The 41,531-nt window shown below is 75.0% G+C and carries 33 protein-coding genes; 16 read left to right on the forward strand and 17 right to left on the reverse strand.

Annotated features, from left to right (window positions below; genetic code table 11):
• Positions 1 to 131 precede the first annotated feature (131 nt).
• Genes IEZ31_RS36330 through IEZ31_RS36345 form a run of 4 tightly spaced genes read right to left on the reverse strand, consistent with a single transcriptional unit; the run spans position 132 to position 5,452 of the window.
• A complete protein-coding gene (locus IEZ31_RS36330) occupies positions 132 to 1,457 on the reverse strand; it encodes a mannitol dehydrogenase family protein (protein WP_190254616.1) in 1,326 nt (441 codons plus the stop codon).
• Positions 1,445 to 2,731, reverse strand: coding sequence for an enolase C-terminal domain-like protein (locus tag IEZ31_RS36335; RefSeq protein WP_190254617.1), 1,287 nt, complete (start codon positions 2,729 to 2,731; stop codon positions 1,445 to 1,447). The genes IEZ31_RS36330 and IEZ31_RS36335 overlap by 13 nt, the downstream gene beginning before the upstream one ends.
• Positions 2,728 to 4,143, reverse strand: coding sequence for a glucuronate isomerase (gene uxaC, locus IEZ31_RS36340; protein WP_190254618.1), 1,416 nt, complete (start codon positions 4,141 to 4,143; stop codon positions 2,728 to 2,730). Before uxaC ends, IEZ31_RS36335 begins: the two co-directional genes overlap by 4 nt.
• The gene (locus IEZ31_RS36345; protein WP_268241717.1) at positions 4,136 to 5,452 is read right to left on the reverse strand and encodes a Gfo/Idh/MocA family protein; all 1,317 of its coding nucleotides are present in this window, start codon (positions 5,450 to 5,452) and stop codon (positions 4,136 to 4,138) included. Before IEZ31_RS36345 ends, uxaC begins: the two co-directional genes overlap by 8 nt.
• A gap of 211 nt (positions 5,453 to 5,663) precedes the next feature.
• Here IEZ31_RS36345 and IEZ31_RS36350 point away from each other — a divergent pair, with 211 nt between their 5' ends.
• From IEZ31_RS36350 to IEZ31_RS36375, 6 genes are all read left to right on the forward strand, one after another.
• On the forward strand, positions 5,664 to 6,680 hold the full coding sequence (locus IEZ31_RS36350; RefSeq protein ID WP_190254620.1) for a LacI family DNA-binding transcriptional regulator: 1,017 nt from the start codon (positions 5,664 to 5,666) through the stop codon (positions 6,678 to 6,680).
• A 35-nt stretch (positions 6,681 to 6,715) separates the two neighbouring features.
• Positions 6,716 to 8,011 carry an ABC transporter substrate-binding protein gene (locus tag IEZ31_RS36355; RefSeq protein ID WP_190254621.1) on the forward strand — a complete coding sequence of 432 codons (1,296 nt, stop codon included), beginning with the start codon at positions 6,716 to 6,718 and terminating at the stop codon, positions 8,009 to 8,011.
• A gap of 11 nt (positions 8,012 to 8,022) precedes the next feature.
• The gene (locus IEZ31_RS36360; protein ID WP_373294744.1) at positions 8,023 to 8,994 is read left to right on the forward strand and encodes a carbohydrate ABC transporter permease; all 972 of its coding nucleotides are present in this window, start codon (positions 8,023 to 8,025) and stop codon (positions 8,992 to 8,994) included.
• The gene (locus tag IEZ31_RS36365; RefSeq protein ID WP_190254622.1) at positions 8,991 to 9,818 is read left to right on the forward strand and encodes a carbohydrate ABC transporter permease; all 828 of its coding nucleotides are present in this window, start codon (positions 8,991 to 8,993) and stop codon (positions 9,816 to 9,818) included. The genes IEZ31_RS36360 and IEZ31_RS36365 overlap by 4 nt, the downstream gene beginning before the upstream one ends.
• Before the next feature lie 4 nt (positions 9,819 to 9,822).
• Entirely contained in the window at positions 9,823 to 10,407 is a 585-nt protein-coding gene (locus IEZ31_RS36370) for a hypothetical protein (protein WP_190254623.1), read from the forward strand.
• A 212-nt stretch (positions 10,408 to 10,619) separates the two neighbouring features.
• Positions 10,620 to 13,217, forward strand: a complete 2,598-nt coding sequence (locus IEZ31_RS36375; RefSeq protein WP_190254624.1) for an RNA repair domain-containing protein — start codon at positions 10,620 to 10,622, stop codon at positions 13,215 to 13,217.
• A gap of 2 nt (positions 13,218 to 13,219) precedes the next feature.
• On the opposite strand, the gene IEZ31_RS36380 is transcribed toward IEZ31_RS36375, so the two are convergent.
• The 5 genes from IEZ31_RS36380 to IEZ31_RS36400 all read right to left on the reverse strand — a co-directional run bounded on the left by IEZ31_RS36380 (position 13,220) and on the right by IEZ31_RS36400 (position 17,448).
• On the reverse strand, positions 13,220 to 13,969 hold the full coding sequence (locus IEZ31_RS36380) for a hypothetical protein (protein ID WP_190254625.1): 750 nt from the start codon (positions 13,967 to 13,969) through the stop codon (positions 13,220 to 13,222).
• A 75-nt stretch (positions 13,970 to 14,044) separates the two neighbouring features.
• Positions 14,045 to 15,190, reverse strand: a complete 1,146-nt coding sequence (locus IEZ31_RS36385; RefSeq protein WP_190254626.1) for a hypothetical protein — start codon at positions 15,188 to 15,190, stop codon at positions 14,045 to 14,047.
• Positions 15,187 to 15,708, reverse strand: coding sequence for a SigE family RNA polymerase sigma factor (locus tag IEZ31_RS36390; RefSeq protein WP_229836172.1), 522 nt, complete (start codon positions 15,706 to 15,708; stop codon positions 15,187 to 15,189). Before IEZ31_RS36390 ends, IEZ31_RS36385 begins: the two co-directional genes overlap by 4 nt.
• Before the next feature lie 73 nt (positions 15,709 to 15,781).
• Positions 15,782 to 16,933: a hypothetical protein gene (locus IEZ31_RS36395; RefSeq protein WP_190254628.1), complete on the reverse strand. Its 1,152-nt coding sequence runs from the start codon at positions 16,931 to 16,933 to the stop codon at positions 15,782 to 15,784.
• On the reverse strand, positions 16,930 to 17,448 hold the full coding sequence (locus tag IEZ31_RS36400) for a SigE family RNA polymerase sigma factor (protein WP_190254629.1): 519 nt from the start codon (positions 17,446 to 17,448) through the stop codon (positions 16,930 to 16,932). The genes IEZ31_RS36395 and IEZ31_RS36400 overlap by 4 nt, the downstream gene beginning before the upstream one ends.
• A gap of 80 nt (positions 17,449 to 17,528) precedes the next feature.
• Here IEZ31_RS36400 and IEZ31_RS36405 point away from each other — a divergent pair, with 80 nt between their 5' ends.
• Together IEZ31_RS36405 and IEZ31_RS36410 are read left to right on the forward strand one after the other, a co-directional pair.
• Positions 17,529 to 19,475 carry an Hsp70 family protein gene (locus IEZ31_RS36405; RefSeq protein WP_190254630.1) on the forward strand — a complete coding sequence of 649 codons (1,947 nt, stop codon included), beginning with the start codon at positions 17,529 to 17,531 and terminating at the stop codon, positions 19,473 to 19,475.
• Positions 19,476 to 19,637: 162 nt separating this feature from the next.
• Entirely contained in the window at positions 19,638 to 20,348 is a 711-nt protein-coding gene (locus IEZ31_RS36410; protein WP_190254631.1) for a helix-turn-helix domain-containing protein, read from the forward strand.
• Here the strand turns inward: IEZ31_RS36410 and IEZ31_RS36415 are convergent.
• Entirely contained in the window at positions 20,330 to 20,908 is a 579-nt protein-coding gene (locus IEZ31_RS36415) for a dihydrofolate reductase family protein (RefSeq protein WP_190254632.1), read from the reverse strand. The two genes, IEZ31_RS36410 and IEZ31_RS36415, sit on opposite strands and share 19 nt — an antisense overlap.
• 117 nt (positions 20,909 to 21,025) lie before the next feature.
• Between IEZ31_RS36415 and IEZ31_RS36420 the strand changes: the two genes are divergently transcribed.
• Genes IEZ31_RS36420 through IEZ31_RS36430 form a run of 3 tightly spaced genes read left to right on the forward strand, consistent with a single transcriptional unit; the run spans position 21,026 to position 23,776 of the window.
• Entirely contained in the window at positions 21,026 to 21,931 is a 906-nt protein-coding gene (locus tag IEZ31_RS36420) for a carbohydrate kinase family protein (protein WP_190254633.1), read from the forward strand.
• Complete coding sequence (locus IEZ31_RS36425) at positions 21,928 to 22,938, forward strand: nitronate monooxygenase (protein ID WP_190254634.1); 1,011 nt, start codon at positions 21,928 to 21,930, stop codon at positions 22,936 to 22,938. Before IEZ31_RS36420 ends, IEZ31_RS36425 begins: the two co-directional genes overlap by 4 nt.
• A gap of 49 nt (positions 22,939 to 22,987) precedes the next feature.
• The gene (locus IEZ31_RS36430; RefSeq protein ID WP_190254635.1) at positions 22,988 to 23,776 is read left to right on the forward strand and encodes a hypothetical protein; all 789 of its coding nucleotides are present in this window, start codon (positions 22,988 to 22,990) and stop codon (positions 23,774 to 23,776) included.
• Here the strand turns inward: IEZ31_RS36430 and IEZ31_RS36435 are convergent.
• A complete protein-coding gene (locus IEZ31_RS36435) occupies positions 23,773 to 25,206 on the reverse strand; it encodes a GAF domain-containing protein (protein ID WP_190254636.1) in 1,434 nt (477 codons plus the stop codon). The genes IEZ31_RS36430 and IEZ31_RS36435 overlap by 4 nt on opposite strands.
• 214 nt (positions 25,207 to 25,420) lie before the next feature.
• Between IEZ31_RS36435 and IEZ31_RS36440 the strand changes: the two genes are divergently transcribed.
• Entirely contained in the window at positions 25,421 to 28,135 is a 2,715-nt protein-coding gene (locus IEZ31_RS36440) for a helix-turn-helix transcriptional regulator (protein WP_190254637.1), read from the forward strand.
• Positions 28,136 to 28,139: 4 nt separating this feature from the next.
• Here the strand turns inward: IEZ31_RS36440 and IEZ31_RS36445 are convergent, their stop codons facing one another.
• The 5 genes from IEZ31_RS36445 to IEZ31_RS36465 form a co-directional block, all read right to left on the reverse strand.
• Positions 28,140 to 28,820 (reverse strand): class I SAM-dependent methyltransferase, encoded by a 681-nt coding sequence (locus IEZ31_RS36445; RefSeq protein ID WP_190254638.1) that lies wholly within the window; start codon positions 28,818 to 28,820, stop codon positions 28,140 to 28,142.
• The gene (locus IEZ31_RS36450) at positions 28,820 to 29,584 is read right to left on the reverse strand and encodes an alpha/beta fold hydrolase (RefSeq protein WP_190254639.1); all 765 of its coding nucleotides are present in this window, start codon (positions 29,582 to 29,584) and stop codon (positions 28,820 to 28,822) included. Before IEZ31_RS36450 ends, IEZ31_RS36445 begins: the two co-directional genes overlap by 1 nt.
• Positions 29,585 to 29,671: 87 nt before the next feature.
• The gene (locus IEZ31_RS36455) at positions 29,672 to 30,337 is read right to left on the reverse strand and encodes a response regulator (protein ID WP_190254640.1); all 666 of its coding nucleotides are present in this window, start codon (positions 30,335 to 30,337) and stop codon (positions 29,672 to 29,674) included.
• Positions 30,334 to 31,536, reverse strand: coding sequence for a sensor histidine kinase (locus IEZ31_RS36460; protein WP_190254641.1), 1,203 nt, complete (start codon positions 31,534 to 31,536; stop codon positions 30,334 to 30,336). The genes IEZ31_RS36455 and IEZ31_RS36460 overlap by 4 nt, the downstream gene beginning before the upstream one ends.
• 237 nt (positions 31,537 to 31,773) lie before the next feature.
• Positions 31,774 to 33,837 carry a M4 family metallopeptidase gene (locus tag IEZ31_RS36465; protein ID WP_190254642.1) on the reverse strand — a complete coding sequence of 688 codons (2,064 nt, stop codon included), beginning with the start codon at positions 33,835 to 33,837 and terminating at the stop codon, positions 31,774 to 31,776.
• Between the two features lie 335 nt (positions 33,838 to 34,172).
• On the opposite strand from IEZ31_RS36465, the gene IEZ31_RS36470 reads away from it, so the two are divergent.
• Both IEZ31_RS36470 and IEZ31_RS36475 read left to right on the forward strand, forming a co-directional pair.
• Complete coding sequence (locus IEZ31_RS36470) at positions 34,173 to 35,606, forward strand: bis-aminopropyl spermidine synthase family protein (RefSeq protein WP_229836174.1); 1,434 nt, start codon at positions 34,173 to 34,175, stop codon at positions 35,604 to 35,606.
• Complete coding sequence (locus tag IEZ31_RS36475) at positions 35,603 to 36,778, forward strand: MFS transporter (RefSeq protein ID WP_190254643.1); 1,176 nt, start codon at positions 35,603 to 35,605, stop codon at positions 36,776 to 36,778. The genes IEZ31_RS36470 and IEZ31_RS36475 overlap by 4 nt, the downstream gene beginning before the upstream one ends.
• Here IEZ31_RS36475 and IEZ31_RS36480 read toward each other — a convergent pair.
• Entirely contained in the window at positions 36,732 to 37,334 is a 603-nt protein-coding gene (locus IEZ31_RS36480) for a TetR/AcrR family transcriptional regulator (protein ID WP_190254644.1), read from the reverse strand. The two genes, IEZ31_RS36475 and IEZ31_RS36480, sit on opposite strands and share 47 nt — an antisense overlap.
• Before the next feature lie 55 nt (positions 37,335 to 37,389).
• Between IEZ31_RS36480 and IEZ31_RS36485 the strand changes: the two genes are divergently transcribed.
• Together IEZ31_RS36485 and IEZ31_RS36490 are read left to right on the forward strand one after the other, a co-directional pair.
• Complete coding sequence (locus tag IEZ31_RS36485; RefSeq protein ID WP_190254645.1) at positions 37,390 to 39,549, forward strand: glycoside hydrolase family 3 C-terminal domain-containing protein; 2,160 nt, start codon at positions 37,390 to 37,392, stop codon at positions 39,547 to 39,549.
• A 133-nt stretch (positions 39,550 to 39,682) separates the two neighbouring features.
• Positions 39,683 to 41,531, forward strand: a 1,849-nt coding sequence (locus IEZ31_RS36490; RefSeq protein WP_229836175.1) for an ABC transporter permease, incomplete at its 3' end; no start/stop codon positions are given.

The following is a 41,531-nucleotide window of genomic DNA, read 5'->3' on the forward strand; positions in this document are numbered from 1 at the left end:
AACACTGAGCCGACGATGACCGGCCCCTCCGCTGCGCTGCGGACCGGTCATGCGTCCTCCGCTTCGCTCCGGCCGCATGCCTTCCAAACTGAGCCCATGATGACCGGCCCCTCCGCTTCGCTCCGGACCGGTCATGGCAGCGCCTTCAGGGTGGCGGCGACGCCGTGGCGCTCCAGGTCCCGGGCCCAGTGGGCGATCTGCGCGCGCAGCTCGTCGTCGCCGGCGAACCCCGGCGGGAACACGCCGTCGAGCTCCAGCAGGTTCGGCGTGGCCCGGATCCGGTCGGCCAGCGGGTCGTCGAGCGGCAGCGGGCTGCCGTCGTCGGCCGAGCCGCGCACGAAGCGCATCCAGGCGGCGAGCACCAGCGCGCCGTAGCGCGGGCAGGCCCCCGCCGCGCGCCGGTCGGCGATCGTGCCGAGCAGCCGCTGGGGCAGCTTCTGCGTGCCGTCCATCGCCACCTGGAGGGTGCGGTGACCCAGGGCCGGGTTGGCGAACCGGTGGAGCACGCTCTGCCCGTACGACTCGACCGTCGTCCCGGGCGGGGGCTGCAGCGTCGGCGCGATGTCCTGCTCGATGAACCGCTCCATCGTCTCGCGCATCCCCGGCAGGGCGAGGGCCCGGTCGATGGTCGGCGCCCCGGCGAGCGCGCCGAGGTACGCCAGCGCCGAGTGCACCCCGTTGAGCGCGCGCAGCTTCATGCGCTCGTAGGGCGCCGCGTCGTCGGTGAGGATCGCCCCGGCCCGTTCCCACGCGGGGCGGCCGGCGGCGAAGTCATCCTCGATCACCCACTGCGTGAACGGCTCGGCGGCGACGGCGGCCCGGTCCTCGACGCCGAGGAGGTTCGCCGCGGCCGCATAGGTGGATTCGGTACTGGCGGGCACGATGCGGTCGACCATGGTGCCCGGGAAGCTCAGGCCGTCGGCCGGGATCTCGGCGGTCACCAGCGCCCGCAGCCTCGCCCCGTTGCCGGACAGGTTGTCGCAGCTCGCCACCGCGACCGGCGCGCCGCCCCGGGCGGCCAGCCCGCGCGTGAGCAGGCGCATGACGGGCGAGTCGGGGCGGTACGCCTTCTCCGTCACCGTCAACGTGATGACCCGGATGCCGGGGTCGGCGATGCGCCGGGCCACGGCGTCGGGGTCACCGGCTGCGTGCAGCCCGCCGGCGAGGGCGCCGCAGACGCGGGCGGTCGTCTCGGCGCCGTCCAGGGTCAGCACGGAGAACAGCAGGTCCTGTTCGAGCAGCGGGTCGAGGACGGACCGGGAGCGGGGCGCGACCGCGACGATGCCCCAGTCGCCCCCGGCGGCGGCCATCGCCGCCTCGGTGAAGACGGCCTGGTGCGCGCGGTGGAACGCGCCCAGGCCCAGGTGCAGGATGCCGGCGGAAGCGTCGCCCGGGGTGACCGGCGGCCGCACGGCCGGGTCGAGCCGGGGCAGCGCGGCCCGGGTCAGGCGCGCCATGCGGGGCCTGCCGGGAAGCTGTACGTGGCGATGGCCTCGGGGCGCAGCTCGACGCTGTAGCCGGGCCGCTCGGGCAGCCGGTAGCGGCCGCCGACGACGGTGACCGGGTCGGTGAAGTGCTCATGCAGATGGTCCACGTACTCCACCATGCGCCCTTCGAGCGGGCTGCCGAGCCGCAGGTGGTCGAAGAACGACAGGTGCTGCACGTACTCGCACAGCCCGACGCCGCCCGCGTGCGGGCAGACCGGCACCCCGAACTTGGCCGCCATGAGCAGCTCGGCGAGGACCTCGCCGACGCCGGAGACCCGGCACGCGTCGATCTGCATGACGCCGATCGCGCCGGCCTGCAGCAGCTGCTTGAAGATGACCTTGTTGGCGGCGACCTCGCCGGTCGCGACGCGGCACCGGTCGCCGAGGCTCTGCTGGATGCGGGCGTGGCCGAGCACGTCGTCGGCGTGCGTGGGCTCCTCGATCCAGTGCGGCTCGAACGCGGCGAGGCGGGCCATGTTCGCGATCGCCTCGTCGACGTCCCAGACCTGGTTGGCGTCCATCATGAGCAGCGCGTCCGGGCCGATCTCCGCCCGGATGATCCCGGCGCGCCGCACGTCGTCGTCGATCGGGCCGCCCACCTTCATCTTCACGGCGGTCCAGCCGTCCTTGACGGCCTGGCGGGTCAGCGCGCGGACCTTCTCGTCGGGATACCCGAGCCAGCCCACGGAGGTGGTGTACGACGGGAAGCCGGTCTCCTCGACGCCCTTGCGCCGCTCCTCGTACCCGTCCAGGCCGCGGTCGAGCAGCTCGGCCGCCTCGGCCGGGGTGAGCGCGTCGGTGATGTGCCTGAAGTCCACGGCGGCGACCAGCTCCGCGGTCGGCAGCTCGGACAGCAGCCGCCACATCGGCAGCCCGGCGACGCGGGCCCGCAGGTCCCACACGGCGTTGAGGACGGCGCCGGCCGCCATGTGGATGACGCCCTTCTCCGGCCCGAGCCAGCGCAGCTGGACGTCGGCGGTGAGCGTGCGGGCGCCCTCGGCGGTGCACAGCCGGTCGACGTCGTGGCCGACGACGTGGTGCCGGAGAGCCTCGACGGCGGCGCAGGTGAGCTCGTTGCCGCGGCCGTTGGTGAAGGTCAGGCCGGTGCCGGTGACGCCCTCCGCGGTGTGCAGCTCGACGTAGGTGGCCGAGTAGTCGCCGCGGTTGATGGCGTCGGAGCCGTCGCCGGCCGCCGCGGTCGGGAACCGCACGTCGTGCACGGTCAGGCCGGTGATCTTCGTCATCGGGTGGTCGCTCCGTCGTGAAGGGTCCGCTGGTAGACCCGCTTGGGCAGGTGGTAGGCGAGGTCGGCGATCGTCTCGGCGGCCTCGTCGAGGGGCAGGCGGTGCTCGGTGACGAGCCGGGCGAGGAAGCCGGCGTCGACGCGCCGGGCCACGTCGTGGCGCACCGGGATCGAGCAGAAGGCGCGGGTGTCGTCGACGAAGCCGGCGGTGTTGTAGAAGCCGGCGCTGTCGGTGACCGCCTCGCGGAAGCGGCGCAGCCCGTCGGGGGTGTCGAGGAACCACCACGGCGCGCCGAGGAACACCGCCGGGTAGCCGCCGGCGAGCGGCGCGAGCTCGCGGGTGAACGCGGTCTCGTCGAGGGTGTAGAGCACGATCCGGAAGCGCGGGTCGGTGCCGAGCTCGTCGAGCAGCGGCTTCAGCGCGCGCACGTACTCGGTCGGCGACGGGATGTCGCCGCCGACGTCGCGGCCGTGCCGCCGGTGCAGGGCCACGTTGTGGTTGCGCACGGCGCCCGGGTGCAGCTGCATGACCAGGCCGTCCTCGACCGACATGCGGGCGAACTCGACGAGCATGTGGGCGCGGAACCGCTCGGCGTCGCCGGGCTCGGACGCGCCGCGCAGCGCGCGGTCGAACAGCGCCGCCGCCTCGTCCACCGGCAGCGCCTCGGCGGCGGCCGTCAGGTGGCCGTGGTCGCTGGAGGTCGCGCCCGCGGCGATGAAAGTTTCACGGCGGGCACGCAGCTTGTCGACGTACTCGCGGTAGGTGCCCACCCCGAGGCGCTCGATCCGCTCGGCCCAGCCGGGCCAGTCGAACTCGACGACGTCGTCCGGGCGGAACGTGGTGATGACCCGGCCGCCGGGGCCGCCCCACCCGTCGGCCTCCAGCTTCGCGTGCGCGGTGAGGTCGCTGAGCGGCGACTCGGTGGTGGCGAGGACCTCGATGTTGAACCGCTCGAACAGCGCCCGGGGCCGGAACGCGGGGTCCTCCAGCCGCTCGCACAGCGCGTCGTAGACGGCGTCGGCGGTGTCGGCGCGCAGCGGTGTGACGACGCCGAACACGTCGGCGAGGACCGACTCGGTCCACAGCCGCGATGGGGTGCCGCGGAAGAGGTGCCAGTTGGCGGCGAGCAGGCGCCAGATCGTGCGGCCGTCGGTCTCGCTGGGGGTGCCGTCCAGCGACGGCACGCCGAGCCGGTGCGGCGGGATGCCCTGGCTGGCGAGCATGCGGGTGACGTAGTGATCGGGCACGACGATGAGCCGCGCCGGGTCGGGGAACGGCCGGTCGTCGGCGAGGATGGCCGGGTCGACGTGGCCGTGCGGGCTGATCAGCGGCAGGTTCTTGGCGTGCCGGTACAGTTCGCGCGCCACGGCGCGGACCTGCGGCTCCGCGGGGAACAACTGGTCTTCATGCATTGGCGGTCCCATGGTCTTCGGCGAGGCCGGCGTCGAGGGTGTGCGTGGCGATCGGGCGGCCGGTGGCGATGGACTCGTTGGCGGCCAGCCCGACGAGCAGGGCGCGGGCGCCGGCCTCGGCGTCGGCCGTGCGGCCGAGCGGGTCGGCGGGCGCGTGCGGGTCGAGCAGGTCGGCGAGCATCCGGCCGTCGGCGCCGCCGTGACCCTTGCGCTCATACCCGGTGACCGCCAGGTCGCGCGGCGGCGCCCAGAACGGGTGGACGCGCAGCGACCGGTAGCCCTGCTCGGCCGGGGTGCCGAAGCCCTTGACGGTGCTGGCGGCGGCAGGTGCGACGTGGTCGCTCTCGACGACCTCGAGCTCGAGCCGCCCGCGGCTGCCGTTGAACATCACGCGGTACCCCTCCCACGGGGCGTACGCGGTGAGGTGGTACGTCATCGTGGCGCCGCGCCCGTAGCGGACCAGCACGGCGAGGTCGTCCTCGATGGTGATCCCGGGCCCGAACACGTTGCGGTCGCGCTGGTAGCCGTCGGCGGCCTCGGCGTCGAGGTACAGCGCCTTGAGCGTCGGGTCGCCGTCGAGGGCGATCGCGAACGGGTCGTCCGCGGCGGCGGCCGCGCCGTGGGCGCGCTCGTAGTCGCGGGCATAGCCGTGGCGGGCGCCCCCGCCGCCGTAGAAGAAGAGCCGGCCGCTGGCGTAGACCTCGGCCGGCAGGTCGTCGAGCCACCAGTTGACCAGGTCGAAGTGGTGGCCGGACTTGTGCACCAGCAGCCCGCCGGAGTCGGCCTTGTCGCGGTGCCAGCGGCGGAAGTAGTCGGCGCCGTGGCGCACGTCGAGCAGCCACTCGAAGTGCACCGAGCCGACCTCGCCGATCTCGCCGCTCGCGACGACCCGCTTCACGGCCTCGTGCAGCGGGTTGTAGCGGTAGTTGAACGTGACCTTCACCGACCGGCCGGTGCGCCGCACCGCGTCGAGGATCCGCTTGCTGCGGGGCGCGTCGACGGTCATCGGCTTCTCGGTGAGCACGTCGCACCCCGCCTCCAGGGCGGCCACGATGTACTCGTCGTGGACCCGGTCGACGGTCGTCACCACGGCGACGTCGACCCGCTCCTTGGCGAGCATCTCGGTGAAGTCGGCGGCGGCGTAGGTGGGCACGGGGGCCGGCAGCCGGGCGTTGTGCACGGCCAGCCGGACCGGGTTGGGGTCGGCGAGCGCCACCAGCTCGCAGGTGTCGCGGTGCTCGGCGGTGAGCGCCCGCGCGAACATCTCGGCCCGGGAGCCGGTGCCGACGATCGCGTAGCGCAGCTTCAAGGACGCGCTCCTTCTTCGTGCTGCGGGGTGTGCTGCAAAGGTTTGCAACAAACTATGCGCAGAGCGCCCTGGTCCGGTCAATACCGCCGGGAAAAGTGCGCCGATGGGCGTTGACAGTGGCGCAACCGTTTGCATAATTGGCAGCACCTGCACCTGGCCCAGTGACTCAGGTCACCGGCTACGGCTCCACCCCGCCGAGAGGACCATCCCAGTGCCCGCCACGATCCGAGATGTCGCCCGCGCCTCCGGCGTCCATGTCTCCACCGTGTCCCGCACCTTCTCGGCGCCGCACCTGGTCAACCCCGACACCCGCAGCCGGGTGCTGTCCACCGCGGAGAGCCTCGGCTACCGCCCCAACCGCGCCGCCCGCGCGCTGATCACCGGCCGCACCCACAACATCGGCCTGATCGTCGCGGACATCGCGAACCCGTTCTTCCCGCCCCTGATCAAGGCGGCCGAGTCGCAGGCCCGCAGCCGCGACTACCACCTGTTCGTGGCGGACACCAACGAGGACCCGGTGGCCGAGGAGGAGCTCGTCCACGCCCTCGCCAAGCAGGTCGACGGCGTGCTGCTGTGCAGCCCGCGGATGAGCAACGACCTGATCGAGAAGCTCCGCAAGGAGGTGCCCCTCGTCGTGGTCAACCGGCCGGTCGAGGGGCTCCCCGCGGTGGTCATGGACGTCGCACACGGCGCCCGCACCGCGATCGAACACCTGGTGGCCCACGGCCACCGCGACATCGCCCTGCTCGGCGGCCCGCGGGGCTCCTGGACCAACCGGGAGATCCGCCGGTCCGCCGCGCTGGCGGCGAAGGCGGCCGGCGCCACGCTGTCCGCCGTCGGGCCGTTCCAGCCGACCGAGGCCGCGGGCGCGGCCGCCTGCGACGCCGTCCTGGAGACGGGCGCGACCGCCGTCCTGGCCTACAACGACCTCATGGCCATCGGGCTGCTGGAGGGCCTGCACGACCGCGGCATCCGGGTGCCGGAGGAGCTCAGCGTCGTCGGCATCGACGACATCATGCTCAGCCGGCTGATCCGCCCCAAGCTCACGACGGTGGCCACACCGACCGCCGCCGCGGGCCGGGCGGCCGTGGACATGCTGCTGCAGCACGACGAGGAACACCGCACCACCGCACTGGTCACGCTCCAGACGCAACTGGTCGTCCGCGACTCGACCGGCCCCGCTCCGGCCGATGCTCGCACCGCACCTCGTGCCACGCCCCGTGTGTAGTTCTCTGCCTAGTCCCCTGCCTAGGAGTGACATCCATGTCCGGAACCTCCCGCCGCCGGCTGCTGTCCGCAGCCGTCGCGGCCGCCCTGCTCGTCCCGCTCGCCGCGTGCGGTGACGACGGCGGCGACTCGCCGTCGGTCGACTCCACCAAGCCGGTCGAGCTCAGCATCTTCTGGTGGGGCGGCGACGCCCGCGCCAAGCTGACCGAGGACGCCCTTGCGCTGTACACCAAGAAGCACCCCAACGTGACGTTCAAGAAGACCTGGCAGGCCAACCAGGGGTACTTCGAGAAGCTGGCGACGCTGACGGCCGGCAACGAGGCCCCGGACATCTTCCAGATCGACGACAACTACCTCACCGAGTACGCGTCGCGCAACGTCACGCTGGACCTGACGTCGTACCAGAAGTCCGGCAAGCTCGACACCACGAAGTTCCCCGAGAGCCTGTGGAAGTACGGCGTCGTCGACGACAAGCTCGCCGGCGTCGCCTTCGGCGAGAACACCCAGGGCCTGGTGTACAACAGGACCAAGCTCGAAGCCGCGAACCAGCCGCTGCCCACGCAGGGCATGAGCTGGGAGGACTACATCGCCTGGGCCGAGAAGGCGACCACCGCCACCAAGGTCCCCGGCACCCAGGACCCCAGCGCCGACTACAAGGCCTTCTGGGTCTGGCTGCGCCAGCAGAACAAGGACCTGTACAAGGGCAAGGAGCTCGGCTTCGCCGCCGAGGACGTGGTGAAGTGGTTCGACCTGTGGAAGGGCGCGCGCGACCGCAAGGCCACGCCGACCGCCGACGTGATCCGTGAGGGCAACGCCACCGACGTCACCAAGCAGCTGGTGGTGACCGGCAAGGCGCTCGCCTCGTGGGTGTGGGTCAACCAGCTGCCCGAGCTGCAGAAGAACACCAAGGACCAGCTCGGCGTCATGCCCTACCCGGGTGACCCGAAGGCCCAGTGGGCCCGCGCCTCGATGTACTTCTCGGTGTACCGCGGCAGCGACAAGAAGGACGTCGCCGTCGACGTCATCAACTTCCTCGCCAACGACCCCGAGGCCGGCAAGGTCCTCGGCACCGACCGCGGCCTGCCGTCCAACCTGGACATCCGCAGCGCCGTGCAGGCCAGCGTCACCGACCCGGCGATGAAGACCTCCATCGACGTCGAGAACACGATCGGCAAGACCTTCGGCCCGTCGCCTCAGGTGCCGCTCAAGGGCCACAGCACGCTGCGCTCCGAGCTCACCAAGGCCGCCGAGTCCGTCCAGGCCGGCAAGGCCACCCCGCAGCAGGCCGCCGACACGTTCATCGCCGCAGTGAAGACCGCCATCTCCAAGTAAGGACCCCTCCAGTGGCCCTGACCACCACTGAGCGGCCTACGCGGCACCTCGCCCGGCCCCCCGCCAAGCGGCGGGCCGGGCGGGGGACCCGCCGCGAAGGCGTCGCCGGCTACCTGTTCCTCAGCCCCTGGCTCCTCGGGCTGATGGCCATCACGGCCGCGCCGATGCTCATGTCGCTCGTGCTCAGCTTCACCAACTACGACATCCTCTCCGAGTGGTCCGAGCTGCAGTTCATCGGCTTCGACAACTACCGGCGGATGTTCACCGAGGACCCGACGTTCTGGCACTCGGTCCAGGTGACCGTGGTGTACGCCCTCGTCGCCACGCCGCTCAAGCTGGCCGCCGCGCTCGGCGTGGCGCTGCTGCTGAGCCGCAACATGTTCGGCGTCGGGCTGTTCCGCGGCCTGTTCTACCTGCCGTCCCTGCTCGGCGGCAGCGTCGCGCTCGGCATCGTGTGGTTCACCATGTTCAACCGCGACGGCTCGTTCAACAGCTTCCTCGGGCTGTTCGGCATCGAGGGCGAGGGCTGGGTCAACAACCCCGACTACGCCCTGAGCACCCTGATCCTGCTGGCCGTCTGGCAGTTCGGCGCGCCGATGGTCATCTTCCTGGCCGGCCTCAAGCAGGTCCCGCAGGAGCTCTACGAGGCCGCCGCGGTCGACGGCGCCGGCGCGGTGCGCCGGTTCTTCTCGATCACGCTGCCGATGCTCTCGCCGGTCATCTTCTTCAACCTGGTGCTGGAGACGATCCACGGCTTCCAGGGCTTCACGTCGGCCTTCGTCATCTCCGGCGGCACCGGCGGCCCCGTCGACTCCACCCTGATGTACACGCTCTACCTGTACATCAAGGGCTTCACCGACTACGAGATGGGCTACGCCTCCGCGCTCGCCTGGGTGTTCCTGGCGGCCGTCGGCCTGCTCACCGTCGTGCTGTTCACCACGGGCCGGTTCTGGGTCCACTACGCGGACGGGGACGACCGATGAAGGCGATCCGGCTGGTCGTGATCCTCGCGATCATGGCGGTCATCCTGTACCCGCTGGTGTGGATGCTCGGCACCTCGTTCAAGGGCCAGCAGGAGATCCTCAGCAACCCCGGGGTGTTCCCGCAGGACTTCTCGCCCGGCAACTACCCGGAGGGCTGGAACCACCTCGACGTGAACTTCGGGCGGTTCTTCCTCAACAGCACGCTCGTCGCGGTCGCCGTCGTCATCGGCAACGCCGTGTCCTGCCTGCTGGCCGCCTACGCCTTCGCCCGGCTGCGGTTCCGCGGCCGCGGCATGTGGTTCGCCGTCATGATCGGCACGCTGCTGCTGCCGGGCCACGTGCTCATCGTCCCGCAGTTCATTGTGTTCCGCGAGCTCGGCCTGGTCGGCGGCGAGTTCCCCTACCTGCCGCTCATCGTGCCGCACTTCCTGGCGACCGAGGCGTTCTTCGTCTTCCTCATGGTGCAGTTCATGCGGGGCATCCCGCGCGAGCTCGACGAGGCCGCGAAGATCGACGGCTGCACGTCCTTCGGCGTGTTCCGCAACGTGATCCTGCCGCTGTCGCGGCCGGCCCTGGTGACGACCGCGATCTTCTCGTTCATCTGGACCTGGAACGACTTCTTCCGGCAGCTCGTCTACGTCTCGGACCTGGAGAAGTACACGGTCCCGGTGGCGCTGCGGCTGTTCATCGACTCGCAGGGCCAGTCGGCGGTCGGGCCGATGTTCGCGATGTCGGTGCTGTCGCTGCTGCCGGTGTTCCTGTTCTTCGTCGCCTTCCAGCGGATGCTCGTCGAGGGCATCAACACCTCGGGCCTGAAGGGGTAGTGCGATGCGCCGGGACTGGCGGGAGACGTACACGGTCATGGCCGACGTGGCCCTGGTCGGCCTCGCGGTGACGGCGGCCTCGGTGCCGCTGGTCACGGCGGGCGCCGCGCTGCGGGCCGGCTCGGCCGCGATCGCCTCGATCGTGGCCGGCGAGGGCGTGGACCCGCGCCGGCTGTGGCGGATCTTCCGCTCGTCCCTGCTGCCGGGCCTCGCCGCCACCGCGCTGGCGGTGGTCGTCGCCTGGCTGCTGCTGTTCAACGTCGGCGCCGTCGCCTCCGGCCGGGTCCCGGGCGGGTTGCCCGTGCTGGTCGGCACCGGCGCCGCTGCCGTCGCACTGCTCGCGGTGGCCGTGCTGACCGTGGTCCGCCTGGGCCGGGACGACGTCCCGGGCTGGCGCGCCGCGGTCCGCTGGGCCGCCGGGGCGGCGTGGCGGCAACCGGTCGCGGCGGCGATGGTGGCCGGGGTGTCGACCATCGCCGCCGCGCTCGCCGCCATGGTGCCGGTGACGGCCCCGCTGCTGGTCGGCTACTTACTGTTCGCCGCCCACATCGTGACCGCCCGCCTGGTCCGCACCGAGGCCCCCGCCTGACCCTCCATTGCGTCGATCTTGCAGTTGTGGTGCCTGACAAACCCGGACATCGTGGGAGTGTCCAGGCACCACAGGTGCAAGATCGACGCGGAAAGGGTCAGGGGACCGGGGGTCGGTGGGACCGGCGCGAGCGGCAGCAGTACCCGCCGCAACCGCCGTACCAGTAGGGAAACCGGTCGCCGGGGCGCGTGGCGGCCGCCTACCCTACGGGCATGACGAAGGGGCGTGGAGCCGGTCTGCGTCCCGTGCACGAGGTCGTCTCCCGGATCCGCTACGACGCCACGCTCGACGCGGCGCGGTTCGTCGTCGGCTACGAGGAGCGCGGCGCCGGCATCCGGGAGGCGCCGCTGCCCGCGTTCGTGGCCGGCGGGGACGTGCCGTGGCACCGGGTCCGGTACGTCAAGGCCGGCGAGCACACCGTCTGGGACCGGCAGTCGCGGGTCGACCTGGTCTTCGGCTCGGGCGACACGCCCGCCGCCGACCTGACCGCCCTCGCCGCGCCGGCGGAGCCTCCCACCGCCGCCCCCGTGCGGAGACGGCGGCCGGCCGCCTTCGACGAGGCCGCCCTGCTGCGCTTCGACGACGCGGCCGGCGACTGGGTGCCGGCCGGCCCGCCGGTGCCGGTGCACGCCGACGCGGTGCAGGTCGCGACGTACAACGTGCTGTCCGACGCCTACGACCGCGAGCTCACCTACCCGCACCTGCGCGTGCCGGCCTGCGTCGAGCTGCTCGAAGGGCTCGGCGCCGACATGGTCGCGCTGCACGAGGTCACCCACGACCTGTGGGCGGCGCTGCTCGCCGCGCCCTGGGTCCGCGCCGGGTACCACGTCTCGGCCGGCCCCGGCCCCGACGTCGGCTACGGCACCACGCTGCTGTCGCGCTGGCCGCTGGCGCTGGAGGCACACCGGCTCTCGGCGTACAAGCGGCTCGTCGTCGGGCACACCGTGCTCAACGGCCGCGCCACCGGGTTCGTCGCCGCGCACCTCACCAGCGACCACACCGAGGGCGCCGAGCAGCGCCGCGAGCACCAGCTTCGGGTCATCGAGGAGCGGCTCGGCCGGGGCGACCTCGCCGCCGCCGTCGTGCTCGCCGACCTCAACGTCAGCGACGAGACCACGCCCGAGGTGCCCGGCTTCGCCGACGCGTGGCGGGTGCTGCACCCGCACAACGCCGGGTTCACGTTCGACCCCGCGGTCAACCCGCTCGCCGCGGTCGCCTCGCGCACCGGCCGGGCCGGCCGGCTCGACCGGATCCTGGTGCGGGGCCCGCTGGTCCCGGTCGCCGTCGAGCGCTTCGGCGACACGCCGTTCGCCGCGGGCGACCGGTTCGTGTCCGACCACTTCGGCGTCACCGCGCTGCTGCAGCCGGCCGAGCGGACCGTCGACGCGGCCTCGGTACACACGTCGGCCCTCGTCCTGCGGCCGCCGGCGCACGCCTGGGCGCCGATCCAGGCCCTGCGGTCGGGGCACGACCCGTCGTACCGGCGCTGGATGCCGCACGTGAACCTCGTCTACGGCTTCGTGCCGGAGGCGCTGTTCCCGGCCGCCGCGGAGGCGGTCACCGAGGTCGTCGCGGGCCGCGCCGCGATCCGGATCCGGCTGGCCCGGTTCGGCACGTTCGAGCATGCCGGCAGTACCACCGTGTGGCTGGAACCGGAGACCGAGCCCGCCGGCGCGGTGACCACCCTGCAGGCCGCGCTCGCCGCGCGCTTCCCCGGCTGCACCGAGCAGGACAGCCGGGGCGGCTTCACCCCGCACCTCACCGTCGCCAAGCTCACCGGCCCGCCGGAGCGGATCGCCGCCACGGTGGCCCGCTGGCAGCGCGAGTGGCAGCCGCTGGAGTTCACCGTCGACGCCGTCGACCTCATCAGCCGCCGCGACGCCGAGCCGTTCGCGGTGCGCCGCACGGTGCCGCTCGCCACCGGCCACCAGCCCGCCCGGCAGCTGGTGACCGAGGCCTGCCAGGCCGTGCGGCCCGGTTCCCGCGTGCATGTGGTGGGTTCGGTACGGCTGGGCGTCGCCGGCCCCGGCACCGACCTCGACCTGGTCTGGGTCACCACCCCGGGCGGCGACCCGCTCGCCGAGCTGGCCGCCGTGCTGCCCGGCGCGCGGCTCGCCGGCGCCGTCGTCCCGGTGCTGCGCGGCGAGGCGGCCGGGGTCAGCGTCGACGTGCAGCACGTCGCGCTGCGCGACGTCGAGCGGCTCGACCCGGACGCCGCCCCCGACGAGGCCGGCCGCCGCTCGATCCTCGCCGTCCGCGACGCCGACGCGCTCCTGCAGGGGCTCGACCCGGCGGTGTTCCGCCCGCTGCTGCGCGAGGTCCGGGCCTGGTCGGCCGCCCGCCGGCTCGACGGCGCCGCCTGGGGCCTCGTCGGCGGCTTCACCTGGGCCCTGCTCGTCGCCGAGGCGGTCCGCCACAACGCCACCGACCTGCCCGGGTTCCTGCGCCACTGTGCCGGCCACCCGCGCCGGCCGCGGGCGGGGGAGCGGCACGCCTACTGGCCCGTGTACTCACCGACCCCGCCGGGCGTCAACACCACCCGCACGATGACCCCCTCCACGGCCGAGCTGGTGCAGGCGGCGTTCACCGGAAGGGGCGGCTCCCAGGCCCACGAGCGGCGCCTGCTGCTCACCCCGGACGAGACCCTCGACGGCCGGATCCTCGGGCTGATCCTCGCCCTGGAGGCGGCCGGCGCCCGCGTCCGGCCCTACCCGGCGGCGCTCGCCCTCGGGCTCGACGGCGGCGACCCCGGCCGCATCGCGCAGGAGGCCGCCACCTTCGGCGGCACCACCCTGACCGTGCCCGCATAGCGTCAGCGTGACGCCGCGCCCCACGGGCTGAGCCGCCAGATGCCGAACGGGTTGTGGAAGAAGTCGTCGCCGGGGTATCGGTCGTCGGCCCGGTGCTCGACGGTCCACCGCTTCGCGCCGGGCTCGGCCCGGAAGGTGTCGCCGCTGTAGAGCGCCGGCCGCTCGAGCAGCAGGTAGCCCGCGAAGGCGTCCATCGCCGGCACGTCGTCGACCGTGCCCCCGGCCACCTCGACGTCGGGCACGCCGAGCAGGTGCAGGCCGCAGCTGTAGACCAGGTGGTCGTGCTGGATGGGCCGCTTCACCCAGGCGCGGTAGAGCGCCACGATGCGGCGGTCGGGATTGCCCTCGGCGGCCGTGCTCGCCAGCTCGAGCCACCGCGCCCGCCCGTGCGTGAGCCCGCTGCTCTCGTTCTTGACGGCCGTCGCCCCGGCCTCGAAGAGCCTCGCGACCAGCGCCAGCATCCGCGCCGCGACGTCGGCGGCGGCGGCCCGCCGGACCGGCTCCGACAGCAGATAGGCCACCGTGTCGTGCCGCTCGACGGCGTCCCAGTCGGCGTCCTCGAAGGTGGCGTTGGTCAACGAGGCCCGGAACGCCCGCGCCATCCGCGGGTCCGCCGCCGATGCGGCGTCGGCCGGGTCGAAGTCCACGCCGGGCGTCTCGCGAGCGATGCGCGCCAAGAGGTCGAGGTCCAAACCTTCGCCGAGGACGCACAACACATGGCGGGGAAAGACGACCTGCACCGACGGCATCATGCCTGTCAACGGTACCGCCGGGCCTCAAGTGGCGTCGCCCCGCTGCCGCGGGGCGACGCCTGACAACTTCCGGACTCAGCCCCCGCAGGTCCAGATCACCGGCCGCGGGTTCGGCGGGTTGTCGGCCTGGAGCACCGACGTCATCCGGGTGCCGTCCTCACTCACCCAGCCCATCATGCCCAGCGGCCGCTGCGGGTCGACGGGCAGCAGCGAGACCGTGCCGTTGACCCACACCGCCGGGCGCGGCGGCGCGATGTTCGGTGCCTCGCCGAAGACCCGGCCGTGCTGGTCGACCCGCTCGGCCCACATGTCGTCGATGCGGTCGACCGAGCCGGTGGCGATGTTCCACCGCACGTGCCGGGCGATCACCCAGTCCCCGTTGATGTCGGTCACCAGCGGGTTCTCCTGCCCGTCGGGCACCGGCAGGTGCAGCAGCCTGCCGTCGGCCGTCCAGACCACCGGGTCCTTGCGGCCGCCCTGCTCCAGGTGGCCGGCGACGTCGCCGCGCTGGTTCAGCCCGACCGGCTGTGCGTTCCAGCCCTCCGGGACCTCCAGCACCGTGACCTCGGCCGGCTGGCCCGCGGGCCAGATCGCCGGCCGGATGGTCGGGTCCAGGCCGCCGCCGTGCAGGGCCACCAGCGCGTCGCCGCGGTCGTTGAGGTCGACCGGCGACACCGACGAGACGCCGCCGGGCAGCGGGACCTGGTTGAACTTCCCGTTGCGGTACACCCAGGCGGGCTTGTACCCGCTGGAGCCCAGGAAGTCGCCGGACCGGTTCACCGCGACGACCGCCCCGCCGCCCGGCGGCACCCCGGTGATCGTCTCCGGCACGCCGTCGACGACCCGCGTGAAGGACGTGTAGTCGGGCGTCCCCGTCACGATGATCCGGCCGGTCGGGTCGAGCGCCGTGGTCTCCGCGCCGGCCGGCACGCCGTTGCCGACCAGGTCGGTGAACGTGCAGGTGCCCAGCGGCGGCGAGGACGGCGCCGGCCGTGTGCTCGCGGCCGCCGGGCGCGCCGGCCGGCCGTCGACAGGGCCGCCCGCCGCCTGGTTGACCACCACGACCGTGGCGAGCACCGCCACCGCCGCGGCCCCGCTGCCGGCCACGATCCGCAGCCGCTCCCGGCGCCGGCCGGTGCGCATCGCCCGCCGCAGGTCGACCCGCGGCGGCGGCAGCTGCTTGATGTCAAGCGGCCGCAGCAGCTCCGCCTCGTCGTTCATGCCAGCCTCCTCTGGGCCGCCAGGTCGAGCGTGCGGTTGCCGAGCCGCTTGCGCAGCGCGGCCAGCCCGTCCGACGCCTGCCGTTTCACCGTGCCCTCGGCGCAGCCGAGCAGCTGGGCGACCTCCGCGACCGGCAGGTCGCAGAGGTACCGCAGCACCAGGACCGCCTGCTGGCGGGGCGGCAGCTGCCGCAGGGCGGCGCGGACGACCAGGCGCTCGTCGTCCGGCTGCCCCGTGACGGCCGGACGGTCGGGCACCCGGTCGGTGAGCGAGACCCGCGCCCAGCGCAGCCGCCGTTCCCGCAGGAACATGTTCACCACGGTCCGCCGCACGTAGGCGTCGACGTCGGTGGCCGCCCGGGCCAGCCGCCAGCGCGTGTAGAGCGCGGTCGCCGCCGCCTGCACCACGTCGTCGCCCCGGTCGACGTCGCCGCCGCACAACAGCGCCGCCAGCCGGCGCAGATGCGGCATGCGTGACTCGAAGTACTCGACGTACTCCCGTTCGAGATCCTCGCGCACATCGCCCCCTTCCCACCCCATCGATGCGCGCGGCCCGCGCCACGGTTGGGTACGAGTTCGGGCGCCGTCCCGATCAGCCCGTGCAGGTCCACATCACCCGCCGGACGTTCGGCGCGCCGAGCGTGTTCAGGGTCCCGGTGAGCCTCGTGCCGTCGTCGCCGACCCAGTCGATGTCCCCCGCGGTTCGCTCCGGGTCGGCCGGCAGGAGGCTGACCGTGCCGTTGACCCACACCGCTGGGCGGTAGAAGTCGGTGGTCCCGCCCAGGCCGAAGAGCCTGCCGTACTGGTCGGCATGCTTGGCGACGATGCCCTCGAGCCGGTCGACGGCGCCGGTGCGCAGGTTCCAGCGCAGACCCGAGGCGACCACCCACTCGCCGTTGATCGACTGGATGGCGCCGTTGCTCCCCTCCGGCACCGGGAGCCGGCGCAGTGTCCCGTCGGGGAGCCAGGCCGCCGGTTCCATTCGGAACTGCGCCGGCAGCTGGGTCAGCACCCCGGCGACGGTGCCGTCCTCGCCGATCCCGACCCCGAACGAGTGCCAGCCGTCCGGCGGCTCCAGGAAGCGCAGTACGTCCGGCCGTTCCGCGGACCAGACGGCGCCCAGCTGCCCGGACTCCCGGGAGGAGAGCGTGAGGAGCACGTCGCCCCGGTCGTTGAGGTCCACCGGGACCGACCGCTCAAACCCGGTGGGAACCGGGATCGTGACGAACTGTCCGCCCCGGTGCAGCCACCCCTTGCCGTCGGCGCCGAATCCGACGAAGTCGCCGGAGCGGTTCACCGCCACGACGGAGCCGGTGCGGTCGATGGTCTGCGGCACGCCATCGGTGATCTTGACGATGAGCTGGTCGGAAGCGGGAGTCCTGGAACCGACCACGATGATCCGGCCCGTCGGGTCGGCCACGACGTCCCTCGTGTCCGTCGGCACCCCCGGGCGGTCCAGGTCGTCGAGTGTGCAGGTGCCCAGCGGCGGCGCGACCGTGGAGCGCGGCGCGGGCGGCGACGGGCTGACGGAGACGCCGGTGACGGGGGCGCCGCGTGAGCCGCCCGCGGACTGGTTGACGACGACGGCCGTGGCGAGGACCGCCACCGCCGCCGCGCCCGCGACGGCCGCCACCCGCAGCCGTTCCCGGCGCCGCCCGGCCCGGATCGCGCGCGGCAGGTCGACGCGGGAGGGCGGCGGTTCCCCGACGGTGAGGGCGCGCACGAGGTCCGATCCGTCGTTCATGCCAGCCTCCTCAGCGGTGTCGAGTCCATGTCCCGGTCGCCGAACCGCTTGCGCAGTGCGGCCAGCCCGTCCGAGGTCTGCCGCTTGACCGTCCCCTCGGCACAGCCGAGCAGCCCGGCGACCTCGGCGACCGGCAGGTCGCAGAGGTACCGCAGCACCAGCACCGCCTGCTGGCGCGGCGGCAGCTGCCGCAGGGCGGCCCGCACGACCAGCCTTTCGTCGTCCGGCTGCCCCGTGACGGCCGGACGGTCGGGCAGCTGGTCGGTGAGCGACACCTGCGCCCAGCGCAGGCGGCGCTCGCGAAGGAACGCATTGACCACCGCCCGGCGCACGTAGGCGTCGAGATCGGTGGCCGCCCGCGCCTGCCGCCAGCGGGCGTAGAGCGCGGTCGCCGCCGCCTGCACCACGTCGTCACCCCGGTGGTAGTCGCCGCACAACAGCGCCGCCAGCCGGCGCAGGTGCGGCATGCGTGACTCGAAGTACTCCACGTACTCCCGCTCAAGTTCGTCGCGCACATCGCCTCCCTCCACCACGTCGGTGCGCCCGGCCCGCTCCGCGGTTGGGTGCGACTTTCGATGCGTTACTCTCGCCGAGCATGACGGGCCCGCGGTTAGGCGTCGACTTCGGCACCTCCACGACCATCGGGGTGGTGCGCCGCCCGGACGGGCGGGTCCAGCCCCTGCTCTTCGACGGCTCGCCGCTGCTGCCCTCGGCCGTCCTGGCCGGCCCCGACGGGCGCCTGCACACCGGCCGCGACGCCGCCCACCTGGCCCGCAGCGCGCCGGAGCGCCTCGAACCCAACCCGAAGCGGCGCATCGACGAGTCCCGCGTGCTGCTCGGCGACGCGGAGGTCGAGGTCCGCGACCTGATCGCGGCCGTCCTCGGCCGGGTCGCCGCGGAGGCCGAGCGGGTGGCCGGGCCGGTCGCCGAGGCCGTCCTGACCCACCCCGCCGACTGGGGCAGCGGCCGGCGCGCCCGCCTGGAGGAGGCGGCCCATCGGGCCGGGCTGCGGTCGGTCTCGCTCGTCGCCGAGCCCTTGGCCGCGGCGACGTTCTTCGCGTCCACGCACGGCCGGGAGCTGCCGGTCGGCGCCTTCCTCATGGTGTACGACCTGGGCGCCGGCACGGCCGACGTCACCCTGCTGCGCCGCCGGCCCGACGGCTTCGCCCCGGTCGCCTCCGACGGCCTCGACGAGCTGGGCGGCCTCGACGTGGACGCGTCGATCGTCCGATATTTGCAGGGTTTGTACGGCGAGCTCTGGCCGGACCCGGCCGTCCGCCGCCGGCTCTGGGACGACGTGCGCTCCGCCAAGGAGATGCTGTCCCGCGTGAGCGGCACGGTGATCATGGTGCCGTCGCTGGGCCGGGAGGTCCCGCTGGGCCGCGAGGAGCTGGACCGCCTGGCCCGCCCGGTCCTGGCCCCGAGCGTGGCGATGGCCCGCACCCTGCTCACCGCCGCGGGCGTGGGCCGCGGGGACATGGGCGGCCTGTTCCTGGTCGGCGGCTCCAGCCGGATGCCGCTCGTCGCGACCCTGCTGCACGAGGCGCTCGGCGTCGCGCCGGTGGTCGCGGAGCAGCCGGAGCTGGTGGTGGCCGAGGGCGCGCTGCGCCGGACCGATCCCGCCCCGGCGCGCGCCCGCGCGGCCGCGGGCGTGCCCCGCCCGGTCTCCGGCGCCGGCCCGCTCCCGGTCTCCGGTGCGGCCGCGGGGCCGGTCACCGGGGGAGCGTTGCCGATGTCGGCACCGCCCTACGCGGCCTCGCCCGTGTCCGTGCCACCCGCCCCGGCCGCGGGCCCGGCCGGGCCTGGCTCCGGCGCGGCTTCCGCCGCCGGAGCTGGACATTTCCGAAATGTCGCCCACGAGGCGGGGTCGGGTCGAGCGGACCGCCGCCGGGCCCGGCGGCAGCGGACGGCGGTGCGGATCGGGGCGGTCGTCGCCGGGCTCGCGGTACTCACGGTCGCGGGCATCACCGCCTACCACAAGCTGTACGACGAGCCGGTCGACGTGCCGGTCGTCCTGCCGCACTACGACGGCACGCGCACCGTCGACAACCTGTGCACGCACCTCGACCTCACCGCGTTCCAGGCGCCGTTCGAGGACCAGGACACGCCGGCCGAGCCGCGCTTCAACGCGTCCCAGCAGGGCATCGACGCCTCCTGCAGCAGCGAGCGGGTGCACCAGCGCGGCAAGGCTCGGGCGAGCATCGTCGCCAGCGTCACCGTGCGGGAGGGGGATGAGGTCGCCCGGATGTTCTACCAGTCGGTCGACGGCGCCGCGCGCGTCAACGACCAGCCGGTCCAGCTCGACGGCCTCGGCACCGAGGCCGTCCTCTACACCGTGCACAACGCGCCGCAGCAGATGAAGACCGAGATGACGTTCGTGCTCGGCGTGCTCGACCACAACCTGGTGTGGACCATGCGGGTCAGCGTCCGGCGGTCCGACCCGGTCGGCTGGACCACCGCCGAGCAGAACGACGTGCGCGACCGGATGACCACCGCCACCCGCGCCTCGTACCCGGCCGTGACCGCCCTGCTGCAGCGTTAGGGCCTGTTGCACAACCGGGCCTAACCGACGGCGAAGCCGGTGAGCTTCGCCGGCGCCGGCGGGACCACCTTCACGCCCGCACCGCGCCGACCACGCTCGCGCCCGGAATGCGCCGCTCCGCACCGGCAGTACCGCCGCCGCAGCCGTGCCTATGCTTCGCTCGTGGAACTGCGGTTCGAGACCCGCGCGTCCGACTCGCCGTGGGTCGAGGCCGTGTGGACCTGCACGAGCGGGCGGGTCGCGGAGATGACCTCCGTCGCCACGGTGTGCTGGGGGCTGGTGTTCTGGGAGCGCGACGGCACCGCCTACGCGTGCGTCACCGGCCCGGAGACCGGGACCGGTCACGCACCGGTGCCGGAGGGCGCCACATTTCTCGGCATCGAGTTCGGCGTGGGCACATCGCTGCGGGCCGTGCCCACGCCGGCCCTCGTCGACCGGGGCATCGAACTGCCCGACGCCACGCGGAGAAGCTTCCGGCTGGACGGCGCCCGCTGGGAGACGCCCGGCGCCGACGACGCCGAGGCCCTGGTCGACCGTCTCGTCCGCGCCGGATCCCTGGTCCGTGACCCGCTCGTCGCCGAGGTCCGCCGGGGGCATCGTCCACCAGTCTCGGGCCGGACCGTCGAACGCCGGTTCCGCGCGGCGACGGGCCTCACCCAGGGGGCGGTACGGCAGATCGAACGCACCCGCAGGGCCTCCGGGCTGCTGGCCGCCGGCGTCCCGGTCGCCGATGTGGTCGCCGGGCTCGGGTACTTCGACGAGCCGCACCTGGCCCGTTCGCTGCGCCGGTATGTCGGGCGCACGGCGCGGCAGCTCCGCGAGCGCACCGGCGGCGCGATCGCGTTGGATCTGGGTCAGCGGACGACGTCGTAGACCAGTTTGACGATGCCGTTCGGGTAGGCCGCGGATGCCCGCAGGCGCAGCACCTGCTTGTCCTTGTCCGCGTTGCTGAACAGGCCCTTCCCGGCTCCGAGCAGCACCGGGAAGACGAGCAGGTGGTACCGGTCGATCAGGCTCGCGTCGGACAGGCGGCGGGCGAGCTCCGCGCTCCCGTGGATGAAGATCGCGCCACCCGCGCGCTGCTTCAGCTCGACGACGTCCCGGGTCGAGCGCAGGATCGTCGTCGGACCCCAGCCCTCGACGAGCGCGTCGTCGGGCAGCGTGGCCGAGACCACGTACTTGGGCAGGTCCCGGTAGGCGGAGTGGTCCTGCGAGTCGCGCCAGATCGGTGCGAACGCCTCGTAGCTGCGCCGGCCGAACATCAGCGCCGCCGTGTCCTCGAGCTCCTCGCCCTTGAGCGAGAACGCCTCGGGCAGGTACTCGACGTCCTTGATCACCCATCCACCGCTGCGGTGGTCCTCGCCCGGCCCGCCGCCGGGCGAGTCCACAACGCCGTCGAGTGAGACGAAGCCGGTGTAGACCAGGTCACGCATGTGCTGTGCTCCTCACGGTTGGCGACGAGGCACCACGCTAAGCAGCGCCCGTCGAGGCTGTCTTGTACAGAAACGACGGCCCCACGAGGCGAGTCACCGCGGTCTATGCTCGCGATCATGGCGGAGTTCGACGTGGTGGTGCTGGGCGGGGTCGGGGTCGACACGATCGTCCGGGTGCCCGAGCTCGCGGTCCCGCCGGGCGACTTCCTCCCCGTCCCGCCGGTGTACGACTACGTCGCCCACTCCGGCAACGGCGTCGCCCTCGGGTTCCACGCGCTCGGGCTGCGCACGAAGTTCGCCGACTTCCTCGGCGACGACCCGGCCGGCGACCTGGTCCGCGCCCGGTACGCGGCCGCGGGCCTGGACTTCAGCGCGCTGCCCGCGCCGAACGGCACCCCGCGCAGCGTGAACCTCGTCGACGCGGCCGGGCGGCGGTTCTCCTTCTTCGACGGCCGCCACCCCGACGGCCTGGTCCTGCCGCCGGCGTTCTACCTGCCGTTCGTCGAGCGGGCCCGGCACGTGCACGTGGCCTCGCCGCGGGCCCTGGAGGCGTTCCCGGCCGCGCGGCGGCTCGGGATCACCTCGTCGACCGACGTCCACGCGTGGGACGGTGCCGATGAGTGGGCGCATCCGCTCGCGTACGAGGCGGACCTGGTCTTCCTCAGCTCGGCCGCCGCGCCGGACCGGATCGACGCAATCATGCGCCAGATCCTGGCCGAGGGCCGGGCCACGGTCGTGGTCGCCACCGAGGGCGCCGGCGGCAGCCGGGTGCTGTGCCGCGGCGACGAGGCTCCGGCGCGCTTCCCGGTCGTGCCGCCGGACCGGCCGGTCGTCGACAGCAACGGCGCCGGCGACGCGTACAGCACCGCCTTCATGAGCCGCTGGCTGGCCGGCGGCCCGATCGCGGAGTGCGCGCTGGCCGGCGCGGTCTCGGGCGCGTTCGCCTGCGGCGCGGCCGGCACCCACGAGGAGCTCATCAGCGCCGGGGCGCTGGACGAGGCGCTGGCTAGGCTGGGGGCGTGACGCTGTTCGACGGCACCACCCTGCCGCTGGTCGCGGCGCCGATGGCCGGCGGGGCGACGACGCCCGCGCTGGTGACCGCCGCCGCCCGGGCGGGCGCGCTGGGGTTCCTGGCCGCCGGCTACCGCACGCCCGAGGACCTGGCCGCGCAGATCGCCGCGGTCCGGGGCGTCCCGTTCGGGGTGAACGTGTTCGCGCCGAACCCGGTGCCGGTCGACCCGGCCGCGTTCCGGCGGTACGCGGCCTCGCTCGCGCCCGATGCGGCGGCGCTCGGGCTCGGCCTCGCCGGCGCCGCGCCGGTCGAGGACGACGACCACTGGGCGGCCAAGACCGACCTGCTGCTCGCCGACCCGGTGCCGGTGGTGAGCTTCACGTTCGGGCTGCCGCCGGCCACGCTGGTGGCGGCGCTGCGCCGGGCCGGGACCGTCGTCGCGCAGACCGTCACCAACCGGGCCGAGGCGCGGGCCGCGGCCGAGCTGGGCGTCGACGTCCTCGTCGTGCAGTCGTTCGCGGCCGGCGCACACTCGGGGACGCTCACGCCGTCGGTGGCGATTCCCGAGGTACCGCTGCCCGACCTGATCGCCGGGGTCCGGGCGGCGGTGTCCCTCCCGCTGGTCGCCGCGGGTGGCCTGGGCACGGCCGCCGACGTGGCGAGCGTGCTCACGGCCGGCGCCTCCGCCGCGATGATCGGCACGGCACTGCTGCGGGCCCCGGAGAGCGGCGCCTCCGCCCCGCACAAGGCGGCCCTGGCCGACCCGTCCCGCACCGAGACCGTCCTGACCCGGGCGTTCACCGGGCGGCCGGCCCGCGGCCTGCGCAACGGGTTCATCGAGCGGCACGACGCCGAGGCCCCGGCCGGGTATCCGGCGATCCACCACCTCACCGCGCCGCTGCGCCGGGCGGCGGCCGCGGCCGGCGACGCGGACCGGCTGCACCTGTGGGCCGGCACCGGCTACCGGCACGCGACCGAGCGCCCGGTGGCGACGATCCTCGCCGGCCTGGCACCGTAGTCCGCCTCGCACCGCCCGCGCTTGCGTCCCCGGAGCACAATCTGCGGGTATGAGCGGCTGGACCGCGGCCCTGCTGATCGCCGACCTGGTCGGCGTGGCCGTCGCGGTGTTCCTGGCCCGGCGGGCCCACCCCGCCGGCAGCGACGCGCGCATGCTCGGCTACGTCACCGCCGGCGTCCCCGGGGTGCTCGTCGCGGTGGTCGCGCTGCGGGCGACCGCGCTCGGCCCCTTCTGGACCGTCGCCGGCATCGTCGTGGGGGTCCTGGCCGGGTTCGGCGTGGCGCCCGCGTGGCAGGCCGCCAACGACCCCGGGCGCCGCGTCCTGGAGCAGCGGCGCGGCACCTGGCCGGTCGCGATCCCGGTGCTGCTGGTCGTCTTCTGCGTCGCCCTCGTGCCGTCGTCGTGCCGGCCGAAGCAGACCCCGGAGCAGGCGTACACCGAGCGGTTCGAGGTGAAGGTCGACCGGCTCGTGACCGATGTGCCGGTGCGGGTCGTCGCCCGCGCGCCCATGGTCGCCGACGCGGGCGTGGCGGACGCGGTGGCGGTGCCGGTCGAGCGGCACGCCTTCGCCGGTCGGGTGCTGACCCTGCTGGTCGCGCACAACCTGACCTGCCTGCCCGCGGTGGTCCTGCTCGCCGCCGACGACGGCCTGGCGGTGCTGGTCGCCGTCGCCCCGACGGCGGCGACGCCCAGGACGCGGATCGACCCGTGCCTGGCCGACCCGGCCTACGCCTTCGGCGGGCACAGCGTCGTCGAGGTGGCCTTCCCGGACGGCCTGCCCACCGACCCGGTCCGCGACACCGGTTCGAGCCCGCCCCGCACCGTCCCCGGTCGTTAACCGAGGCGGTAGAGCAGCCGGGTCGCCAGGCGGCGGCCGTGGCGCAGCCGGGCCCAGGCGACGGGCGCGGCGGCCTGCATCTCGGCCGCCGCGAGCAGGAGGCTGGCGGTGAACGGCTCCAGGATGTCGGCATCGAGGACGCGACGCAGCAGGCGGTCGTGGGTCGCGTGGTCGCCGGGGTCGGCGGCGAGCAACAGCGTGGCCAGGTCCCGCCCGGGCAGGTGATAGCCGGACCGGCCGAAGCCGGTCAGCCCGACCCGGCCGGACGGCAGGCGGCGGGCCGCGGCCGGGGTGAGAGCGCCGTGCGCGAACGTCCGGACCGGCCCGCACAGGGCGACGAGGCGGCGCAGCCGGTGCGCCTCGTCGGCGGTGAGGCGGCCCCGGCGCTCGTGACGGTCGACGATGCGGCCGTAGTCGACGCGCCAGTCCCGGCTGCGGCCGGTCGCCGGGGACCAGGCCGACAACTGCACGGCCGCGGCCTCGACCTCGGCGACGTCGGCCGGGCCGAGCTGGTGGCCGGCGTCGCCGGCGAGGACGAGCACGGCGTCGTTGTCGCTCCAGAGGTACCGGCCGGCGACGAACGGCACCGGGGCCGGCCCGAACGCCACGTACGCGTCCACCGCCCGCGCGAACCGGGCCCGGGCCGCCGGCCGGTCGGCGGCCAGCAGCCGCACGACGACGGCCTCGCCGTGCAGCCGGCCGGCCCAGGTGAGCTCGCCGTCGCGGAGCTCGCCGCCGACGGGCGCGTCGAGCCGCAGTCCCGGCAGCAGCCCGGTCGGCCGCCACAGGCGCCCGCCGGGCGCCCCGGGGTCCGGCGCGCCGGCCGGCACGACCAGCCGGAGCGGCTCCGGCGCGACCCGGTGCGGGCGCGCCCGGCCGGTGCGGTGCCCGGCGCCGGCCGGGCCGTGCCGGCCGTCGAGGCGGGCCGCGCACAGGGCCGCGTAGTCGGCGACCTGGTCGAGGTCGTCCCGGGTCCAGGCCCGGGGCCGGCGGTCGATGACGCAGAACGCGCCGACGACCAGGCCGGCGCGGGTGGTGACGGGGGCGCCGGCGTACGACACGAGGCCCAGGTCGGTCACCGCCTCGTTGTCGTGGACGAGCGGGTCGCGGCGGGCGTCGTCGAAGCTCAGCGGCGTGCCCTCCCCCACGACGTACTGGCACAGCGACAGCGCCAGCGGGATCTCCCGGGCCGTGCACAGCGGCTCGGGCAGCCCGTGGGCGCCGACGAACCGCTGGCGGTGCCGGCCGACGAGCGCCAGGCCGGCGACCGGGACCCGCAGCCGGGCGCAGGCGTCCTCGGCCAGCCGGTCGCACCACGGGTCGTCGCCGAGCCGGCGGAACCGGGCGACGGCGTCGAGCCGCGCACCGTCCCGCACGACGCGGGCGGTGCGCACCGGGTCCGGGACGACGGTCCCGGGCGGCTGACCCATCGAACCACCCCCTTGGCTGCGCGGTATGCCGCTCTTCGAGTATGGCGGGTGACGAGCGGAACGGATTTGTCCCTTCAGGTGAGCCGGTCCGCCAACGGTGCCACGAGAATGGACGCACGTCGCTTCGCCCCGCCGCGCGGCGGCGACTGCTGCACCGCAGGTAGCACGTGGACATCGTTCGACTCGCCCGTCCGGCGACGGGCCGGAGGTGCTCATGGCGGCAACGGGAGGCGATCGGTCCCGGCGGAGCGTCACCCAGCGGGCGCGTGGCGCCAACGCGGCGCACTGGGACCCGGGACGGCGGCAGCGCCCGGCCCCGCACGAGGCCGGCCGGGCCGACGCCGGCGGCCGGAGTCCGGGTGACAGCGGCCCGGGTGACAGCGGCGTGGGTGGGAACGGCCCGAGTCCGAGCGACCCGGGCCGGAGCGACGCCGGCCGGGCCGGCGTCGCGGGGGCCGGGTTCGGGCCGCCCGCCGTCGCCCACGTGCGCCGGCCCCGCCTGCACGCGGTGCTCGGCGACCGCCGGCGCCGGTGCGTGCTCGTCACCGCCCCGGCCGGTGCCGGCAAGACCGAGCTCGCGCGGGCCTGGTGCGCCGAGCACCCCGCGGCCCGCTACCACGACGCCGCCGCGGGCGCCGGCCTCGATCCGCATCCGCCGTCCTCGGCCACGGTGGTGATCGACGGCGTGCACACCGCCGGCGAGCCGCTGCTGGCACGCATCGCCGCCCTCGCCGCCCCCGGCGGGCCGCGGCTGATCCTGGCCGGCCGGTGGATGCCGCCCGGCCTGCGCGCGGCCCTCGCCGGCACCGCCCCGGAGGAGCTGGACCGGCGGGCCCTCGCGCTCACGCCGCAGGAGATCGCACGGTACTGCGGGCGAACGGCCGACGTCCCGCCGGAGACCGTCCGCGACGTCTTCGCGATCACGGGCGGCTGGGCGGCGGGCGTGGTCCTCGCCGCCGGCGCGCTCGCCGAGGCCCCCGGCGACGCCGGCCCGCGGCTGCGGGGGTTCCTGGCCGGCGGCGCGGGACTCGGGGAGTACGTGCTCAACGAGGTACTGGCCGGCCTGCCGGCCGCCGACCGCCGAGCCGTGCGGGACACCTGCCTGGTCGGCGCGGTCTGCGCCGACCTGTTCACCGTGCTGACCGGCCGCCGCGACGCCGCCGCGCTGCTGGGGCGGCTTGCGGCCGGCGAGGCGTTCGCGACCGGGACGGGCGACGGCTGGTACACCTACCCGCTCCTGTGGCGCACCGCCCTCTACGCCGGGCTGACCCACGAGGATCCCGCCCGGGCGCGGGCGCTGCACGGCGCCGCCGCCGGCTGGTACGCCGAGCACCGCCGGTTCGACGAGGCCCTCCACCACGCCGTGGCCGCCGGCGACCAGGCCGGCGCCGACCGCCTCCGCCACGACCACCATGCCACGCTCCTCTGGGCCGGCCTCACCGCACTGCCCCTGCCCGACCGTCAACCCGCACCGGCCCGGCCCCCGACGGGACGGGGCGAGCCCGCGGCCGGCGGGGAGTGGGGAAAGCCCGCGGCCGTGGAGTTGGGCGAGCCCGCAGTCGGCGCCGAGTTGGGCGAGCCCGCAGTCGGCAACGAGTTGGGCGAGCCCGCAGTCGGCGCCGAGTTGGGCGAGCGTGCGGCCGCCGAGCCCCCGGCCGCCGCGGCGCCGGGCCGGCCCCCGACCGGCGCGGGGCCGGACGAGCCGCCGGCCGGTGCCGGCGGGCCGGCGGCGGGCCTGCCCGACGGGTCGGGAACGAGCGACCCGCTCGCCCGGCTCGCCTGGGAGGTGCGGGAAGCGCTGCGCCTCGACCAGCCGCTGCGGGCGCGGGCCGTGCTCGCGCGGTGGATGCCGGTCGCCCGGGAGCGGGGGCCGGTCGCGTACGCGGGCGCGGTGCGCTACCGGGCCATGGCCGACCTGCAGCTCGGCGCGCTCGATGCCGCCGCCGAGCAGGCCCGGGAGGTCCAGCGGACGCTCGCCGGGCAGGGCGCGACCGGCGCCGTCGACGGGGGCTGGGCCGACGTCGTCCTGGCCGCCGTGCACATCCAGCGCGACGAGCTCGACACGGCCGCCGAGCACCTCGACACGCTCGCCGTGCGGCTGTGGCACGGCGACCCGGCGGTGAACCGCGCGGAGTACCTCGAGCTTGCCATGATCGACCAGCAGCGCGGCGAGCTCGGGGCGGCGCTGCGCACCACGCGGCGGTTGCTGCACGACGGCGTGCCGGTGCCGCCCGAGGTGCACCGCCTGCACGTGGAGCTGCTGCTCGCGGCCGGCTACCTCGCCGACGCGCGGCGGCACGCCGAGCGGTACGCCGGCGAGCTCACCCGGCCCGCCGCCCGCCTCGTCCGGGCCCGCCTGCTGCTGACCCGCCCGCCGACCGCCAACGTCGTCGCCGAGGGCCAGCGGCTGCTGCACCCGGTCGCGGGGCGTTCCGACCAGCCGCTGCTGCACCGGATCGAGGCCCTGCTCCTGCTGGCCCGGCTGGCCGGCCGGGCCGGGGACGCCGCCCACGCGGCCAACCTGCGGCGCCAGGCCCACGACCTGGCCGCCCCGGGTGGCATCGTCCGGCCGTTCCTGCTCGAACCGGCCCCGCGGTCGCCGCGCCCGCCCGCCGCGGCGCGCCATCCAGCGCCGGCCCCAGCGCCGGCCCCTGCGCCGGCCCCTGCGCCGGGCCCGCATCCGCCCGATCCCGGCGCCGGCGAACCGGCGGCCGGAGTGCGGTTGCCGGACGGCGGGGAGGGGCTGACCCGGGCGGAGCTGCTCGTGCTGCGGCGGCTCGCCGGGCTGCGCACGGTGGCCGAGATCGCCGGCGAGCTGCACGTCAGCGCCAACACCGTGAAGACCCACCTCGTGCACATCTACCGCAAGCTCGGCGTCCACCGCCGCCGCGACGCCGTCGTGCGGGCGCACGAGCTGCGCCTCCTCTGACCCCTCACGGGACGCGGAAGAACAGCATCGGGTCGCGGGCGCGGTCGTGGACCGGGGCCGACAGGTGCAGCTTGTGCTTCAGGCCGAGCAGGCGGTCGCGCGTGTCCGGGTCGGCGGCGCGGGAGGCGGTCAGGTGGCCGACGCCGCGCCCGCGCAGCCAGGACAGCACGACCGCGCCCTCGCTGCGGGGCCAGGGGCGGCGGCCGTGGTAGACGTCGTGGACCGCCACCGCGGCGCCCGGCCGCAGGCCCGGGAAGATCGTCCGGGTGTACCACCGGGCGAAGGACACCGTGTGCGCCGCGTCGACGAGCAGGAAGCCGGGCGCGTCCGGCACCGCCGCCGCCCGCACGTCGCCGGGGACGAAGTGCCAGCGGCCGGTCGCCAGCTCCGCCGGCACGGCGCGCGGCGCGGCCGAGCCGCGGTCGTACGAGTGCAGCTCGCCGCCGGCGTTGTCCCGCAACGCCCGCAGCAGCCAGGTCGTCGACCAGCCGTGGCTCGCGCCCAGCTCCACGACCACGGCCGGGCGCAGGGCGCGGACGGTCAGGTACGCGATCTCCGCCTCCAGGTCGTCCAGCGCCGGCCGCAGGTCCCGCCGGGTCCGCAGCTCGCGCTGCTCGTCGCGGGCCCGGCGCAGGTCGGCGGCGTGCTCGCGGTACCACTGGATGATCTCGTCGAGGTGGAACATCAGGACTCCCCGCGGGCCAGGCCGGCGAGCGCGCCGAGCGTGGGCGTGCCGGTGACGAAGTAGCCGTCGTGGCCCTCGACGCCGTCCACCGGCAGGGCGAGCGCGCCGAACGCCGGGTCGGCCGGGTGGGTGCCGTGGCCGGCGCCCAGGATCCGCAGGCCGGGCAGGCGGCGGGTCCAGTCCGACGCCGCGCTGCCGGCCCACACCCGGGCCGTGGTGTGCAGGTCGGCGGCGCGGTCCGCGCCCATCCCCGGGCTGCCCAGGGCGACCAGGTCGGTGACCCGGCGGTCGAGGCGGGGCGCGGCGAGGCCGACGACCGTGGAACCGTAGCTGTGGCCGACGAGCACGATCCGGTCGCCGGGCAGCCGGGCGACGAACGCGCGCAGCGCGAGCGCGCCGGCCGCGGCCCGGTCCTCGCGCACGGCGGCCAGCCGCACGCCCTCCGGCGGCTCGTAGCCCAGCCAGGCGATCACGACGACGTCCGGCCGGCCGATCGCGGCGGCGAGCTGGCGCGCCTGCCAGGCCGGCGCCCGGCGCTGGACGCCGCCGAGCCCGGTGTCGAAGTTGGCGGCGGTGGTGTCGACGCCGGGCACCAGCACGACGACCGTGCGGGCCGCCGCCAGGTCGCCGACGATCTCCAGGGCGCGGCCGTCGGGCCACCGTCCACTGTGGATCGGCAGCGGCGCCGGCACGTCCGTGACGTGGGTCGGGCCGAGGACCGCCCAGCAGAGGGCGATCGCGGGGAGAGCCAGCAGCCTTCGCATGGCCCGGACGGTAGGGACGAAGCGGGGCCCGGATCGTCACCCCGGGGCGCCATCCCCGGCGTACCTCCCCGGTACTACTCGCCGGTACTACTCGCCGGCGGTGACGAGCCCGGTCTCGTACGCGAAGACGACGGCCTGGGCCCGGTCGCGCAGGTCGAGCTTGGTGAGCACCCGGCTGACGTGCGTCTTCACGGTCTGCTCGGCGACGACGAGGGTGTCGGCGATCTCCCCGTTGGACAGCCCGCGGGCGACGAGGCGTAATACCTCGGTCTCACGCGGCGTCAGCGCCGCCAGCCGCGCGGGCCGGTGCGGGACCGCCCGCGGCCGGGCCGCGAACTGCTCGATGAGCCGCCGGGTGACGGACGGGGCGAGCAGGCCCTCGCCGGCGGCGACGACCCGCACCGCGTTCACCAGCTCGGCCGCGGGCGCGTCCTTGAGCAGGAACCCGGAGGCCCCGGCGCGCAGCGCCTCGAACACGTAGTCGTCGAGGTCGAACGTGGTGAGCATGAGCACCCGCGGCCGGTGCAGGCCGGGCGCGACGTCGAGCAGCTGCCGGGTGGCCTGCAGGCCGTCGAGGACCGGCATCCGGATGTCCATGAGCACCACGTCGGGCGAGCGCTCGCGGGCCATCGCCACGCCCAGCGCGCCGTCGGCGGCGTCGCCGACCACGGTCAGGTCGGGCTGGGCGGCCAGCAGCGCGGCGAAGCCCTGCCGGACCATCGCCTGGTCGTCGACGATCATCACCTTGATCAATCTGTCCCGTCCCCGTTCCCGTCGTGGTCGAGCGGCAGCAACGCCTCCACCAGGTAGCCGTCGGCGACCGGGCCGGCGGTGAGGGAGCCCCCGGCCGCGGCGGCCCGCTCGCGCATGCCGAGCAGCCCGTGCCCCGCGCCGCCGCCGTCCTCGGCGACGCCGGGCCGGTTGTGGACCCGCACCCGCAGCGCGCCGCGGTCGCGGGTGAGCGCGATGCGCACCGGCGCGCCGGCCGCGTGGCGGCGCGCGTTGGACAGCGCCTCCTGGACGATCCGGTAGGCGGCCAGGCCGACCGCGGGCGGGACCTCCGCACCCGGTAACGGCACGAACGTGACCTCGACGCCGGCCTCGCGGGCGTCGCGGACCAGGCCGGCGAGGTCGTCGAGGACGGGCTGCGGCTCGGTCGGCGCGGGCTGGTCGGCGCCGCGCAGCACGCCGAGAAGCCGGCGCATCTCGCCGAGCGCCTCCCGGGAGGTGCTGGCGATGGCGGCCAGCTCCTCGGCGACGGCGGGCGGGACGCCCTCGATGCGGTAGACGGCCGTCTCGGCCCGCACCGCGATGAGCGACATGTGGTGGGCCACGACGTCGTGCATCTCGCGGGCGATCCGGTTGCGCTCCTCGGCGACCGCCCGCCGGGCCTGGGCCAGCTCGGTGCGCTCCTCCTCCTCGGCGAGGGCACGCTGGACCTCGCGGCGGCGGCGGATCTGGTCGCCGACGACGATGATGGCGAGGACGGCGAGGACCAGCCCGGCGACGTTGTTCGGGTTGGTGAAGCCGAGCAGGAGCACCAGGGCGGAGGCGCCGACCCAGACCAGCACGCCGCGCGGGTGCCGGATCGCGACCACGGCCAGGATGAGCGGGAACAGCAGGATCTGGACCGGCTGCCACGGCCAGGGCGTGCCGTCGCGGAGGTCGAGGGTCAGGCCGGTCCAGAGGGCGACGACCCACGCGAACCGCCACGCGAGCAGCGGCCGGGTCGGCAGCAGCGCGAGCGGGGCGGCGGTGAGGATCGACACGACCGCCCGGTAGAACCCGCTGCCGCCGCCGTTGCCGCGCAGGTACTCGTACGAGAGCAGGCCGCTGAGCACGGCCGCGACCGCGGCGATGAGCGGCAGCGACCGGCCGAGCCGGGTGCGCGGGTGCACCGCGGGGTCCGGGCCGACCAGGAAGGCCCGGAGATGCCGCAGAGTCCCACGCACCCGGCCACCGTAACCGACGCCCGGTGTCAGTGCGGTGTCAGGACAGCGGGGGCGCCACCTCGTCGAGGGCCTGCTCGACCGTCCGCACGGTGATCCCCCGCTGCCGGATCCGCTTCGGCTCGGCCTCCAGAGCGGCCGGCGTGGCGGCGTCGGTGGGGTCCTGCGCGCTCGCGGCGAGCGTTGGACGCAGAAGGGCCCGGGCGGCGCGCGGCCCGGGCCCCTGCGATCAGTGAGCGGCTAGCTGAGCGTCACGGACGTGTCGTCGATGACGAACGACGTCTGCAGCGAGGAGTCCTCGGTGCCCGTCCACTTGATGCTGACCGTCTGGCCGGCGAAGGCGCTGAGGCTGTAGGTCTTCAGCTGGTAGCCCGACGCCTTGTTGAGGTTCGACAGCGTCGCCAGCGTCGTCGAGCCGGCCGTGATGGTCAGCTTGTCGTACGCGGTGGTCGTCGTCGTCTCGGCCGAGTCGATGTGCACGTAGAAGCTCAGTGTCGCGTTGCACCCGGCGGGGATGGTCACCGACTGCGCGATCGACTCGGTGTGGGTCGAGCCGTAGCCGTCGAGCCACGAGCTGTAGGTGCCGCCGTGCGCCGCCTGGCCCTGGCTGGCCCACTGGCCGATGGTGCCGGTGGTGCCGGTCCAGTTCGCCGTGCCCGACTCGAAGCCCGGGTTGAGCAGCTTCTGGCCGGAGCAGCCACCGGTGGGCGGCGAGCTGCTGGTGGGCGGCGTGCTGGTGGGCGGGGTGGTGCCGCCGGTGCAGGTCGGGTCGCCCGACTGCGCCGGCACGCTGACGGCGTCCCACGCGGCCTTGACCGCGTTGAACTCGGTGCAGCTGCCCGGGTAGAGGTTCTTCGCCGCGGTCAGCGTCCAGGTGCGGTACTTCAGGTACGACGACGACGTGGTCTTCATCAGCATCGCGTTGTACATGATCTTGATGGCCTTCTGGATGCCGATGCCGGTGACCGTCGAGCTGTTGCAGGTCGAGCTGGACGGCTGGCCGCCACCGCCGGCGCTGCCCTGCGCGAGCAGGTAGAACCAGTGGTTGCCGGGGCCGGCCGCGGCGTGGACCTCGGTCGACGGGATGCTGCTGGAGTAGCAGTTCGGGTCGCCGGCGAGCGACGGGTTGTACATGTACCGGATCGGGCCGCTGCCGACCAGGTTGATCTCCTCGCCGACCTGGTAGTCCGGCGGGTCGTTCGGGTTGTTCGCGAAGAACTCGGTGGCCGCGCCGAACGTGTCCGCGACGAACTCCTGGGTGCCGGAGCGCGAGATGCCGCCGGGGGTGTTGTCGTCGATGCCGTGGCCGAGCTCGTGGGCGACCACGTCGAGCGAGCTGATCCACTGGCCGGCCGTGTTCTTGCCGATCTGGACCTGGGTGCCGTCGTAGTAGGCGTTCTGGTCGTTCAGCCCGACGCGGATCGGCCAGCCGCCGCCACTGCTGCTGAAGCCGGTGCGGCCCAGCCACGACGAGAGCATCTGGGCCTCCTTCTGCGCCGCGTAGAGAGCGTCGACGCAGCCGGTCTCCCGGTTGGTGCCGGAGCCGTTGCCCCAGACGTCGTCGGAGCCGGAGAAGGTGGTGTTGCTCGCCGCGTCCTGGCAGGACAGGCCGGAGATGCTCGGGTCCTGCATGCGGTACGTGCTGCCGGACAGCGTCGTGTTGATCGTGACGCTGCCGACGATCCAGCCGGTGCCGGTGCCCTTCATGACCTTCTCGACCTTGTCGAGGACGGCGCCCGTGGCCGCGTCGACGTCCACGACGAGCCGGCTGGCGCCGTCCGCGCCGGTGCCGTTCAGCGTGGTCTCGTACGCGAGGCGGGGCGCGCCGTTGAGGGCGAACACCACCAGCTTCGTGCTCTCGACCTGGTTGACCTTGGTGAGCTGCTTGCCGGCGACAGCCTCGGCCTCCGCCTTGCTGAGCTTGGCCGCGGTCGAGATGTTGCCGATCGCCTGGGTCTGCGCGACGGAGGTGTACTTCGTCGCGCCCGCCTGGTCGGTGACGACGACGAAGTCGCCGCCCACGACGGGGAGGCCCTTGTAGGTGCGCTCGTACGCGATGTACTTCGCGCTGCCCGACGCGGTGACCGACTTCTGCACGTAGGCGTCGTCGGAGCTCGGGTGGAGGGCGCTGGGCTTGGACGCGACGAAGGCGTCGGCCTTCTGCACGGCGACGGCGTCAGCCACCGCCAGGCTTTCCGGCCCTGGTACTGGGGGCGAGGCTTGCACTGCCGCGGCGGTGCCGGCGGTGACCAGCCCGACCGCGAACACTCCGGCCGCTGTAGCGAACCGTGGGGTGAACTTCAAGGGTGCCTTCTTTCCAGCAACGACGCACACCACCGGGGAATGTCTTGGGTGACGGGTGCGCCGGAACCAATACCGACACGCGGAAGCCGAGGGGTGGCCGGCCGGCGTGCGCGCCGATTCGGCCGGCCTGACTCATCGACTTATGGCGATGCCAGGACGATCACACATCCGGGAATCCTTGGACAAGGGTCGATACCCGCTGGCCACCCTCGCCCCCACCCTGTACTTCAGGGGTGGAAACGTCCCGGAAATCTCGCGCTCCGTAGATCTCGACCCGGCCCGGCGACTACGCGTCGTTAACTTTTAACTCGGCGCGTGGGGTAAGTTGATCGATCGTGGGTGACGAATCGATCGATGCCGTGGCCGCACTCGTCGCCGAGGCCGGGGTGGGCGCGCGGCGGATCCGGGAGGTCGTCGCCCGGCTGACCGAACCGCCCGCGCCCTCCCTCGACGACCTGGTCCGGGACTTCGCGGTGCCCCGCCGGACCGTCGAGGCGCTGCTGCGCGCCGCCGGGCCCGACCTGCACGAGGGCCTGCTGCCCCAGGTGTACCGCCACCGCCTGGACCTCGACGCCCTGCACCGGCCGCGCCCGGTCCCCGAGATGGCCCGGCTCGTCGCGGACGCGCCCGCCGCCGACCGCAACCTCGACCACGTCTCGGCGACCGCGCACACCGCGGCCCGCCGGGCGGTGTGGCTCGACGAGACGTTCGACCTGACCGGCGCCCACCTCGTCTGCGTCGGCGACCACGACCTCACCTCGCTCGCCGTGCGCCAGGTCAACCCCGGCCTGCGGGTCACCGTGGTCGACGTCGACGAGCGGCTGCTGGAGTACATCGCCGGTCGCGACCCGGCCGTCGAGTGCTGGCACGCCGACCTGCGCTTCGGCCTGCCGCCGGTCGTCGCGGGCAGCGCCGACCTGGTGTTCACCGACCCGCCGTACACGCCCGAGGGCGTCCAGCTGTTCCTCGGCCGGGGCGCGCAGGCGCTCGGCGACCGGGCCAACGGGCGGCTCGTCATGGCCTACGGCTTCAGCCCGCTGACCCCCGCCCTCGGCCTCAAGGTGCAGCGCGCGGTGCTCGACCTCGACCTGGCGATCGAGGCGATCCTGCCGGCCTTCAACCGCTACCACGGGGCCCAGGCCGTCGGCAGCGCCAGCGACCTCTACGTGTGCCGGCCGACCGCGGGCACCTGGCCGGCCCTGGAGAAGCGCCTGGCCCGCACGGCCGTCAACATCTACACGCACGGCGGCCACTCCCTGGAGGGCCGCGCGACCCGGTCGCCGGCCGAGCTGTTCGGCGGCGGGCCGGCCGGGAAAGCGGAACGGGCCGACGTCGACCTGACCGGCGACCCGGGGCCGTGGCTGCTGCGGGCGCTGCTCGCGGTCAACGCCGAGCGGCTCACGCTGCTCGTGCCGAACCGGCACCCCGACCTGGCCGACGCCGCCGGGCAGGCCGCGCTGCGGGAGCTCGTCGCGGCGAAGTACCTGCTGCGGTACCGCCGGAGCACCCCGGGCCCGGAGCACGCCGTCGTCGAGGCGAGCGCGGCGCCCGGCGACCACGGCGCGGCCGGCTGGCTGCTCACGCACGCGCACGGCAAGCTCGGCAACGTGCTGCGGGAGGCCCTCGTGCAGGGCAGCGGCGGGACCCTCACCAAGAACGAGGCGCGGGCGGCGGCGGCCGGCCTCGTCGCCCGCCCGGCGCACCTCGACGCCCGGCTGCTCGACCTGCCCCGCACCGCGGTACGAGATGTGCTGCAATCACTGCGATGAATCGCAGCTTCGCCGCGTTCCTGTCCGCCCAGACCCTCTCGGCGTTCGGTGACGCGATCTCCCTCGTCGCGGTGCCGCTGCTGATCCTGCGCGGCGGCGGGACGGTCGGCCAGGTCGGCGCCGTGACCGGGCTGAGCGCCCTGGCCACGCTGCTCACCGGGATCTTCGCCGGGCACGTCGCCGACCGCTTCGACCGCAAGCTGCTGCTGCGGCTCTGCGACGTCGCGCGCTGCGGGCTGTACGCGGCGATCCCGCTCACCGGCGGCCCGCTGTGGCTGGTCCTCACCGTGGTGCCGCTCGCCGCCGTGTTCTCGATGCTCTTCCAGGTCACCTACGTGACCGTGGTGCCGGGCCTGGTGCCGGTCGACCGGATCACCGAGGCCAACGGGCGGCTCTACAGCGCCTACGCCGTGGCCGCCCTGGCCGGGCCGGCGGTGGCGGGCTTCCTGTCCGGCCTGACCAGCCCGGCGGCGGCGATCGCCGTCGACGCCGGCACGTTCGCGCTGTCGGCGGCCCTGCTGTCGTTCGTGCGGATGCGGCCGGTCCCGCCGGTGCCGGACTCCGGCGGGCTCGCCGCGGGCGTGCGGTTCATCCGGCACCACCCGGTCCTGCTGCCGCTCACCGTCCTGCTCACCGTGGTCCTGGCGGTGACCAGCGCGCTCGACGACGTCGTGATCTACCACCTCACGCACGATCTCCGGCAGCCCGACGGTGTCGTCGGCACCGTCATGACCGCCGCGGTCGTCGGGTCGCTCGTCGCCTCGATGGTCGTGGCGTGGCTGCGCCGGCGGGCCGGCTTCGGGCCGCTGTGGATCGGCGCCTACACGCTCGCCGGGCTGTGCGTGGCGGCGGTCGGGTTCAGCCGGCAGGTGGCGGTCGTCGCGGTGCTGGCCGCGGTCGTGCTGCTGTGCTCGGGGGTGGCCGGGATCGCGTCGATGTCGCTGCGCCAGGAGGTGACGCCGGCGCACCTGCTCGGGCGGGTCACCGCGGCGTTCTGGACGCTCCAGCTCACCCTGGCGCCGCTGGGCGCGGCCGGCCTCACCGCCGCGGCGGGGCAGTGGGGCGTCCCGGCGACCCTGGCCGCGGGCGGCGCGGCGGTGACCCTGACCGCGCTGTCGGCCCTGTTCACGCCGATGCGCCGAACAGTGCCGCCGCCGCCTCCTCCCACATAGCCACCAGGTCGTAGGTGCCTGGGTCGCGCAGCCACACCAGCTGCAGCCCGTCCATCGTGGCCATGACCAGCCGCGCGAGCGCTTCCGGGTCGGCGCACGCGCCCTCGGCCGCATCGGCGAGCGCGTCGAGCACCGTGCGCTGGCGGGCGACGAAGTAGTCGTGCGCCGGGTGGTCGGGGGCGAGCGACTCCGCCGCGAGCACGGCGAACAGCCGCACGATCTCCGGCTGCGCGGCGTTGCGGCGCACGAGGGCCGCGCACAGCTCGCGCAGGCCCGCCTCCTCGGGCGGCACGCCCAGCGCCGCCTCCAGCGAGCGCCCGTCCTCCGCGTCGCGGTGCTCCAGCACCGCCACGAGCAGCCCGTCCTTGGAGCCGACGTGGTGCAGCAGCCCGGGCACGGTGAGGCCGCAGTCGTCGGCGACGTCCTGCATCGACAGGCCCCAGAACCCGCGCTCGGCGACCAGCGCGGTGGCCGCCGCGATGATCCGTTCCCGCCGCTGCGCCGCGGGCAGGCGGGAGCGCTCCCGCCGTCCGCCCCTTGCCGGTCCGTCCCGCACAGGGCTACGGTACGCGATAGTTACTACTTACTAGGTGCTAGGTAAGGAGTGCCGGGTGAACCTCGAGGAGAAGGCCGCGCTCACCAGCGGCAGCAGCTTCTGGCGCACCAAGGCGGTCGCCGGCCTGCCGGACGTCATGCTCACCGACGGCCCGCACGGCGTGCGCAAGCAGCTCACCGGGGCCGACCACCTCGGCATCCTGGCCAGCGAGGCGTCGACCTGCTTCCCGCCCGCGGTCGCGCTCGGCTCGACCTGGGACCCCGACCTCGCCCGGCGCGTCGGCGAGGCGCTCGGCGACGAGTCGCGGGCCATGGACGTGTCGGTGCTGCTGGGCCCCGGCATCAACCTCAAGCGGCACCCGCTCGGCGGGCGCAACTTCGAGTACCTCTCCGAGGACCCGCTGCTCACCGGCGTGCTCGCCGTCGAGTGGGTGCGCGGCCTGCAGAGCCGCGAGGTCGGCGCGTCGCTCAAGCACTTCGCGATCAACAGCCAGGAGACCGACCGGATGCGGGTCAGCGCCGACGTCGACGAGCGGACGCTGCGCGAGCTGTACCTGCGCGCGTTCCAGCGGGTCGTCCAGCAGGCCGGGCCGTGGACCGTCATGTGCTCGTACAACCGGATCAACGGCGTCCACGCCTCCCAGCACCACTGGCTGCTCACCGAGGTGCTGCGCGGCGAGTGGGGCTACGAGGGCGTGGTCGTGTCCGACTGGGGCGCCGTCGTCGACCGGGTCGCCGCCGTCCGGGCCGGCCTCGACCTCACCATGCCGGGCCCCGACCCGGCCGGCGACCGGGCGCTGGTCGCCACCGGCGGGTCGCCCGAGCTCGACGCCGCCGCCGAGCGGGTCGCGGCGCTCGTCCGGCGGGCGGCGGCCGCCCGCGGGTCGTTCTCGTACGACGCCGACGCCCACCACGCGCTCGCCCGCGAGGTCGCCGGGCGGGGCATCGTGCTGCTGAAGAACGACGGCGGGGTGCTGCCGCTGGCCGGGGACGCGTCGATCGCGGTGCTCGGTGAGCAGGCGCGGACGCCGCGGTACCAAGGGGGAGGCAGCTCGCAGATCACCCCGACCCGGCTCGACACCGCGCTCGGCGAGATCACCCGGCTGGCCGGCGGCCCCGTCACGTTCGCGCCCGGCTACGACGACGTCGAGGCGGCCGTCGCGCTCGCCCGCGAGGCGTCGGTCGCGGTGGTGTTCGCCGGCACCGAGCGGGAGACCGAGGGCTCCGACCGCGACTCGTGGGACCTGCCCGCCGCGCACGTCGAGCTCATCACCCGGGTCGCCGCGGCCAACCCGCGCACCGTCGTCGTGCTGTCCAACGGCGCGGTCGTGCGCACCACGCCGTGGGACGCCGCCGTCCCCGCGCTCGTCGAGGGCTGGCTGCTCGGGCAGGCCGGCGGCGGCGCGATCGCCGACGTGCTGTTCGGCCGGGTCAACCCCTCCGGCCGGCTGGCCGAGACGATCCCGCTGCGGCTGGCGGACCACCCGGCGTTCCTGGACTGGCCCGGCGAGCAGGGCCACGTCCGGTACGGCGAGGGCGTGCACGTCGGCTACCGCGCGTTCGACGCGCGGGAGCAGGCGGTGGCGTATCCGTTCGGCTTCGGCCTCTCCTACACCACGTTCGCCTACGGCCCGGCGGCCGTCACGGTGGACGACGGCGGGGTGACGGTCCGGGTCACCGTCACGAACACGGGCACGCGGGACGGCCGCGAGGTGATCCAGGTGTACTGCGGGAAGCCCGCGTCGCGGGTCCGCCGTCCACCGCGGGAGCTGCGCGGGTTCGCCAACGTGCTCATCGCTGCCGGCGCGTCGGCCGACGTCTCGGTGTTCGTGCCGTTCGACGACCTGGCCTACTGGGACGTCGACCTCGGTCGCTGGGTCGTCGAGCCGGGCGACTACGAGTTCTCGGTCGGCTCCTCCTCGCGCGACCTGCACGCTTCCGCGTCCGTCACGCTCGCCGGCGACGACGAGCGGCGGCCGCTGACCGCGGAGTCGACGATCGCCGAGTGGCTCGCCGACCCGCACGGCGCGCCGCTGCTCGGCGAGCTGTTCGCCGCGATGGCGACCGAGGGCGGCGGGGCGATGGCGGCGACCGCCGCCGACCCGGAGATGTTCGCGATGATGGCGAACATGCCGCTGTCCCGGCTGGCCGCGTTCGCGGGGGAGCGGTTCGCCGGGCAGACCCTGGCCAAGCTGGTCGAGGCGGCCAACCCGTAGGCGCCGGGCAGGGCCGCGCCGGGCTCGCGGACGTGCCGGCGCTCTGGGGCCCGGGGTAGCGCCTGCTATACCTTCGATCGGGTACCTAGCCGGATGGTTTGCCGCCGGCCGGTTTCCTAGCGTCGACGGTGTGATGACTCGCCTCGCGCTGCGGTCCCTGCGCCACCGTCCCGGCACCGCCGTGGCCACCCTGGTCGCGCTGACGGCCGGCGTCGCGATCCTGCTTGCGATGGGTTCCCTCGTCGAGTCGGGGCTGCGGTTCTCGGTCGCGCCCGACCGCTATGCCGCCGCCGACGCCGTCGTCGCCCGGCCCGACCTGACCGTCACCGGCACCGATCTCGACGGCTCGGCGACGACGTCGACCGTGGCGCTGCCCGAGGGCGGCACCGTGCCGCTGGACCTGGCCGACCGGCTCCGCGCGGTCCCGGGCGTCACCGCGGTCGTCCCCGACGTGACGATCCCGGTGGTCGCCGGCGGGGTGCCGGTGTCCGGCCACGGCTGGATCGGCGCCGCGCCCTTCGGCGACGACGAGGTCCTCGTCTCCGCCGCCCTGCGGCCCGGCGACACCATCGAGCTGACCGTCGGCGGGGTCGCGCGGCGGTATCGGGTGAGCGGCGTCGTCGACGGCCCCGGCGTGTACTTCACCACCGCCCGCGCGCTCGCCCTCAACCCCCGCCCCGGCCGGGCCGACGCACTCGCCGTGACCGGCCGCTTCGACCCCGCCGAGCTGCAACGGGCCGCGGCCGGTTTCGAGGTGTACCGCGGCGCCGCCCGCGGCCGGGCCGAGCACCCCGAGGGCGCCCGGGCGGCGGCGGTGCTCGTCGAGGTTGGCGCGGCCTTCGGCGGCTACGTGGTCCTGCTCGTCGGGTTCGTCGTCGCCGGCACCGTGGGCCTCGCCGTCCGGCAGCGCCGCCGCGAGCTGGCCGTGCTGCGGGCCGTCGCCGCCACCCGCGGCCAGGTCCGCCGGCTCGTCCTCGTCGAGGTGGCCGCGCTCGGCCTCGCCGGCGCCGCCCTGGGCCTGCCGCTCGGCTGGCTGGCCGGCCGCTGGGTGCGGGCCGGGCTGGTCGAGCGCGGCGCCGTCCCGGCCGGCTTCCCGTTCCGCGACGGCCTGCTCGCCGCACCGGCGGTCGTCGCGACCGTGCTGCTCGTCGCGGCCGTCGCCGCGGTGGTGGGCGCCCGGCGCGCGGGCCGCCCGCCGGCGCGCGCCCGCGGACGCGTCCGGGCCGGGTTCGGCCTCGCCGCCCTGGCCGGCGCGGCGGCGCTGGTCGTGGTCACCGCCGTCACCGGCGGGACGACGGCGATCGCGTCCGCGACCGGCCTGCTGTACCTGCTGGTGCTCGCCGTCGCCCTGCTCGCCCCGTGGATCAACGCCGGGGCCGCCCGGCTGCTCGGCCCGAGCCTGCGCCGGCTGTGGGGCGCCGCCGGCCGCCTGGCCGCGGCCAACCTGCGGGCCAACGCCCGCGGCACGGTCACCGTCCTCACCGCCCTGGTGCTGGCCGTCGGCCTGGGCGGCTCGGTCTGGTTCCTGCAGGACAACCTGGAGCGCGAGACGGTCGCCCAGCACCGCGCCGGCACCGTGGCGTCCCTGGCGGTGGTCGCGCCGGGCGGCCTGCCGCCGTCCGCGGCCGAGGAGCTGCGCCGCCTGCCCGGCGTGGCGGCCGCGACGGGCGTGCACCGCACGGCGGTGGTGGTCCGGGTGCTCGACGGCGCCGAGCCGGTGCCGGCCCAGGCCGTGGACCCGCTCGACCTCCCGTCGACGCTGGACCTGCGGGTCCGCCGCGGCAGCCTGGCCGGCCTGGACGCGACGAGCGTGGCGGTGTCGTCGCTGCAGGCGTCGACCCACGGCTGGGACGTCGGCGACCAGGTCTCACTCTGGCTGGGCGACGGCACCCCGGCGCGGCTGCGGGTGGCCGCCGTGTACGACCGCGGCCTGGCCTTCGGCGACGTGACCCTGGCCCGCGCGACGGTCGCCGGCCACACCG

Origin of the sequence: Dactylosporangium sucinum (genome assembly GCF_014647515.1) — a bacterium.
Taxonomy (GTDB): domain Bacteria; phylum Actinomycetota; class Actinomycetes; order Mycobacteriales; family Micromonosporaceae; genus Dactylosporangium; species Dactylosporangium sucinum.

Coding starts and splice junctions, on each gene's coding strand:
- IEZ31_RS36330 (WP_190254616.1), bottom strand. CDS start 1,457: ATGGCGCGCCTGACCCGGGCCGCGCTGCCCCGGCTCGACCCGGCCGTG.
- IEZ31_RS36335 (WP_190254617.1), bottom strand. CDS start 2,731: ATGACGAAGATCACCGGCCTGACCGTGCACGACGTGCGGTTCCCGACC.
- uxaC (WP_190254618.1), bottom strand. CDS start 4,143: ATGCATGAAGACCAGTTGTTCCCCGCGGAGCCGCAGGTCCGCGCCGTG.
- IEZ31_RS36355 (WP_190254621.1), top strand. CDS start 6,716: ATGTCCGGAACCTCCCGCCGCCGGCTGCTGTCCGCAGCCGTCGCGGCC.
- IEZ31_RS36365 (WP_190254622.1), top strand. CDS start 8,991: ATGAAGGCGATCCGGCTGGTCGTGATCCTCGCGATCATGGCGGTCATC.
- IEZ31_RS36370 (WP_190254623.1), top strand. CDS start 9,823: ATGCGCCGGGACTGGCGGGAGACGTACACGGTCATGGCCGACGTGGCC.
- IEZ31_RS36375 (WP_190254624.1), top strand. CDS start 10,620: ATGACGAAGGGGCGTGGAGCCGGTCTGCGTCCCGTGCACGAGGTCGTC.
- IEZ31_RS36380 (WP_190254625.1), bottom strand. CDS start 13,969: ATGATGCCGTCGGTGCAGGTCGTCTTTCCCCGCCATGTGTTGTGCGTC.
- IEZ31_RS36385 (WP_190254626.1), bottom strand. CDS start 15,190: ATGAACGACGAGGCGGAGCTGCTGCGGCCGCTTGACATCAAGCAGCTG.
- IEZ31_RS36395 (WP_190254628.1), bottom strand. CDS start 16,933: ATGAACGACGGATCGGACCTCGTGCGCGCCCTCACCGTCGGGGAACCG.
- IEZ31_RS36405 (WP_190254630.1), top strand. CDS start 17,529: ATGACGGGCCCGCGGTTAGGCGTCGACTTCGGCACCTCCACGACCATC.
- IEZ31_RS36415 (WP_190254632.1), bottom strand. CDS start 20,908: ATGCGTGACCTGGTCTACACCGGCTTCGTCTCACTCGACGGCGTTGTG.
- IEZ31_RS36420 (WP_190254633.1), top strand. CDS start 21,026: ATGGCGGAGTTCGACGTGGTGGTGCTGGGCGGGGTCGGGGTCGACACG.
- IEZ31_RS36430 (WP_190254635.1), top strand. CDS start 22,988: ATGAGCGGCTGGACCGCGGCCCTGCTGATCGCCGACCTGGTCGGCGTG.
- IEZ31_RS36435 (WP_190254636.1), bottom strand. CDS start 25,206: ATGGGTCAGCCGCCCGGGACCGTCGTCCCGGACCCGGTGCGCACCGCC.
- IEZ31_RS36440 (WP_190254637.1), top strand. CDS start 25,421: ATGGCGGCAACGGGAGGCGATCGGTCCCGGCGGAGCGTCACCCAGCGG.
- IEZ31_RS36445 (WP_190254638.1), bottom strand. CDS start 28,820: ATGTTCCACCTCGACGAGATCATCCAGTGGTACCGCGAGCACGCCGCC.
- IEZ31_RS36450 (WP_190254639.1), bottom strand. CDS start 29,584: ATGCGAAGGCTGCTGGCTCTCCCCGCGATCGCCCTCTGCTGGGCGGTC.
- IEZ31_RS36475 (WP_190254643.1), top strand. CDS start 35,603: ATGAATCGCAGCTTCGCCGCGTTCCTGTCCGCCCAGACCCTCTCGGCG.